This is a genomic window from Streptomyces sp. NPDC006393 (assembly GCF_040628575.1).
Taxonomy (GTDB): domain Bacteria; phylum Actinomycetota; class Actinomycetes; order Streptomycetales; family Streptomycetaceae; genus Streptomyces.
In genome coordinates this window covers 1-42,449 of sequence record NZ_JBEXZD010000069.1, presented here as the reverse complement: position 1 = coordinate 42,449, position 42,449 = coordinate 1, and the positions used below count along the sequence as shown (strand labels likewise).

At 69.1% G+C, this 42,449-nt stretch carries 37 protein-coding genes, 4 pseudogenes and 1 riboswitch; of the genes and pseudogenes, 26 read left to right on the top strand and 15 right to left on the bottom strand.

Annotated elements, in window-relative coordinates; translation table 11 throughout:
• A partial coding sequence (locus tag ABZ484_RS25335; protein WP_358868211.1) for a site-specific integrase occupies window positions 1–775 on the bottom strand: 775 nt, incomplete at its 3' end.
• A 21-nt stretch (window positions 776–796) separates the two neighbouring features.
• Window positions 797–1,045, bottom strand: a pseudogene (locus ABZ484_RS25330) (XRE family transcriptional regulator); the annotation flags it as partial.
• Between the two features lie 2 nt (window positions 1,046–1,047).
• Here ABZ484_RS25330 and ABZ484_RS25325 point away from each other — a divergent pair.
• The 7 genes and pseudogenes from ABZ484_RS25325 to ABZ484_RS25295 form a co-directional block, all read left to right on the top strand.
• Window positions 1,048–1,950, top strand: a pseudogene (locus ABZ484_RS25325) (tetratricopeptide repeat protein); the annotation flags it as partial.
• Window positions 1,951–1,985: 35 nt separating this feature from the next.
• Window positions 1,986–2,486, top strand: coding sequence for an NUDIX domain-containing protein (locus tag ABZ484_RS25320; RefSeq protein WP_358868210.1), 501 nt, complete (start codon window positions 1,986–1,988; stop codon window positions 2,484–2,486).
• Between the two features lie 96 nt (window positions 2,487–2,582).
• Window positions 2,583–2,999, top strand: a complete 417-nt coding sequence (locus ABZ484_RS25315; RefSeq protein WP_358868209.1) for a hypothetical protein — start codon at window positions 2,583–2,585, stop codon at window positions 2,997–2,999.
• 71 nt (window positions 3,000–3,070) lie between these two features.
• A complete protein-coding gene (locus ABZ484_RS25310) occupies window positions 3,071–4,174 on the top strand; it encodes a hypothetical protein (RefSeq protein WP_358868208.1) in 1,104 nt (367 codons plus the stop codon).
• A 164-nt stretch (window positions 4,175–4,338) separates the two neighbouring features.
• Complete coding sequence (locus tag ABZ484_RS25305; RefSeq protein WP_358868207.1) at window positions 4,339–4,758, top strand: hypothetical protein; 420 nt, start codon at window positions 4,339–4,341, stop codon at window positions 4,756–4,758.
• Window positions 4,755–7,136, top strand: a complete 2,382-nt coding sequence (gene fxsT, locus ABZ484_RS25300) for an FxSxx-COOH system tetratricopeptide repeat protein (RefSeq protein ID WP_358868206.1) — start codon at window positions 4,755–4,757, stop codon at window positions 7,134–7,136. The genes ABZ484_RS25305 and fxsT overlap by 4 nt, the downstream gene beginning before the upstream one ends.
• Before the next feature lie 41 nt (window positions 7,137–7,177).
• Window positions 7,178–7,349, top strand: a pseudogene (locus ABZ484_RS25295) (NUDIX domain-containing protein); the annotation flags it as partial.
• 239 nt (window positions 7,350–7,588) lie between these two features.
• On the opposite strand, the gene ABZ484_RS25290 reads toward ABZ484_RS25295, so the two are convergent.
• A complete protein-coding gene (locus tag ABZ484_RS25290) occupies window positions 7,589–8,392 on the bottom strand; it encodes a hypothetical protein (protein ID WP_358868205.1) in 804 nt (267 codons plus the stop codon).
• A 760-nt stretch (window positions 8,393–9,152) separates the two neighbouring features.
• On the opposite strand from ABZ484_RS25290, the pseudogene ABZ484_RS25285 reads away from it, so the two are divergent.
• The 3 genes and pseudogenes from ABZ484_RS25285 to ABZ484_RS25275 form a co-directional block, all read left to right on the top strand.
• Window positions 9,153–9,362 (top strand): annotated as a pseudogene (locus ABZ484_RS25285) (FMN-binding negative transcriptional regulator); the annotation flags it as partial.
• A 59-nt stretch (window positions 9,363–9,421) separates the two neighbouring features.
• Window positions 9,422–10,129 carry a phenylalanine--tRNA ligase beta subunit-related protein gene (locus ABZ484_RS25280; protein ID WP_358868204.1) on the top strand — a complete coding sequence of 236 codons (708 nt, stop codon included), beginning with the start codon at window positions 9,422–9,424 and terminating at the stop codon, window positions 10,127–10,129.
• Window positions 10,130–10,173: 44 nt separating this feature from the next.
• Entirely contained in the window at window positions 10,174–10,956 is a 783-nt protein-coding gene (locus ABZ484_RS25275; protein WP_358868203.1) for a VOC family protein, read from the top strand.
• Between the two features lie 28 nt (window positions 10,957–10,984).
• Here ABZ484_RS25275 and ABZ484_RS25270 read toward each other — a convergent pair whose 3' ends face one another.
• The 3 genes from ABZ484_RS25270 to ABZ484_RS25260 form a co-directional block, all read right to left on the bottom strand.
• Window positions 10,985–11,629, bottom strand: coding sequence for a GNAT family N-acetyltransferase (locus ABZ484_RS25270; RefSeq protein WP_358868202.1), 645 nt, complete (start codon window positions 11,627–11,629; stop codon window positions 10,985–10,987).
• Window positions 11,630–11,952: 323 nt separating this feature from the next.
• A complete protein-coding gene (locus ABZ484_RS25265; RefSeq protein ID WP_358868201.1) occupies window positions 11,953–13,209 on the bottom strand; it encodes a family 2 encapsulin nanocompartment cargo protein polyprenyl transferase in 1,257 nt (418 codons plus the stop codon).
• Between the two features lie 118 nt (window positions 13,210–13,327).
• Window positions 13,328–14,734 carry a family 2B encapsulin nanocompartment shell protein gene (locus ABZ484_RS25260; protein ID WP_358868200.1) on the bottom strand — a complete coding sequence of 469 codons (1,407 nt, stop codon included), beginning with the start codon at window positions 14,732–14,734 and terminating at the stop codon, window positions 13,328–13,330.
• Window positions 14,735–14,964: 230 nt separating this feature from the next.
• Here ABZ484_RS25260 and ABZ484_RS25255 point away from each other — a divergent pair, with 230 nt between their 5' ends.
• A complete protein-coding gene (locus ABZ484_RS25255; RefSeq protein WP_358868199.1) occupies window positions 14,965–15,873 on the top strand; it encodes a pyridoxal-phosphate dependent enzyme in 909 nt (302 codons plus the stop codon).
• Between the two features lie 59 nt (window positions 15,874–15,932).
• Here ABZ484_RS25255 and ABZ484_RS25250 read toward each other — a convergent pair whose 3' ends face one another.
• Window positions 15,933–17,528: a Na+/H+ antiporter gene (locus ABZ484_RS25250; protein WP_358868198.1), complete on the bottom strand. Its 1,596-nt coding sequence runs from the start codon at window positions 17,526–17,528 to the stop codon at window positions 15,933–15,935.
• An 80-nt stretch (window positions 17,529–17,608) separates the two neighbouring features.
• On the opposite strand from ABZ484_RS25250, the gene ABZ484_RS25245 reads away from it, so the two are divergent.
• The 3 genes from ABZ484_RS25245 to ABZ484_RS25235 all read left to right on the top strand — a co-directional run bounded on the left by ABZ484_RS25245 (window position 17,609) and on the right by ABZ484_RS25235 (window position 19,801).
• Complete coding sequence (locus tag ABZ484_RS25245) at window positions 17,609–17,869, top strand: UBP-type zinc finger domain-containing protein (protein ID WP_358868197.1); 261 nt, start codon at window positions 17,609–17,611, stop codon at window positions 17,867–17,869.
• 250 nt (window positions 17,870–18,119) lie between these two features.
• Entirely contained in the window at window positions 18,120–18,536 is a 417-nt protein-coding gene (locus ABZ484_RS25240; protein WP_009190566.1) for an anti-sigma regulatory factor, read from the top strand.
• Window positions 18,537–18,553: 17 nt separating this feature from the next.
• Complete coding sequence (locus ABZ484_RS25235) at window positions 18,554–19,801, top strand: SigB/SigF/SigG family RNA polymerase sigma factor (protein ID WP_358868196.1); 1,248 nt, start codon at window positions 18,554–18,556, stop codon at window positions 19,799–19,801.
• A 792-nt stretch (window positions 19,802–20,593) separates the two neighbouring features.
• Here the strand turns inward: ABZ484_RS25235 and ABZ484_RS25230 are convergent.
• Window positions 20,594–21,049: a hypothetical protein gene (locus ABZ484_RS25230; RefSeq protein WP_358868195.1), complete on the bottom strand. Its 456-nt coding sequence runs from the start codon at window positions 21,047–21,049 to the stop codon at window positions 20,594–20,596.
• A gap of 117 nt (window positions 21,050–21,166) precedes the next feature.
• On the opposite strand from ABZ484_RS25230, the gene ABZ484_RS25225 reads away from it, so the two are divergent.
• A complete protein-coding gene (locus ABZ484_RS25225) occupies window positions 21,167–22,135 on the top strand; it encodes a diacylglycerol kinase family protein (RefSeq protein WP_358868194.1) in 969 nt (322 codons plus the stop codon).
• Between the two features lie 320 nt (window positions 22,136–22,455).
• Entirely contained in the window at window positions 22,456–22,713 is a 258-nt protein-coding gene (locus ABZ484_RS25220) for a WhiB family transcriptional regulator (protein WP_003992873.1), read from the top strand.
• 335 nt (window positions 22,714–23,048) lie between these two features.
• Here ABZ484_RS25220 and ABZ484_RS25215 read toward each other — a convergent pair whose 3' ends face one another.
• Both ABZ484_RS25215 and ABZ484_RS25210 read right to left on the bottom strand, forming a co-directional pair.
• Complete coding sequence (locus ABZ484_RS25215) at window positions 23,049–24,515, bottom strand: PAS domain-containing sensor histidine kinase (RefSeq protein WP_358868213.1); 1,467 nt, start codon at window positions 24,513–24,515, stop codon at window positions 23,049–23,051.
• A 473-nt stretch (window positions 24,516–24,988) separates the two neighbouring features.
• A complete protein-coding gene (locus ABZ484_RS25210; protein ID WP_358868193.1) occupies window positions 24,989–25,639 on the bottom strand; it encodes a TetR/AcrR family transcriptional regulator in 651 nt (216 codons plus the stop codon).
• Between the two features lie 91 nt (window positions 25,640–25,730).
• Here ABZ484_RS25210 and ABZ484_RS25205 point away from each other — a divergent pair, with 91 nt between their 5' ends.
• Together ABZ484_RS25205 and nagB are read left to right on the top strand one after the other, a co-directional pair.
• Window positions 25,731–26,543, top strand: a complete 813-nt coding sequence (locus tag ABZ484_RS25205; protein ID WP_358868192.1) for an SDR family oxidoreductase — start codon at window positions 25,731–25,733, stop codon at window positions 26,541–26,543.
• A gap of 199 nt (window positions 26,544–26,742) precedes the next feature.
• Window positions 26,743–27,528: a glucosamine-6-phosphate deaminase gene (nagB, locus tag ABZ484_RS25200; RefSeq protein WP_358868191.1), complete on the top strand. Its 786-nt coding sequence runs from the start codon at window positions 26,743–26,745 to the stop codon at window positions 27,526–27,528.
• A gap of 425 nt (window positions 27,529–27,953) precedes the next feature.
• On the opposite strand, the gene ABZ484_RS25195 is transcribed toward nagB, so the two are convergent.
• From ABZ484_RS25195 to ABZ484_RS25180, 4 genes are all read right to left on the bottom strand, one after another.
• Window positions 27,954–29,459, bottom strand: coding sequence for a glycoside hydrolase family 3 protein (locus ABZ484_RS25195; RefSeq protein WP_358868190.1), 1,506 nt, complete (start codon window positions 29,457–29,459; stop codon window positions 27,954–27,956).
• A 9-nt stretch (window positions 29,460–29,468) separates the two neighbouring features.
• A complete protein-coding gene (locus ABZ484_RS25190) occupies window positions 29,469–30,332 on the bottom strand; it encodes a carbohydrate ABC transporter permease (protein WP_358868189.1) in 864 nt (287 codons plus the stop codon).
• Window positions 30,329–31,315, bottom strand: coding sequence for a sugar ABC transporter permease (locus tag ABZ484_RS25185; RefSeq protein WP_358868188.1), 987 nt, complete (start codon window positions 31,313–31,315; stop codon window positions 30,329–30,331). The genes ABZ484_RS25190 and ABZ484_RS25185 overlap by 4 nt, the downstream gene beginning before the upstream one ends.
• 125 nt (window positions 31,316–31,440) lie before the next feature.
• Window positions 31,441–32,724, bottom strand: a complete 1,284-nt coding sequence (locus ABZ484_RS25180; protein WP_358868187.1) for an extracellular solute-binding protein — start codon at window positions 32,722–32,724, stop codon at window positions 31,441–31,443.
• A 474-nt stretch (window positions 32,725–33,198) separates the two neighbouring features.
• Between ABZ484_RS25180 and ABZ484_RS25175 the strand changes: the two genes are divergently transcribed.
• The 6 genes from ABZ484_RS25175 to ABZ484_RS25150 all read left to right on the top strand — a co-directional run bounded on the left by ABZ484_RS25175 (window position 33,199) and on the right by ABZ484_RS25150 (window position 40,403).
• Window positions 33,199–33,963, top strand: a complete 765-nt coding sequence (locus ABZ484_RS25175) for a GntR family transcriptional regulator (RefSeq protein ID WP_030179111.1) — start codon at window positions 33,199–33,201, stop codon at window positions 33,961–33,963.
• Window positions 33,964–34,120: 157 nt separating this feature from the next.
• Window positions 34,121–34,393, top strand: a complete 273-nt coding sequence (locus tag ABZ484_RS25170; protein ID WP_030179114.1) for a DUF3311 domain-containing protein — start codon at window positions 34,121–34,123, stop codon at window positions 34,391–34,393.
• Window positions 34,390–36,018 (top strand): monocarboxylate uptake permease MctP, encoded by a 1,629-nt coding sequence (gene mctP / locus ABZ484_RS25165; RefSeq protein WP_358868186.1) that lies wholly within the window; start codon window positions 34,390–34,392, stop codon window positions 36,016–36,018. Before ABZ484_RS25170 ends, mctP begins: the two co-directional genes overlap by 4 nt.
• Window positions 36,019–36,150: 132 nt before the next feature.
• Window positions 36,151–36,657, top strand: coding sequence for a GNAT family N-acetyltransferase (locus ABZ484_RS25160; protein WP_358868185.1), 507 nt, complete (start codon window positions 36,151–36,153; stop codon window positions 36,655–36,657).
• An 87-nt stretch (window positions 36,658–36,744) separates the two neighbouring features.
• Window positions 36,745–36,859, top strand: a riboswitch (cobalamin riboswitch).
• Window positions 36,860–37,005: 146 nt separating this feature from the next.
• A complete protein-coding gene (locus ABZ484_RS25155; protein WP_358868184.1) occupies window positions 37,006–39,381 on the top strand; it encodes a ribonucleoside-diphosphate reductase subunit alpha in 2,376 nt (791 codons plus the stop codon).
• The gene (locus ABZ484_RS25150) at window positions 39,381–40,403 is read left to right on the top strand and encodes a ribonucleotide-diphosphate reductase subunit beta (protein ID WP_358868183.1); all 1,023 of its coding nucleotides are present in this window, start codon (window positions 39,381–39,383) and stop codon (window positions 40,401–40,403) included. Before ABZ484_RS25155 ends, ABZ484_RS25150 begins: the two co-directional genes overlap by 1 nt.
• On the opposite strand, the gene ABZ484_RS25145 is transcribed toward ABZ484_RS25150, so the two are convergent.
• Complete coding sequence (locus ABZ484_RS25145; protein WP_358868182.1) at window positions 40,316–40,558, bottom strand: hypothetical protein; 243 nt, start codon at window positions 40,556–40,558, stop codon at window positions 40,316–40,318. The genes ABZ484_RS25150 and ABZ484_RS25145 overlap by 88 nt on opposite strands.
• A 93-nt stretch (window positions 40,559–40,651) precedes the next feature.
• Between ABZ484_RS25145 and ABZ484_RS25140 the strand changes: the two genes are divergently transcribed.
• Both ABZ484_RS25140 and ABZ484_RS25135 read left to right on the top strand, forming a co-directional pair.
• Window positions 40,652–41,617: a helix-turn-helix domain-containing protein gene (locus ABZ484_RS25140; protein ID WP_358868181.1), complete on the top strand. Its 966-nt coding sequence runs from the start codon at window positions 40,652–40,654 to the stop codon at window positions 41,615–41,617.
• Window positions 41,614–42,449: hypothetical protein (locus ABZ484_RS25135; protein WP_358868212.1), on the top strand; the 836-nt coding region annotated here is incomplete at its 3' end. The genes ABZ484_RS25140 and ABZ484_RS25135, both read left to right, overlap by 4 nt.

Genomic DNA, 42,449 nt, shown 5'->3' with positions numbered 1-42,449 from the left:
ACAGCCACTCCTTGGAGGGTCGTGCGGCAAGGTGCGTGAGGAGTGCGTCGGTGACGAGCTCGCCGACCGGCACCGTACGCCGGGACTTGGCGGTCTTCGGCGGACCGATCTTCCCGGACTGGAGGCGCTGGCGCTCGACGCGGATAGTGCCGGCCTTGAAGTCGACGTCCGACACCTTGAGGCCGAGCAACTCGCCTATTCGCAAGCCTGATCCGGCGAGCGTGACGATCGCCGCGCGGATGTACGGCGGCATAACGCGGGCCATGGCCTCGACCTGCACGACCGTGGGCGGGGTGACCTCCTCGTCCGGCATGGGCGGGAGCGTGATCCGGCGGCACGGGCTCGACGCGATGACCTTGTCCTCCACGGCCGCCGTCATGAGACGTACGAGGACGTCGTAGACGTTGCGCACACTGCCGGGACCGAGCAGCTCGGACAGGCTCTTGAAGAGCACCTGGAGGTCGTTACGACGTATCGCCGCCATGGCGCGGGAGCCGAGCGCCGGGACGAGGTGGAGCCGGAGCGCGTTGTCGGTGATGCGCTCCCCCGCCTCGCTGGCGATGAGTGACTCCTCCCACTTCTTCGCGTACTTCTCGAACGTGATCCGTCCGGCACGGGGGTCGACGTACTGGCCCGTGACGATGCTGGCCGTGACCTCGTCGAGCCAGCGCTGGGCGTCGATCTTGCGGTCGAAGTGGCGGGCGTGCTCCTTACCGTCGAGGTCTCGGTAGCGGGCCCGCCATTTGCCGTTGGGGCGCTTCTGAATGTTCGCCAAGTGGCTTCTCCCTTGGGTTGGTTATCGGTGATAGCCGCCGCCCTCGATGTGCTCGGTGAGGGTGCGGGCGTCGCGCTCATCGCCCATGAGGCGAAGGCACTGCTCGTGGATGGCCCGTGAGCTGTCGGGGTGGGCCTGGATGTAGTCGGCGATACCGACGACGGCGCGGTGCAGGCGGTCCTCGGCGTCGCGTGTCTCGTAGTACGCCTCGACGGCTTCCTGGACGAGTCGTCTGCTTTCGAGGTCCAGCCCTTCCAACGGCGGGGACAATGGAGGACGTGGAGGTCGTACGGCAGATCACCGCAGCCTTCAGTGCGGCTGACGAACGCCTCGGCGGCGGCCATGGCCTGACCACGGTCACCGCCTACCTCGCCGACACCGCCGCTCCCATGCTCCGCGGCCGCTTCCCGAACGAAGCCCTACGGCAAGCGGCCTTCGGCGCGGTCGCTGAACTCGCCTACCTCGCTGGGTGGAAGCACCACGACCTCGGCCAGGAAGGTGCCGCCCAGCGCTATTACCAGGTCGGCTACCAGCTCGCCTGCGAAGCCGACCCGCGCGGTCACGCCGCCTGGATGATGCGCGCTCTCGCCCATCAGTCCCTCAGCCTCAAACAGCCCCACCACTGCGTCGACCTGGTCGAAGGAGCCCTCACCCGCGGCCTGGGCCACGTCGACGGCCAGACCGAAGCGCTGCTGCACATCACCCACGCCCGCGCCTACGCCGCGGTCGGCGCGAAGCCCGCAGCGGCTCGTGCCCTGCTCGCCGCCGAAGACGCACTCCTGCGCGACGACGGCCCCCAGCCCAGCTACTCCCGCGTCAGCGGCCCGGCAGCCGGCACCGTCGCCAGCCACACCGCCCGCACCCTGACCGACCTCGCCGACCACGTCGGCACCGAGCAACAACACCGCGACGCCCTGGTGCGCTGGGACCCCGAGAAGTACAAGCGCGTCCACGCCCTCACCTACGCCGACCTCGGCGACAGCCTCGCCGCCCAGGCCCGCGCCGACGAAGCCGTAGCCGCCTGGTCCCAGGCCCTGACCCTGATGGAGGGCATGACCTCCGACCGCACCCGCAAGGCCATTACCTCGCTCCGCTCCACCCTCTCCATCTACCAGCGCCGCAAAGTGCCCGGAGCCGCCGAACTCGCCCGCCGCGCACGCGAAGCACTGGCCTAAGCTGCCACCATCCGGCCGACGAAGGGACACCAGCCGTGGCTCAGCGGACCACCGACGACCAGCCCAAAGCCCTGCCGCCCGCCCTCGAATCCATGACCCTGCTGGTCGCCGCCGTCATCGTCCACGACAAGGCCACGAACCGAGTCGTCCTCCTCCAACGCAGCCAGGACGCCAAGTTCGCCCAGGGCATGTGGGACCTCCCCGTCGGCAAGAGCGAACCCGGCGAGCCCATCACCGAAACCGCCGTACGCGAGCTTTACGAGGAGACCGGCCTGACCGTGAAGCCGGAGTCCCTGAAGATCGCCCACATCATCCACGGCGCCTGGGGCGTCGAGGCCCCCAACGGCTTCCTCACTGTCGTCTTCGCCGCCCACGAATGGTCCGGCGAACCCGGAAACCGCGAACCGCACAAGCACGCCCAGGTCCGCTGGGTCGATGCCGACGCCATCCCCGCGGAGTTCGTGGACACCACCGCCAGCGCCCTCCACGGCTACCTCGCGGGTGGTCCGGAAGTCTCCCTCGACGGCTGGCGATAGGAACGCAGACGCCCCTCATGAACCGAAACCGTCGCTGACGCCCCATCGGAGAAGCACACCGAGACCGCCAAGGTTCCGAAGCAGTAGCCTCCCTTCATGCTGCTCCACCACTTCACCAAGGCATGGCGGGAGATTGAGGCGGCCGGAATGATCGAGGCGAGGTGGCCCGAGACGCTGGACGGCCCGTTCACAACCAGGTTCGTGCACCTGTCGCGAAGCGACTCCGTGGACAGCCTCCCGGAGGCGATACGCCGGGAGGTGAGAGAGCGGATCACGGTCGAGATTTCCGACACTGAAGCGGTGGCTTGGCTACCGTGGCTGAGGCAGAACTTTCCCCAGGCCGAATGGAGCTTGGGGGACAAGCCTCGGACTCTGGCAGGGGCGGTCGTGAGAGACGGCGAAGCCTCACAGTGGTATGTCACTGCGCGCGCCATCCCAGCCGTACAGTGGCTCACAACAGTCGACCTCAACAGCGGATCCACGCTGTGGACGCCTGCTTCTCATGGCCGGTGAGGGCTTACCCGCTCGTGAATTAGCAGGCGACCTAACCTGATCAACGAGTAACCTCACCAAGGGGACGCCGGATGAGCGCGAGCGCCAGCCTCAAGCACGTCATAGCCACTCAGCTCCTCGAAAGTGACCTCATGTTCTCGCGTCGCTTCCTCGGCAGCGTATTGACAGATCAGGGAAATTCTGTCATTCCGGCCTTCTGCATGAACAATTACCTCTCGCTCTTCATCTACGAGTCGCACAGGACCCTAAAGGTCATCGACCCGCAGCGGGCGGCGCTCTTGGCATATAGCCACGAAGCCGTAATTGAGAAGGCGCGGCACAGCGTCAAGTTGTTCGACGGATCCAAGGTTGGCCACGCGGGCGTCCTCGGCGAATTCACAGCGATCATCGCCGCCGGTCGAGAGAGGTTCCTCAACAACACCTGGTTTCCACCGGCCCGGGTGTTGGAGACCGACCTTGGCGAGTGGCGCTACCGAGGCCGGCTGGTGACGACAACCCAGGTGGCCAGCTTCTTCATGGGCATTCCCACTATTGCTACGTCCGACATCCCTGTCATCGGCCGCACGCTCATGGCCGTGGCTGAGGCCCAAGCGCGCTTTGTGGACCAGGTGACTGGGTCACTGCCGTGGCACGGGTCGTCGTTCATGACCGCCATGAGCTTCGGAGAGCTCAAGAGCAGAGACCGGCGGTCTGAGCGATACTTCAAGCGCCTCTTCGATCCGGCCCTATCGGATGAGCTCACAGCGTCGCTGTCGGCCTTTCAATGCTCGCTCAACTTCCTCGACGTAATGTTGTCGGCTGACCAGACCGCCGCTTCGGCCGAGACGATGCTCAAACTCAGGTTCATCACGCTCTACCACGTGCTCTCAAGTCTCACTGAGCTTAAGGCCGAGTACGGCAGGAAGCTGAACAGTGCGTCCCTCGGCCTCCTGGACGCCATCCTGAGCCATCAGTCGAGCGGCACCATCATGCACGCGGATGGGCGGGGCTTCCGCAACACGCTCGTTCACTACACCCCCGAGGAGCGGGTCGTACCCCGGCTGTCTTTGAGCTTGCCGTACTACGGGCTGGTCGAGGCGTACTACCCGGCACACGACTTCACCACGCTGAGTCAGGAGCTCGGCGAGCACACGACGCGTGTGGCGATGCTTCTCGATGAGTGGGCGCAAAACTAGGCGCACTCGTGTAGATGTCAGCCTGCTCAGGACACGGGGCTCGATGTCTGCCCCCTGGAACCGACGACTGCGGTTTTACCGGATCGCCTCCATCGCTCCCGGTGTCGGCTCTACGCTGCGTCATGCTGGTGATCGCTGAGACGCAAGTAGGGGGGAATCATAAAATGAGCACGGAGATCGTGCAGTTGGTGGACCAGGCCACCCCGTACCTGACAGCTGCACTCGGAGCCTATGGCGGTGCGGTGCTAACTCGCGCGGAGGATGCGGCTGTCGACGCCACAGCCAATCTGGGTCGCCGACTCCTCCAGTTGGTCTGGTCCCGTCGCAACGAGGATGGGCAGGCAGCGCTGGACCGCGCGGTGCAGGATGCGGCCGAAGACACCGAGGACGCGGACGCCACGACCGCGCTGTTGTACCAACTCAAGCGAGCCTTGCGTGACGACGAAGACTTGCGTAGCGAGTTGGCCGCACTTATGCCCGAGTCATCTGGGACGGTGACGATCACCGCCTCAGGGAACCGGGCCATCGCCGCGCACAGCATCGGCACCGCCATCACCGGTGACCACACCCGGATCGGGGAGTGACGACTGAAAGCCTCCCCGAGGGAGCCCATATCCAAGCTCTGGGCCCTCGGTCGATTGCCGCTGGCATCATCGGCACCGCGGTCACCGGTGATGTTGTTCTGCCGGCCGAGGCGCTCAACGCAGCTCGCGACATCGAAGCACCCCCCGGGACCAGTAACTTGCCTCCACAGGGCCTCTGCTTGGGGCGCGAGGACGAGCTCGCCTGGCTACGAAACACACTTACGGTCAGCAACGGAACCGCAAGCACACAGGTTTCGGCGGTGCATGGCCTGGGCGGGGTTGGTAAGAGCACTCTGGCACTGGCCTACGCTCACCTTCATCGATCTGACTACGCGCTCACGTGGTGGGTTACCGCAGACTCCTCTGCTCGCATCGAACAGTCCCTCGCTGGTCTCGCTCTGCGTCTATTCCCATCGTGGGCAGGTAGGGCGTCTGAGCACGAGCGGCTCCAATGGACAATGAACTGGCTACAGTGGCACGCTGGCTGGCTCTTGATCTTCGACAACGTCGAAAACCCCCGCGACCTCGCGCCCTACGCCGGCGCCCTCAACCGTGGGCAACACCTAGTCACCAGCCGACGTGCCACCGGATGGCCCCGCACTACGCCCACCCGCACCTTGGGCACCCTGTCTGCCGACGAGGCCGCGGAATTGCTATATGCACATGCGCTGGATGGTGCTGCACCAACAGCCCATCAGCGCCAAGAAAGCCTAGCGCTCGCCTCCGAACTCGGCTACCTACCTCTGGCTTTGGAACAGGCCGGTGCCTACCTAAACCAGAACCCCACCGTCAGTATTGATGCTTACCGTAAGCGTCTGGGCGCGAAGCTAGACAAGGCCGCAGACGGCATCGACGCTGAGCGCACCATCGCACGTGTCTGGAGCCACACTCTGGAGGCCCTCAATTCAAGCAATCCACTCGCTGTCGAAATTCTGCACATCCTGGGGTGGCTCGCGCCCGAAAATATCCCCTCTCGCCTCATCGAGATCCTCGAGAACGACGCCGACGAGATCGCCGAAGCTCTTGGCGCCCTTCGGGCTTACAGCATGATCAGCTTCTCGCCTGATCGGACTAGCGTCAGCATCCATCGCCTCGTGCAAGTCGTGCTCCGCAACAACACAGCCCCAGATCTGGCCGCAGTAGGCCGTCGAGAAGCCGAAAAGGCAATCATCCGCATCCTGCCAGTCCCCTCACAGCCCGACGTGGAACTCCCACCGGAATGGGCAGCACTGACCCCTCACCTGATAGCCCTCGCCGCCAGTGCACCGCGCAGCCACCAGAACGAGTCGATCGTTACCGCCTACTTCATCGCCGCTCAACAGCTCAATTCACAAGGACACATGGCGAGTGCACTCCCGCTGCGAGAAGCCATCTTCAATTACTTTAAAACGTCTGCGGGAGATTCCGACACCGAAACAATACTGGCTCAATCAAACCTCGCCGCCTCGTATGAGTCGGCAGGCCACGTGACTCGCGCCGTATCCATGTACGAAGAATCTCTCAGCCAGTGCGAGGAGGTTTTCGGGCCCCAACATCGAAAAACTCTGGCAATTCGCGGTAACTTGGCTAGCGCCTACGAGTCGGCGGGGGAAACAACTCGAGCCATCTCCCTATACAAGAAGGTGCTCAAGCAGAGCATCCAGGTGCTCGGCGAGGACGATCCCGAGACCCTAACTATGCAAAATAACCTTGCTTACGCCTACCGAGTTGCGGGCGATCTAAAGCGTGCCATCCCGCTATACAAGGTCACCCTGTCTCAACGTGCGAGAACGCTTGGGGGTGATCATCCAAGCACACTGAACAGTCACAACAATCTCGCCACAGCCTACCAAGCAGCAGGGGATCTACAGCAGGCTATCTCGTTGTTGGAAAGTGTTCTCCCCCAGCACGAGGAAGTACTCGGAAAAAACCACCCCCAGACCATGACTGTCCGCAACAATCTCGGAATTGCCTACTCTGAAGCGAAAGAACTGAAGCGCGCAATCGCTATCCTTGAGCCCACACTCGCTCAACGTGAGAAATTCCTGGGAGACAATCATCCTGACACCCTGCAAAGCAGAAATAATCTCGCCACTACATACCTACTGTCTGGCGACCTGAAGCATGGCTTGCCTATGTTGGAGACGGTCCATGCACAGTACGAGCGAATCCTCGGAGATACCCATCCCCTTACGATTAACACCCGCCACAACCTCGCCAGCGGCTACCAGGCCGCAGGGCAGTCGCATCGCGCCGTAAGCCTTCTTGAGGCAACTCTTGCCCAGGCGGAAGATGTCCTCGGCAGCGATCACCCAGACACCATGGCGACGCGCTACAGCCTCGCCTACGCACGTCGCCAACGTGACGTCGAACTACGGCAGCGTCCATCAAGCACCTGACTGAAGTGCGCATCCCTCCGGACGTCGCCTTGCAACACGTGCTCGGCAAGAGCGAACCCGACGAGCAATCACGGAGACGGCCGTGCGCGAGCTGTACGAGGAGACCGGTCTGACCGTGAAGCCGGAGGCCCTGAAGGTCGCCCACATCATCCACGGTCCTGGGGTGTGGAGGCCCCGAACGGCTTCCTCACTGTTGTCTTCGCTGCCCACGAACGGCACACCTTGTCGGACAGGTCGCCGAGCTCGTCGACGACGGCCTGCGCCGTCCGGCGCAGAGCCTGCACGGCGGCGAGCTTGCGCTGTGCCCACCCCGAAGCGTCGAAACCCGCGGCGAGCTGCCGTGCAATGAGCTGCAAAAGCCCTCGGCGTCCGCGTAGAGGCTGTATGTACCCGCGGTGAGATCTTCGGTCAGTTCGGGGGAGAAGGGCACCGCCCACCCCCGTTCAAAATCGCTAGTCGGGTAGAGGCGGGGTGCCGAGCGCCTTTCGAACCGCTCTCGTGAAGCGTTCCCGGCTGAGTTCCCGTGCTTCCTTGTTGCGCTTGAGTACATCAACCATTGTGGATGCCTCGTCCATGGTTGCGGACAGCCGCTCGAAATTCTCCAACAGTGCTCCCTGCGCCTCTGCGGAAGCTTGCCGGTACTGCTCCATGCTCAGCATTACTTCGCGCAACAGGGGGTGACCATCGAGGTCTCGTAGATCTCGCCCCTGATCACGTGCGGCCTGTATGAGCTCTGCAAGTTGCCCCGTGCGCTGCCTGTATTCCTCTGTTGCCTCGGTCATGGCGTCGAGGGCAACCGGGCGGCCGTCGACCGCCGCTGTCGCGGCTTGGGCTGCTTCGATGAACCGGGTGGAGACCTCGACATCTTCCTGCATCGTCGCGGTCAGTTCCTCAGCCGCGTGTGTAACTTCCTCCGGCCCCAAGAGGGCTATGCGCCGTGCGCGTTCCGCCATACGGCCTGCGGCCTTTCCCAGATCATCGAGGCCAGTTGAGTCGGGCTCGTGCCCGTCTCCAGACGCTTGTGTGATGCGCAAGCACTCGTCCCACGCTTCGAGGAAGCCCTCATATGTACTGAGCCGTTGCTGCCTCAGCCAATGGCCATGCTCAACGGCACCTTGGTCCTGCACCTGTCGCCTCACGCTCTCAGCGTTCTTTTCGGCGCCGATTCTGGTTGAGCGTGCTGCGATGACGGCACCCATCACGGTTCCGACCAACCCGAACACCGCTGCCACCAGAGCGATCACTAACTCTTTCACAACTGCTCATCATGCCCTTGGAGTTGATGTTTAGGAACGGGGTGTTAGGTGGGGTCGGGTACGGCTGCGTCGGTCTCTGCGTGGATGCGCACGGCTTCCTCACCAAGGCACTCAACGCCGGAGCCCTGCCTCACGCCGGCGTGATGACCGCCGGCCTTTGGACGGCACCCTGTAGACCTCGGCGGTCCCGGCACAGCCAAGGCCCGCCCGGCCGCGGTACGCCTGCTCACGAGGTCGGCGACGGCGGTGCGGACGGCGCCCCGGCTGACACCGTGCTCCAGGGGACACTCGACGCCCGCCCCAGCGGGGTCATGCTCGCGCAGGCCCAAGCAGTCCGCACACAGTCCGCAGGACACCCGCTAGCGACCGTCGCACTCCATCGCCACCAATCGCCAAAAGGCCAGGTCAGCGACCCGAAGGAAACATCCCTGCAGGTCACCGACCTGGCCCATTACTAGGAGACCAAGAAGGCCTGACCTTCCGTCAGACTCTCCGGCTCGCGGCCTCGTCGGCCGCGTCGCCTCACTGACCGCACCCGGCCCATCCCGTTCGAGGAGGGCCGGGTGCGGTCGTCTGCGGCCGGACTCGCGTGGGTGATCTCGGTCATGGGTGACGGGTCATGCGTCGGAGTCACGGATCATGACTCCGACTCAACTCCCGTACCCATGGGCCCGACGGCAGGTGGACCGTCATGATCAGGTGACAGGTCTCGGTGCCCGCGCCTCGGTGGGCGTGGGGGAGTCGCCGTCGAAGGTGGCTGCCCCCGTACGGGCGGATGCTGTCGGGCATCCGCGGACTGCCCCTGGAGGTCACCGATGTGCTGGCCAAGTTCAAGTACGACGACCACAAGCCCGTCGGGCACCGCACCGCCGTCGCCGACCGCCTCGTCGAGCGCGGCCAGGGCCTGGACGTGCCCACCGCACAACAGCAGCTGCGCCGCCTGGACCGCATCGGTCCCTGGAAGCCCTGACCCCGCCGCTCCGCCGCTCCGCCGCTCCGCCGCTCCGCCGCAGGAAACGGATCCCGCCCATGCCCGCCTTCCGCATCGCCCCGGCCGTCGCCGACGCCTTCCCCGACGCCCTGATCGCCCTGGTCACCGCCACCGGCCTGCGCGGCCGTGAGCCCTGGCCGCACACCGCCGCCGCGCTGGAGGAGCTGGAGCGGCGGCTCGCGGAGGGTTCCTGGCGGCCCGCCGACGAGACCGACCCCCGGATCGAGGCGTGGCACACCGCCTACCGCTCCTTCGGCACCAATCCCCGCCGCATCCGTCCCAGCGTCGACGCCCTCGGCCGTCGTCTGGCCAAGAAGGGGACCCTGCCGCGCATCAACCCGGCCGTCGACTCGTACAACGCCGTCTCCGTCCGCCACGGCCTGCCCGCCGGCGCGTTCGACCTGGACCACGTCACCGGCGACGTCGACATCCGCCACGCGGATGGCACCGAGTCCTTCACCCCGCTCGGCGAGCCCGGCACCGTCGAGAACCCCAGGCCCGGCGAGATCGTCTACACGGACACCACCGATGTCCTGACCCGCCACTGGAACCACCGCGACGCCCACCGAACGCGCGTCACCGAGGATTCCACCCGCGTCGCCTTCCTCCTCGAAACCCTGTGCGCCGCACGCGACGGCCACCTCCTGAAGGCCGCGGCCGAGGAGTTGCGGGGCCTGCTCGCCCCGCATGCCGACCACATCGCCGTGCACTACCTCGGTCCGGCACAGCCCCGGGCCACTGTGTGAGACCCGCGGCGGCGTCTGTCCGACGGCCGCCCTACGATCGCGGCATGAGCATCCGCTGGGTGTACGCCTTCATCGACCGGCCGGGCGCGGGGGTCGCCCGCGCCCTGGAGTTCTGGACGGCCGTCACGGGCACGCGGGCCTCCGGAACGCGGGGTGAGCGCGGCGAGTTCGTCACCCTGCTGCCGGACGGGGCCGGCGACTGCGACGCCTGCGTCAAGTGCCAGGGCGTCGCCTCCGGGGACGGCGGCGCGCATCTCGACCTCGCCGTCGAGGACGTCCCGGTGTTCGTGGCGTCGGCGCTGCGGCTCGGCGGTGAGGCCGTCGCCGAGCACGACGGCTGGGCCGTGCTGCGCTCGCCCGCCGGGCAGTTGTTCTGTGCGGTTCCCTGGCAGGGTGAGTCGGTGCGGCCGCCCGTCGTCCGTGGCAGCCGGCTGGACCAGGTGTGCCTCGACGTTCCCCCGTCGTCCCACGGCGCCGAAGTCGCCTTCTGGAGCGGACTGCTGACCGCGGCCGGGTGGCGGTCGCTGCCCGGATCCCTCCCCGAGTTCCACGTGCTCCAGCCGCCGCCCGGTCTGCCGGTGCGCGTCCTGCTGCAACGCCTGGGCGAGGAACGGCCCGCCTCCGCCCACCTGGACCTGGCCTGCGCGGACATCGGTGCGACCCGGTCCTGGCACGAGAGCCTCGGCGCCACCCATGTCGCCGACCACGCCCACTGGACGGTGCTCCGCGACCCGGCCGGCGGCCTGTACTGCCTGACCGGGCGGGATCCGGAGACGGGCGGACTGCCGCCCGCGGCACACGGGGGGTCCGCGGCCCGGGCGAAGTGATGCGGTGTCACCTCCCCGTGGTACGGGGCTACCGCGGACCCAGGGGACTGCCGGCGGCCGGGCGGGGGGCGGGCTCGCGCCACATCGGCCACATGCGCGGGCCGTCCGGCAGGTCGAGGGTACGGCCGGTGAAGGCGAAACCCAGGCGCTCGTAGAGCCTGGTGCTGCGCTCGCTGCTGGCCTCCAGATACGCGGGCAGGCCCTCGCGGTCGCAGCGGTCCAGGACGTGCTGGACGAGCGCGCCGCCCAGGCCCTCGCCCTGGCGTTCGGGTACGACGCCGATCATCCACAGGTACGCGTGGGCACGGTCCGCCGGGTGCGACTCGGTCATCAGGCGGGTGATCTCCTCCACGCGCCGGTTCGCCGGGTCGACCGCTTCCCGCATCCGTACCGCCTCGTCCGACTCGTCGGGGCCCGCGCCTCCTTCCGACGCGTCGCCGGCGGGCACCGACAGCCACAGCGCGCACGCCGAGCCGTCCTCGGTGACGTCGATCCAGCCCTCGGCCAGCACCACGTCGGTGAAGGCGGCCATCAGCCGACGGTGGGTCGCACGGCGGTACACCTCACCGGGAAAGACCCAACCGCTCACGGGGTCGTCCTGGAATGCCTCGTCCAGCAGCCGCACGACCAGTTCCCGGTCGTCCTCTCCGGCCGCCCGGATCCCCACGCCCATCTCACGCCCCTTCACGTCAACCGACCACAGGAGTACGGGCGTTGAGCGTACTCGGTGCTTCGGTCGGACGAGGCGGCGGCGGGCCCCGCACACCGTGGGGCAGTGCGGGACCCGCCGGACCGGAGCCCTCGGTGACCGTACGGGTCAGGAGCCGTACGGAACCGGTGGCCCCGGGGTCTGCGCGCGCCGCCGGTACCTCGAGCCGGCGGGCGCTGATGCCCCGGAGGCGTCCGGTCACGTGGTGCGTCCGCGGATGCGTCCGGTGCGTCCGGTCACGTGGTGCGTCCAGTCACGTGGTGCGTCCGGTCACGTGGTGCGTCCGGTCACGTGGTGCGTCTGGTCACGAACTCGGCCAGGGCCAGCAGGCCGCCCGCGGCGACCGGGTCCGGGACGGCACGGGACAGGTCCTGGACGGCCTGGGCCATCCGGTCGGCCGCCTGGGACTGCGCCCAGTCCCGTCCGCCGGCCCGCTCCACCATCAGCGCGGCACCCTCCTCCTCTCCCTCCCTGTGGGGCCGGGCGTACAGCTCGGCGAGTTCACCGGCGGCCGGAGTGCCCGAGGTGAGCGCGGCGACCACGGGCAGGGACTTCTTGCGGGCGGCGAGGTCGGCGCCGGCCGGCTTGCCGGTGCGGGCCGGGTCGCCCCATATGCCGATCACGTCGTCGATGAGCTGGAACGCCAGCCCCGCCTGCCGGCCGAACGCGTCCAACGCCTCCACCTCGTCCTTGGCCGCCCCCGCGTAGAGCGCGCCGACGGCGCACGCGCACCCGAGCAGCGCGCCCGTCTTGGCCTCGGCCATGGCCAGCACCTCGGCGAGCGTGACCTCGTCCGGGGCACGGTGCTCCAGAGCCGTGTCCGCGTGCTGGCCCGCGCACAACTCGACGACACAGGCCGCGAGCCGGGCGGCGGCGGCCGGGGACGCCGGGTGCGGGTCCTCGGCGAGCAGCCACAGGGCCTGCGCCTGCAAGGCGTCCCCGGCGAGGATGGCGTCGGCGTCGCCGAACACCGTCCACACCGTGGGGCGGTGCCGGCGGGTGGTGTCCCGGTCCATCACGTCGTCGTGCAACAGCGTGAAGTTGTGGACCAGTTCCACCGCGGCGGCGGCCCGCGCCGCGTCCGCCCGCGCCCGGGCTCCACCGAGCGCGGCAGCGGCGGCGAGGACCAGCGCGGGGCGGATGGCCTTGCCCGCATTGCCCGTGGCCGGGGTGCCGTCCGCGTGCTCCCAGCCGAAGTGGTAGCTCGCGATCCGGCGCATGGAGCTGGGCAACGAGGCGACCGCCGACCGCAGTTCCGGATCGACCGAGGCCCGGGCACGGTCGAGGATGACCGCCGCGTCGTGCCCGTCGGATGCGGCCGTACCCGGCTGCGCCTGTCCTGCCGAGCCGTCACCGTGGCCGCTGTCACCGTGGCTGCCATCGGCGTGGCTGCCGTCACCGTGGCCGCCGTCGGCGGCCCGCGGGCCCGGCGGTGGCTCGCCGGTCACCGACCCCGAGGTCACCGCGCCCACCGGCCGCGCGGTCCCCGCCGCACGCCGCGCGCCGGGCGGACGCGGTGTCGTCTCCGTCATGAACTCGGCCATCCGCTCCCCCTCGGAGAGTCCGCGAACACTGGCGTCTGCGCTGCTGGAGCCGGATCCGCACCCCCGGGGTGTAGTACCCGGACCGGCGGGCGGGAACACCGCGGGCGGGCACGGAAGGTCAGTGCCAACGGCCGACCTCGATGTTCTCCAGGACCCCCAGCGCGTCCGGGACCAGTACCGCCGCCGAGTAGTAGGCCGTCACCAGGTACTTGACGATCGCCTGCTCGTTGATGCCCATGAACCGCACGGACAGGCTCGGCTCGATCTCGTCCGGGATGCCCTTGGCGCGCAACCCGATGACACCCTGGTCCTCCTCCCCGGTGCGCATCGCGATGATCGAGCTGGTCCGGGCCTCGGTGACCGGGATCTTGTTGCACGGGAAGATCGGCACGCCGCGCCAGGTGGGGATGCGGTTGCCGCCGATGTCGATGGTCTCGGGCACCAGCCCGCGCCTGTTCAGCTCGCGGCCGAACGCGGCGATCGCGCGCGGGTGGGCGAGGAAGAGCTTGGTGCTGCGGCGGCGGCTGAGCAGCTCGTCCATGTCGTCCGGGCTCGGCACGCCGTCGTGCGGCTGGATCCGCTGGTCGTACTCGCAGTTGTGGAGCAGGCCGAAGTCGCGGTTGTTGATCAGCTCGTGTTCCTGACGCTCCTTCAGCGCCTCGACGGTCAGCCGGAGCTGCTGCTCCGTCTGGTTCATCGGCTGGTTGTAGAGGTCGGCCACGCGCGTGTGGATGCGCAGGACGGTCTGCGCGATGCTCAGTTCGTACTCGCGGGGCCTGGCCTCGTAGTCGACGAAGGTGTGCGGGATGTCCGGCTCACCGCTGTGGCCGGCGGCAAGGGCGACCTCCTTCTCCCCGTACTTGTTGGTGCGCTGCCCGGGGATCGAGCGCAGCCGCCGAAGGTGGTCGCGCAGCGAGTCGGCGCGCTCGGCGACCTGCTCGAAGTCGTGCCGGGACAGGATCAGGACCGTACACGCGGTGTCCGCGCGGACCGTGTACTCCCAGATGGCCTCCGGGTCGAGGAGCGCCTGATCGCCGAAGTAGGCACCGTCGGCGAGAACACCGAGGACCTGGTCGTCGCCGTACGGGCCGGTGCCGACCTTCTCGGCCCTGCCGTGCGCGAGCAGGTACACCTCCTCGGACTGGTTGCCGAACGAGGCGATCACCTGCCCGGCGCCGATCTCCCGCTGGCGGCAGCGCTGGGCGAGCTCGGAGAGCACGTCGTCGTCCTCGTACCCCCGCAGCGCGGGCAGTTCGCCGAGTTCGGCGGGGATCACCTCGACGCGGTCGCCGGTCTTCACGAACGTGATCCTGCCGTCGCCGACGGCGTAGGTGAGCCGCCGGTTCACCCGGTACGTGCCGCCCTGCACGTCGACCCATGGCAGCATCCGCAGCAGCCAGCGCGAGCTGATCTCCTGCATCTGAGGAACGGACTTGGTGGTGGTGGCCAGGTTCCGCGCGGCCGCGGTGCCGAGGCTCTGCTGCGGCCGGTCCTGCCCCGTGCGGACCTCTTCGCCTACCGACATAGAGAATTGCCCTCCCGCTCATGACCGGCACATTCGGCGCCGGGCATCGATTTGCAGGCGCCAGCCTTCCATCACGCAGCGTGCTCGTGCTATTACACGAAAGAGCGGGAATGGATCACCGTCGCGTCGGGCACACATGGGGACCACGTCCGGCAGGATCCGACAGCGACAGCGACGGCGGCGGCGTCCGGCCACGAGCGACCGCGAGGACGACCGGCGACAATGGCCTGATGACCAGCTCCGCCGCCCCCGACCCCGCCGCGCTCTCCCCCCGCCTCCCCTCCCCCGTGCAGGAGCTCGCCGACGACCGCTTCACGCGCCGCGGCCTGCGTCTGCTGCTCAAGCGCGACGACCTGATCCACCCGGAGCTGATCGGCAACAAGTGGCGCAAACTCGTCCCCAACCTGCGGGCCGCGGACGGCCGGACGATCGTCACCTTCGGCGGTGCCTACTCCAACCACCTGCGGGCCACCGCGGCCGCGGGCCGTCTCCTCGGCCTGCGCACGGTCGGTGTCGTGCGCGGCGAGGAACTGGCCGACCGCCCCCTCAACCCCTCCCTCGCCCGGTGCGCGGCCGACGGGATGCGGCTGTGCTTCGTCGACCGGTCGACGTACCGGAACAAGACGGATCCGGGGACGCTGGCCGGCATTCTGCGCGCGGCCGGCGCCGAGGAGGCGTACGTCGTTCCCGAGGGCGGGAGCAACGCGGAAGCCGTGCGCGGCTGCCAGGCCCTGGGCGAGGAACTGCGCGGGCACGCCGAGGTCGTGGCCCTCGCCTGCGGCACCGGCGGCACGCTGGCGGGCCTGGCGGCCGGCCTGGCTCCCGGGCAGCGCGCCCTGGGCATACCCGTCCTCAGGGGCGGGTTCCTGACCGCCGACATACAGTCCCTCCAGGAACGCGCCTTCGGGGCCCGCCGCGGCGCCTGGTCCCTCGACGACCGCTTCCACTTCGGCGGCTACGCCCGTACCGGCCCCGAACTCGACGCCTTCGCCGATGACTTCGAACAGCGCCACGGCGTCCCCGTGGAACGTCTCTATGTCGCCAAGGTGCTGTACGGACTTGTCGCCCTCGCCGACGAGGGGGCCTTCCCGCGCGGCACCACCGTCGCCGCCGTGGTCACCGGCCGCCCCTTCCCGTGACGGTTTCCGTGTCGGTTTCCGTGACGGATCCGCGCCGGTTTCCGCGACGACAGGCCCGGCTAGGCCGCTTCCCGGTAGGCGGCCGCCTCCTCGAGGTCTAGCCTGCGCAGCAGGGTGCGCAGCATCTCGTCGTCGATGTAGCGCCCGTCGCGCAGCCGTACGAAGACGGCCCGCTCGGCGCCGATCATGTCCCGGGACAGACGGCGGTAGGTGTCGTCCACCGATTCGCCGGTGACCGGGTTGGTCTGACCGAGGCGTTCCCAGACGGCGTTGCGACGGCGTTCCAGGACCGCGCGGAGCCGGTCGGCGAGCGGCGGCGGCAGAGTGTTGCGCTCGTCGGCGAGGAGTTCCTCCAGGCGCCGCTCGGCGGCCAGTGAGGCCTGCGCCTGGGCGTTGGCCTCGGCGAGCGTGGCGGCCTGCGCGTCGGGCCCGGGGAACTTCAGGGCACGGATCATCGGGGGCAGGGTCAGGCCCTGCGCCACCAGCGTCCCGATGACCGTGGTGAAGGTCAGGAAGAGCAGCAGGTTGCGCTGCGGGAACGGCCCGCCGCCGTGCACCGTGACCGGGATGGAGAAGGCGATGGCCAGGGAGACCACACCCCGCATCCCGGCCCACGCGGTGACCATCGCGCCCCTCCAGGTGGGGTTCTCCTCCCGTTCCCGGACCCTCCGGAACAGCAGCCGGGGCAGGAACGCCGCCGGGTACACCCACACGAACCGGGCCGCGACGACCACGAGGAAGACGGCGACCGCGTACCAGGCCGCCTGGGCTCCGGTGTACTCCTCCAGGCCCCCGAGGACGATCGGCAACTGGAGTCCGATCAGGGCGAACACCGCGGACTCCAGGACGAACGCGACCATCTTCCACACCGCCTCCTCCTGGAGCCGGGTGGCGAAGTCGACCTCCCACGCGCGGTGCCCGAGGTAGAGGGCGACGGTGACGACGGCGAGCACCCCCGAGGCGTGCACCTGCTCGGCGACGGCGTAGGCGGCGAACGGGATCAGCAGGGAGAGCGTGTTCTGGAGCAGCGCCTCCTTCAGGTGCGTGCGCAGCCAGTGCAGCGGCGCCATCAGCACCAGCCCGACGCCCACGCCGCCGAACGCCGCGACCAGGAACTCCTCCACTCCCCCCGACCAGGTAGCGCCCTCGCCGACGGCCGCGGCCAGCGCGACCTTGTAGGCGGTGATCGCGGTGGCGTCGTTGAGCAGGGACTCGCCCTGCAGGATCGTGGTGATCCTCGAGGGCAGTCCGACCCTGCGGGCCACGGCCGTCGCCGCGACCGCGTCCGGCGGCGCCACCACCGCGCCCAGCACCAGCGCCGCCGTCAGCGGCAGCCCCGGCACGATCAGGTACGCGGCCCAGCCGACCGCGAAGGTCGCGAACAGCACGTACCCGACCGAGAGCAGCGCCACGGGCCGCAGTTGCGCGCGCAGGTCGAGGTAGGAGCTGTCGATGGCCGACGTGTACAGCAGCGGAGGCAGCAGCAGCGGCAGCACGACCTTGGGATCGAGCGTGTAGCCGGGCACGCCCGGGATGTACGAGACCGCCAGCCCCGCGGCGACCAGCAGCAGCGGGGCCGGCACGGGGGTGCGCCGGGCGGCCCCGGCCACCGCGGCGCTGCCCGCCACCAGCAACAGCAGCGGCATCACGTCCATCGTCCTCGCCCGCCCATCGTTGTCGTCCTGCCACGCTTTTTCCGCGCGGTCACACGCGCGCCCGTCGTAACCTGGCAATCATGAAACAGTGCACGCACGCCGACGCGCTGCCGTATCCGGAGCCCGAGCCCCGCAGCGAAACGTGTCTGGAGTGCCTGGCGGAGGGTACGCACCCGGTGCAGCTGCGGCTGTGCCTGACCTGTGGCCATGTGGGGTGCTGCGACTCCTCGCCGCACCAGCACGCGACGAAGCACCACAAGGACAGCGGCCACCCGGTGATGCGGACCTTCGAACCCGGCGAGGACTGGCGTTGGTGCTTCGTGGACCACGTGCTGGCGTGAGCGGAATTCCGGACGGTTCGAGCGTCTGACGTCTGGGTACGTCAATCCGGCGCGCGCTGTTCCCATTTGGGCCCGCCGAACCTCTAGCCACGGAGCGTATCCGTAGGTTTACTATGAGTGACACAATGGGGTCGGGGTCCCGGGACAGGAATGTCGAGAGCGCGGTAGCGTCACCGCTGAACCACCAATCGCGTGACCCGGGGGGCTTACCCTCGGCCCCGAGAGAGCTTGTACCACCTTGGAGGTGAGGGTGTCCCAGATCGCAGGCGAGCCCGCGGCGAACCAGGACTTCGTGGAGGTCCGGCTGCCGGCTGCGGGTGCCTACCTGTCGGTGCTGCGCACGGCCACGGCCGGCCTGGCGGCCCGTTTGGACTTCACCCTCGACGAGATCGAGGACCTGCGCATCGCGGTGGACGAGGCCTGCGCGATCCTGCTCCAGCAGGCCGTGCCCGGCTCGGTGCTCAGCTGTGTCTTCCGGCTGGTCGACGACTCGCTCGAGGTCACCGTCTCGGCACCCACCACGGACGGTCACGCCCCTTCGCGGGACACCTTCGCCTGGACCGTCCTGTCCGCCCTCGCGGGCAAGGTCTCCTCCGCCGTGGACGAGGACAAGACCGTTTCGATCAGCCTCTACAAACAGCGCGGCGCGGGACCCGGGCCGGCGTGAGGAACGGGGACGGGCCGGTGCGGGACGAAGAGCGCGGCACACGGGAGCTGCCGGTCGAGGGCGGGATTCCGCCCCGCCCGGACGGGGCCGGAGCCAGGGGCGAGGACGCTCCGGCCGGCCGGAGCGGTCCGGCCGGTCAGAGCGGTCCAGGCCGTCAGAACGGCTCGGGCGGTCAGAACGGCTCGGGCGGTCAGGACGGTCCGACGGGGCCTGCGCACCCCGTGGGCATCGACGGCATCCCGGAGCAGGCGAGGCCGCACCCCGACGACGAACCGCTTCCGCTCGGCCTGCCGGGCGAGGAGCGGCGGGAGCGGGACGACGCCGTGCAGGGCGCGCCTCCACCGGCGCGGAGCGGTGTCTCCGCCGCCCATGGGGGTCCCTCCACTCGGCCCAGGCCGAGGGCGGGGGAGGAGGCGAGGGCTCGGGGAAGGGCAACGGGCGGGACGATGAGCGGGCACGAGCGAAACTCCGACGACGAGGCGCATTCCGTGCACGGCACACAGCACGCCTCGCAGGACCGCAGTGGCGCACGCGCGATGTTCGTCGAGTTGCGGACGCTGAAGGAGGGCAGCCCGCAGTACGCGGAGCTGCGCAATCAGCTCGTCCGCATGCACCTGCCGCTCGTCGAGCACCTCGCGCGCCGCTTCCGCAACCGCGGGGAGCCGCTGGACGACCTGACCCAGGTGGCCACGATCGGCCTGATCAAGTCGGTCGACCGGTTCGACCCGGACCGCGGCGTGGAGTTCTCGACATACGCCACCCCGACGGTCGTCGGTGAGATCAAGCGGCACTTCCGGGACAAGGGCTGGGCGGTGCGGGTGCCGCGGCGGCTGCAGGAGCTGCGGCTGGCGCTCACCACGGCGACGGCCGAGCTGTCCCAGCTGCACGGCCGCTCCCCCACGGTGCACGAGCTGGCCGAGAAACTCGCCATCTCCGAGGAGGAGGTCCTGGAGGGCCTGGAGTCGGCCAACGCCTACTCCACGCTGTCGCTGGACGTCCCCGACACCGACGACGAGTCCCCGGCGGTCGCGGACACCCTCGGCGCCGAGGACGAGGCGCTGGAGGGCGTGGAGTACCGCGAGTCGCTGAAGCCGCTGCTGGAGGACCTTCCGCCGCGCGAGAAGCGCATCCTGCTGCTGCGCTTCTTCGGCAACATGACCCAGTCCCAGATCGCGCAGGAGGTCGGCATCTCCCAGATGCACGTCTCCCGGCTGCTGGCCCGCACCCTGGCCCAGCTGCGCGAGAAGCTCCTCGTGGAGGAGTAACAACACCCGGACAGGGGCCGCCCGGCCACCCCACCTGGCCCCTCCCGCCCGTCCCGGACACCGCACGGCCACAGCCACGTGCCCCGGGACACGGCCCCGGCCCCTCCACCACGTCTACGGTCCCTCACGACGCGCACCGCCCCCAGGGTTCCCACGGGACCGACCGGGACGTCACACGGCTACCGCCGCCCGGCCCCTTCCAGGCCTCCACCACGGCTGCGGTCTCTCGTGACGCGCACCACCCCCAGGGCTCCCACAGCACCGACCGGGACGCCACACGGCTACCGCCACACGGCCCCTCCCGGGCCTCCACCACGGCGGTCCCTCACGACGCGCACCACCCCCAGGGCTCCCACGGCACCGACCGGGACGCCACACGGCTACTGCCACACGGCTACTGCCGCCGGCCACCGGACACAGCCCCGGCCTCCGCCACCGCCGCCCAACCCTCACGGCGCGCACATGGCCCTCGGCCCTCCCGGCCCCGGCCCGGACATCACACGGCTGCCGCCGCCCGGCCCCGCCTCTCCCGGACCCGGCCCGGATCCGCGCGGCCACAGTCACGCGCATGCACGGACACCCTCCGGAACCTCCGTACTGCTGCCTGATGCTCACGACCGCTGCCCGATCCTCACGGCGGGCACCGCCCGGCACAAAGGTGCGCTCGGACGCGTCGTACGTACTGCGACCGCTCGACTCTGCCGGGGCCGGGGCCGGGGCCGGGTCGGGCCCGGACACCGTGCCGACGCGGCCCCGCTCGGCCCTCCGAGCGAGGCCCGGGCTCCTTCGCTGCTACTGCTGTCCGGACTCGCGGGCGCGGCCCGGGCCCTTGATGCCGAGGGCCCGGGTGGTGGCCGGGTTGACGAGCAGGACCAGTGCGAGGACCGCCACGACGGCGAGCGCGGCGCCGGCCGGGATGGCCACGCTGTCGGCCTGGAGCAGGCTGTAGGCGACGGGCAGCGCCATGATCTGGGTGATCACCGCGGGGCCCCGGCTCCAGCTGCGCCGCAGCAGCAGCCCACGGGCGGCCAGCAGCGGCAGCAGCGCGAGCACCAGCACGGTGACCCCGGCGGTGACGGCCTGCTGCCGGTCGTCGCCCGTGACACCGAGGACGAGCAGCCAGACGCCGCCGACGAGCAGCGCGAGCCCCTCCAGCGCGCACAGGGCGGCCGCGTAGGTCAGCCGCCGCGGGCGGGGTCCGGCGGCGGTGTCCGTGGTCTCGGGGGCGGGGTTCTGCTGACTGCTCACGCCATGAAGGGTAGCCCTCGCGGCAGGGGCCGCCGTGTCCAGGCTCACGCCCGGCTCTCTTACCCGATCCCTACCTCGGCCTGGGCCGAGTACCACCCAGTAGGTACGCTGCACCCCATGCGTGCACTTCTCGTGGTCAACCCGGCGGCTACCACCACAAGCGCACGTACGCGCGATGTCCTGATCCACGCGCTCGCCAGCGAGATGAAGCTGGACGCGGTCACCACGGAGTACCGCGGCCACGCGCGCGACCTGGGCCGGCAGGCCGCGGACAGCGCGGACGTCGACCTGGTCGTGGCCCTCGGCGGCGACGGCACGGTCAACGAGGTCGTCAACGGCCTGCTGCACCGGGGCCCCGATCCCGAGCATCTGCCGCGTCTCGCCGTGGTGCCCGGCGGCTCCACCAACGTCTTCGCCCGCGCCCTGGGCCTGCCCAACGACGCCGTCGAAGCCACCGGAGCGATCCTGGACGCCCTGCGTGACGGCAGCGAGCGCACGGTCGGCCTCGGCCTGGCATCCGGGACCCCCGGCACCGACGACGCGGCGGTCCCCGAGCGCTGGTTCACCTTCAACGCCGGCCTCGGCTTCGACGCGGGCGTGGTCGGGCGCGTCGAACAGCAGCGGGAGCGCGGCAAGAAGTCGACGCACGCGCTGTACGTACGGCAGGTGGTCCGCCAGTTCCTCGGCGAGCCCAACCGCCGGCACGGTTCGATCACGCTCGAACGGCCCGGCGAGGACCCGGCCGGCGATCTGGTGGTGGCCATAGTGTCGAACACCTCACCGTGGACGTATCTGGGCAATCGCCCGATGTACACATCCCCCAAGGCGTCGTTCGACACGGGGCTCGATGTGCTCGGTCTCAGCCGCCTGTCCACGGCCGCGGTTGCCCGGTATGGCACCCAGTTGCTCACTTCGTCCCCGGAGCGCGGACCCAAAGGCCGGCACGCGCTCTCGCTGCACGATCTGAGCCGGTTCACCTTGCATTCGAAGGTGCCGCTCCCCTTGCAGATGGACGGTGACCACCTGGGACTGCGCACAAGCGTGACGTTCACAGGCGTACGCCGTGCACTGCGTGTGATTGTGTGAGTGGAAGAGGCCAAAGTCCTTTCACTCGAACGTTTAGGCCAGGATCCACCCCATGGAAGTACGGCTGTGACCTAGTCGACACCGAGGAATCAAAAAAAACTTTCCGGAAGGGGTTGTATCCGCCGCCGAGGTTTGCGAGTCTCTACATGGCGATCGGGGCGGCCCACCACAGCGGGCCCCAGAGATCGCCGGAACCCCTCTTCAAACCACAGGACCACGTCAGGGAAACCTGGCGGTCGGCCCTTCACTTGTTGAGGGATTCGTGAAAGCGTTCACATTCACAAGCACCTAGCACGTAATACCAAGGAGAGGTAGCAGCCATGGACTGGCGTCACAACGCCGTTTGCCGCGAGGAAGACCCCGAGCTCTTCTTCCCCATCGGCAACACCGGTCCTGCGCTGCTGCAGATCGAGGAAGCCAAGGCCGTCTGCCGTCGCTGCCCGGTGATCGAGCAGTGTCTGCAGTGGGCGCTCGAGTCCGGTCAGGACTCCGGCGTCTGGGGTGGTCTCAGCGAGGACGAGCGCCGCGCGATGAAGCGCCGCGCCGCCCGCAACCGGGCTCGTCAGGCCTCCGCCTGACCACAGCCACCCCGCTGACAGCCTGAGCTTGGCGGCGCGTACAGCGAGTACGCATCTCCCGCCCCCGAGCCGCAGCGCGCAGTACCCCCGATGCTCCCCCGGGCTCTCCGAGCAGGGGGTACCCCCCTCGAGATGATCGAGACGGGCAGCACGAGCGACTAGCCCCGGACCGTCCACGGTCCGGGGCTCTTTGCTGTGCACGGCAGCACAGGGCGGGAACTGCTCGCGCGCCCGACCGACCACCCGTGCGCCGACCACCCGCGCGCCGCGCGCGCTACGTGCCGTGCCGACCGCGCTACGTGCCGCGCCCGACGGACCACCTGCGCGCCGGCGTGCTACTTCTGTGTGCGGACCGGGATGTCGAGGATCACCCGCGTGCCGCGCTCCGGGGCGGGCACCATGTCGAAGGTGCCGCCCAACTCGCCCTCGACCAGGGTGCGTACGATCTGCAACCCGAGGTTGCCGGAGCGGTGCGGGTCGAAGTCCTCGGGCAGGCCCACCCCGTCGTCCTGGACGGTGACCAGCAGCCGGGTCTCGCGCGTGGTGCCGCCGCGCACCGCGGAGACCTCGACCGAGCCGGTGTCCCCCTCACGGAAACCGTGCTCCAGGGCGTTCTGGAGGATCTCGGTCAGCACCATCGACAGCGGGGTGGCGACCTCGGCGTCCAGGATCCCGAACCTCCCGCTGCGCCGGCCGGTGACCCGGCCCGGCGAGATCTCCGCCACCATCGCCAGCACCCGGTCGGCGATCTCGTCGAACTCCACGCGCTCGTCCAGGTTCTGCGACAGCGTCTCGTGCACGATCGCGATCGACCCGACCCGGCGCACCGCCTCCTCCAGCGCTTCCCGGCCGCGCTCGGACTCGATGCGCCGGGCCTGGAGCCGGAGCAGGGCCGCGACGGTCTGGAGGTTGTTCTTGACCCGGTGGTGGATCTCCCGGATGGTGGCGTCCTTGGTGATCAACTCGCGTTCACGGCGGCGCAGTTCGGTGACGTCCCGGAGCAGGACCAGCGAACCGATGCGTGTGCCCTTGGGTTTGAGCGGGATCGCCCGGAACTGGATCACCCCGTCATGGGCCTCGATCTCGAACTCGCGGGGCGCCCAGCCGCTGGCCAGCTTGACCAGCGCCTCGTCCACCGGGGCCCGGGACGGGGCGAGTTCGGCCGTGGTCTCGCCGAGGTGCTGGCCGACGAGGTCGGCGGCGAGGCCGAGGCGGTGGTACGCGGACAGCGCGTTCGGCGACGCGTACTGGACGATTCCGTCGGCGTCCAGCCGGATCAGCCCGTCGCCGACCCGCGGCGAGGCGTCCATGTCGACCTGCTGGTCCGGGAACGGGAAGGAGCCGGCCGCGATCATCTGCGCCAGGTCGGAGGCGCTCTGCAGATACGTCAGCTCCAGCCGGCTCGGGGTGCGCACGGTGAGCAGGTTGGTGTTGCGTGCGATGACGCCGAGGACGCGTCCCTCGCGACGGACCGGGATGGACTCGACGCGGACCGGGACCTCCTCGCGCCACTCCGGGTCCCCCTCGCGCACGATCCGGCCCTCGTCGAGCGCCGCGTCCAGCATCGGGCGGCGGCCGCGCGGCACGAGGTGACCGACCATGTCGTCCTGGTAGGACGTCGGGCCGGTGTTGGGCCGCATCTGGGCGACGGAGACGTAGCGGGTGCCGTCCAGGGTGGGGACCCACAGGACCAGGTCGGCGAAGGAGAGGTCGGAGAGCAGCTGCCACTCCGAGACCAGCAGGTGGAGCCACTCGAGGTCGGAGTCGTCGAGGGCGGTGTGCTGGCGTACGAGTTCGTTCATGGAGGGCACGTCTGCGAGCGTACCCGGACGTTTGTACGGTCCTGAAATGTGCGGCGCCGTACGACTCCCCCGGGGCCACGGACCCCTCAAGACACCCGCGGGCCGCGGCGCCTGGGAGGGACCCTCAACCCTCCCGGCACCGCAGCCCGGAGCAGTATCGGCCGTGGGGTGTGCGGTCCCGGTCGGCCGAAGGATGAGGAGCCGGGGCAGTCAGGGCAGAGAGCACCGGTTCCTCGGTCCGTCCTCCTGTGCGGGGAAGACGGAGGTTCATGCGTGCACATCATGCGCGCGGACGGTGCCGCGCGTTCCGCTGTTCGACTTCTCCTCGATTGTGGACTAGACCAGTTGCGCCTGTCCATGTACGGGAAGGAGTTCGTTGTTGTTTCTTCATCGAGCCGCCGTACCGGGACGGGCCCGGCCGGCCGGGTGACGGGGTCTCCCACCACCCACCGGTGCAGCCTAGCCCGCCCAGCTCAGCCACGGGGCCAGATGGCCATGGCGATTTCCGCGAGTGCCTCCAGTTCCTCCCGGCTCGCGCCGTCGCGCGCCTGCTGGGACATGCCCTGGATCAGCGCCCCGACATACCGGGCGAGCGCGCGGGCCTCGATGTCCGGGGGCAGCTCCCCCGCGGCGACATCGGCCCTTATACGGCTCTCGAAGGCGGCGATGTTGGCATTGCGCCGCTCCCGCAGCAACTCCTCGACCTCCGGCGTCGTGCAGTTGGTCGCGGCGTGGATGACCAGGCAGCCGTGCGGGTGGCCCGGGTCGGTGTACTCGACGGCCGCCTCCCGCAGGGTGCGCTGCACGGCGGCCCGTGCGGTGGGCTCCTCGGCCAGGGCGCGGTCGCCGAAGGCGCCGTAGCGCTCGCCGTACTCGCGCACGACCTCGGCGAAGAGGGCCTGCTTGTCACCGAAGGCCGCGTAGAGGCTGGGGGCGCCGATGCCCATGACGCGGGTGAGGTCGGAGACGGAGGTGGCCTCGTACCCGCGCTCCCAGAAGGCGAGGAGCGCCTTCTCCAGCGCGGTCGCCCGGTCGAAGGAACGGGGGCGGCCGCGCCGCCGCGCCCCGGCCTCGCCCGGCCCGCCCGCCACGACCTGCTCTTTCGGCTCCTGCTTCGCCACCATGGGGCGATTTTATAGCGGACGCTAGAGAAATGTCAGCGGCCTGTTGTACGGTCTTTTTGTAGCGACCGCTAGGGAAATGCGAGGCGTTGACATGCGTACGGACCTGCGCACCGGCACCCCCACGGGCACGAGCGAGGAAGCGGGCGGGGGCACGGCTGCCCTCGCGGGCAGGACGGCACTGGTCACGGGCGGCGGCCGGGGCATCGGGCGAGGCATCGCCGAGCGACTGGCCCGGGACGGGGCGCGGGTCGCCGTGCACTACGGCAGCAACGAGACGGCGGCGAAGGAGACGGTCGCCGCGATCGAGGCGGCGGGCGGTTCGGCGTTCGCGATCGGCGTCGAGCTGGGGCGGCCCGGCGACGCCGAGGCGCTGTGGGAGGCGTTCGACCGGCACGCGGACGGCCTGGACATCCTGGTGAACAACGCCGGCATCGGCACGGCACGACCGATCGAGGAGATCGACGAGCAGGAGTACGACCGGGTCTTCGCGGTCAACGTGAAGGCGCCGTTCTTCCTCGTCCGCCAGGGCCTGGGGCGGCTGCGCGACGGCGGCCGGGTCATCAACGTCTCCTCCGGCCTCGCCCGCACCGCGGTGATGCCGGACAAGGTGGCCTACGCCATGACCAAGGGCGCCCTGGACGTGTTCACCCGGGACCTGTCGAAGGTGCTGGGGCCCCGTGGGATCACGGTCAACTCGGTGGCCCCGGGCATCATCGACACGGACAACACGTCCGGACTGCTGCACGGCACACCCGACGGCTGGGCGCGAGCGGCGGCGATATCGGCCCTCGGCAAGGTGGGCTCGCCGGCCGATGTGGCGGACGTGGTGGCCTTCCTCGCCTCGGACGCCGGACGGTGGGTGACGGGCAGCTGGGTGGACGCGACGGGAGGTTCACTGACCTAGGAACGGGCCGCCTTCGGCAGGGCGACGACCGTCTGCGACACGAAGAACGACCGGGTCGCGGGAGCGGTGGCCATGCCCCGCGAGATGGCCGCGCCGAGAGCGCCGCGAGGGGCCATTCTGCTAGATTGGTCTAAACCACATGGCCCTCGTTACCGGGCCCGGTCCTCTTCTCGGCTCTCCTCAGATCGGCAGGCCCACCGTGGAAGTTGTCATCGTTCCGGACGCCAGAGCGGGCGGCGAGCTCATCGCCGAGGCCATGGCGCAGCTGCTGCGGCGCAAGCCCGGCGCCCTACTCGGCGTGGCCACGGGTTCCACCCCGCTGCCCGTCTACGAGGCGCTGGCGGCCAAGGTGCGCTCCGGTGCCGTGGACACCTCGCGGGCGCGGATCGCCCAGCTCGACGAGTACGTGGGGCTCCCCGCCGACCACCCCGAGTCCTACCGCTCCGTCCTGCGCCGTGAGGTGCTGGAGCCGCTCGGCATCGGGATGGACGCGTTCCTCGGCCCCGACGGCACCGCCGAGGACGTGCAGGCGGCGTGCGAGGCGTACGACAGGGTGCTGGCCGAGGCCGGCGGCGTGGACCTGCAACTGCTGGGCATCGGGACCGACGGGCACATCGGTTTCAACGAGCCGTGCTCCTCGCTCGCCTCGCGGACGCGGATCAAGACGCTGACCGAGCAGACCCGCGTGGACAACGCGCGCTTCTTCGAGGACGACGTCGACCAGGTGCCGCACCACGTCATCACCCAGGGCATCGGAACCATCCTGGAGGCCCGGCACCTGGTGCTGCTGGCCACCGGCGAGGGCAAGGCCGACGCGGTGGCCGCGACCGTCGAGGGACCGGTCGCCGCCGTCTGCCCGGCCTCCGCCCTCCAGCTGCACCCGCACGCCACGGTCGTCGTCGACGAACCCGCCGCCGCCAAGCTGAAGCTCGCCGACTACTTCCGTCACACCTACGCCAACAAGCCGGAGTGGCAGGGCATCTAGCGTCCTCGTGCACACATGAAGCGCGAAGGCGCCGGCCATCCGGAGGGGGTGACCGGCGCCTTCGCCGTAGAGGCCGACCGAGGAGTGCCGCGGCAGCGACCGGACAGGTGCGACGGCTGCCGACGACCGGACGGGCGCCGTGCCGCGGCAGCATCCCGGGGCCAGGGGCCGCCCTCGCGGCAGCGACGAGGCCGATGACGCCACTCCCCTGGCAGCGACCAGCCCGTGCCCGCCGTACCCTGCCGTGCCGCGGCAGCGACCAACGACCGATGCCGCATCGCGGCAGCGACGGGCCCGGTCCCGCGCGGCGACGCGATCCGACGCGACCAGGGGCAGCCGCAGGTCCCGCGTCACGCCGCCGCAGTCGTGGAGCCGGCCGGTGGGACCACCGCGACAACGCTGTCACGGGTCGCGGTGGTGTCCGGTCATGCGCCCGCGATCACCTCGGCCGCCGCCCGGCCGCAGACGCGGGCGGCGCCGTGGGTGGCCAGGTGGAGGGCTCCTCGGGGGGTTGCCTGGGGGACGCCCATCTCGACGACGATCGTGTCGGGGCGGGCCTTGAGGACCACATCGAGGGCGGACGCCATCCAGGGGTGGCGGTGCTCGTCGCGGACGACGGCCACCACGCGCCGGGCGCCGGCCGCCTCCAGGACCGCACGGCCCGCGTCGTCACCGGTGAAGCTGCCGGTCTCCGTGCCGGGCAGGAGACGGAAGAGCTCCGCGGCCACGCCCCACGGGGTCTCGTCGCCGACGGCGATGTTGGCGACGGGGGTGAGGGCGGCGACGTAGGGCGGCTCGGTGAGGGGGGTGAAGGACTCGGTGACGGTGACCCGCAGCGCGCGGCGGGCGGCCCGCAGCCCGACCTCCGCGTCGGCGGCGGCCCGCGACGCCGTCGTGGCGGTCGTGGTCCAGCGGGCCAGGGAGCGCACCCGTTCGGCCGCGTCCGCGAGCCGTTCCTCGGGGAGTTCGCCGGAGCGGACCGCCGCGACCAGGGCGTCGCACAGGCTGCGTACGATCCCCTCGTCCGCGAGGCCGCCGCCCACGCAGATCGCGTCGGCGCCGGCGGCGATGGCGAGGACGCTGCCCCGCTCGATGCCGTAGGTGTCCGCGATGGCCCGCATCTCCATGCCGTCGGTGACGATCAGGCCGTCGTAGCCCATCTCGCCGCGCAGCAGCTCCGTGAGCACTCGGTGGGACAGGGTGCCCGGGCGGTCCGGGTCCAGCGCGGGGACCAGGATGTGGGCGCTCATCACCGCCTTGGTGCCGGCGGCGATCGCCGCGCGGAACGGGGCCAGTTCGCGCGCCTGGAGCACATCGGTGTCCACGTCGATGCGGGGCAGTGCGTGGTGGGAGTCGACCGCGGTGTCGCCGTGGCCGGGGAAGTGCTTGGTGCAGGCGGCGACGCCCGCGGACTGAAGGCCGGTGACGTAGGCGGCGGTGTGCCGCGCGGCCAGCTCGGTGGAGGCGCCGAAGGAGCGGACGCCGATGACCGGGTTGTCCGGGTTGGAGTTGATGTCGGCCGAGGGCGCCCAGTTGAAGTCGACCCCGCACTCGGCGAGCCGCCTGCCGAGTTCGTGGGCCACGGCCCGGGTCAGCTCCACGTCGTCCACCGCACCGAGTGCGTGGTTGCCGGGGAAGCTGGAGCCCGTGCGCACCTCCAGGCGGGTGACGTCGCCGCCCTCCTCGTCGATGGCGACCAGGACGTCCTCGCGCTCGGCGCGCAACTGGGCGGTCAGCTCCGCCAGTTGTTCGGGGGAGGTGATGTTGCGGCCGAACAGGCCGACCGAGGCCAGGCCCTCGCCGAGGCGCCGCAGCAGCCAGTCGGGGGCGGTGGTGCCGGTGAAGCCGGGCTGGAGGACCGTCAGCGCGTCGCGCGTGACGTCGTCCTTCTTGCCATGGGACGCAGTGGTGCCGCTGGCGGTTGTCGTCATCTGGTGGCGTTATCCCTTCACGGCGCCCGCGGTCAGGCCCGCGGCCATCTTGCGCTGGACGAGGAGGAACAGGACGACGATGGGGACGGCCATCATGGTGGCTCCGGCCATCATCGGGGCGTACTCGGTGCCGTGCTTGGTGGTGAAGTTGCCGAGCCAGACGGTGGCGGTCTGGTTTTCCTGGCTCAGCAGCATCAGGGCGTAGATGTACTCGTTCCAGGCCTGGATGAAGCCGTAGACCGAGGTGGCGACCATGCCGGGGGCGAGCAGCGGGAAGACCACCCGGATGAAGGCGCCGGTGCGGGAGCACCCGTCGACCATGGCCGCCTCCTCCAGCTCCTTGGGGATGTTGACGATGAAACCGCGCAGCGTCCACACCGTGAAGGGGAGGATGAAGGTCAGGTAGGTGATGATCAGGCCGGTCAGCTTGTCGTACTGGCCCAGGTCGTTCAGCAGCAGGAAGACCGGGATGATCATGGCGACCAGCGGCACCATCTGCACCGCCAGGATGCCCACGATCACGATCTTGCGGCCGCGGAAGGCGAACCGGGAGATGGCAAGTGCGGCCAGCGTGCCGACCACCATGCCGATCACCACCACCGACAGCGACACGATCAGGCTGCGGCCGACCGGGCCCCAGAAGTCGGCGATGTCCAGTGCGCGCTTGAAGTTGTCCAGGGTGATCCCGGTCGGCAGCAGGCTCGGGTCCGGGTCGATGGCGTCGTTGGCCGGCTTGAACGCCGTGTTGAGCATCCAGTAGAGGGGGAAGCCGGCGACGAGGAAGACGAGAAGGCCGAGCAGGTTCCAGCCGAGCTTCGACGTGCGGCGGCGGACCGGAGTGGCGGCGGTACCCGTGCCGCTCATGCTGCTCATTCGACTTCTCCGATCTTCAGCATCTGGCGCATGTAGACGGCGACCACGCCCAGCAGCAGCAACACGGTGATCAGGGCGATCGCCGAGCCCTGCGCGTAGTCGTTGACCACGAAGGCCCGGTCGTAGGAGTAGGTGTTGAGGATCTGGAACTCCGCCTCGGGGTGGCCGTTGCGCATGACGAACACCTGGGGGAAGACGCCCATGTCCCAGATCACCGACAGGGTCGTGAGCATCACGATGATCGGCTTGAGGACGGGCAGGGTGACGTGGCGGAAGACGCCCCACGAACCCGCACCGTCCAGCCGCGCGGCCTCCTCGAGCTCCTTGGGCACCTGGGTCAGACCCGCACTGAGCGTGATGACCACGAAGGGCACCGCGCCCCAGACCACCAGCAGCGTGATCACGGCCAGGCCTTCGGGGCCGCTGGCGAACCAGTTGTGGCCGACCATGTCGATACCCGGCAGCTTGCTGAGCAACGCGTTGAAGACGCCGTAGTCGGAGTCGAAGAGCCACTTGAAGACGGTGGTGGCCACGATGACGGGCATGCCCCAGCTGGCCACCAGCACGATGTTGATCAGGGTCTTCATCCAGCCCGAGACCCGCTGCAGCAGCAGCGCGAGCGCCATGCCGCCGACCATGGTGAGGACCACGCAGGCGGCGGCGAAGACGACCGTGCGCAACACGACGGACCAGAACTCGCCGTCGGTGAGCACGCCCGTGAAGTTGGAGAAGCCGACCCAGTCGGGCGACTGGAAACCCCACAGCTGCGGCTGGCCGAACTTCTGGAAGGACAGCATGACCAGTCGCGCCAGCGGATAGGCCATGACGAGGGCCAGGATCAGCAGGCAGGGCGCGAGCAGCAGCCAGGGGGTCGCCGCCCCGCCCGCTGTCCGCTCTCTGCGTGGCCGGCCCGGGACGGCCGGTGGCGGCGCCTGCCGCGGTGGCGGCGCCTTGGCGGGGGTGGTCGTGTCTGCGGCACTCATCGCGCGCTCCTCAGCGGTCCCTCAGGTCGTACAAAGGCATAGCCCTGCACGGCCGCGCGGGAGCCGGACCCCTGCGCGACCGTGCGCGTGGCAGGGCCCCGCCCGGTGGCGGAACCCTGCGCCGGTCACTTCGTGTTGATGACCTTGTCGATCGCGGCGTCCGCTTCCTTGGCGGCGTCCTGGACCGACTTCTTGCCGGTGCCGATGTTCTGCAGCATGGTCTGCAGCACCTGGGCCTTCTCGACCTGGCCCCAGCCCGGGGCCATCGGGACGAACCAGTTGGACTCGGCGGCGGTGGCCGGGACGGCGGTCTTCGGGTCGTTCTTCAGCGTCGCGAGGTCGGTCTTGTTGTTGGGCAGGTTGCCCTTGGCGATCAGACCCTTCTGGCCGGAGGGGCCGGTGAAGGCGTTGATCCACTCGGCGGCCAGCCCCTGCGCCTTGGACTTCACCGGGATGGCGAGGTCGCTGCCGCCCAGGAACACCGGCATGTTCTTGCCGGACGGGCCGGGCATCACGAAGTTCTCGTTGTTGTCCTTGAGCTTGCCGGTCTTGTCGTTCTTCGGGTCGGCGGCGGTCGCACCCTCCCACGCGGCGCCGAAGATCATGCCGGACTTGCCCTGGCCGTAGACGATGTAACGGTCGGACTCGTCCTTGGTCTTGTCGCCGTGCATGTACTTGTCGATCACGTTCTTGAACTCGGTCAGACCCTTGATCGACTCGGGCGAGGAGAGGCTGGCCTTCCACTGACCGCCCTCCTGCTTGGCGATGGAGCCGCCGGCGTCGAAGACGAAGGACATGGCCGCGTACCAGTCGCGGGTGGGCTGGTACCAGGCGTTGAACTTGTCGCCCTGCTTCTTCTGGACCTTGTCCAGGTCGGCGGTGAGCTCCTGGTAGGTCTTCGGCGTCGACTTGACGCCGGCCGCGGTGAAGACGTCCTTGCGCCAGTTGGCGACACGGCCACCCGCGTAGTAGGGGACGCCGTAGGTCTTGCCGTCGTAGGTCACGGAGGCCTTGAGGCCGTCGAGCCAGGCGGAGGCGTTGTCGAACTTCGCCGGGTCGACCGGAGCGAAGGCGCCCTTGACCATGTACCCGAGCATCTCGGTGTTGCCCATCTCGACCACGTCGGGGGCCTTGTCGGTGGCGAGGACCGCGTCCAGCTTGGTGTTCTTGTCCGGCCAGCCGTAGTACTCGTGCTTGATCTTCAGGCCGGGGTGCTTCTTCGTCACCGCGTCGTCGGCCGCCTTGACCAGCTCCGGCCAGTTGTTCTGAGCGTCGACGGTGAGCCAGACGGTCAGCTCCTTGGCGTCCGCCCCCTTGTCGGAGCCCCCGTCCTTCTTGTCACTCCCGCACGCGGCGATGGAAACCATCATGCCCGCGATACCGATCGCGGCAACCAGCTTGCGCTTCACGCCACCCTCCTCAGGGATGCCACAAACCCCCCTGCCTCCCCGCGGTTGAGCGACGGTCGAGCGTCAGCGCACACCGCCCTTGGGGCCGGGACCTGGACCAATGGTGTAGACCAGTAGGGGGAGCTTGGCCCAGACCAATAGGGCTGTCAAGGGTGCGCCGACCCGCTCAGCTGGTCCGTTATGGGACCGCGATATGCAGGGACCTTTCATTGCTCATCCGGTCAAACGGATGCCGCGATTCCTCTCGTTCGGCGGTGGACCACGGGGAGCCATCTCCGCTTCTCCGTACGCCGGTTCGCGTGAACCACCGCCCCACCCGACGGAAGATGGACTAGACCAGCGGGGGTCACGACGGTATACAGAGGAGATCACGGAGCGTGCGGGTGGCCACCCGACACACGAAGCCGTGCCACGATGTGAGCCGTGGCCGATGGGATGTCGGTCGCTTCGGCACTGGAGCCGGGAAGGCAGAGCATGAGCACCGACGTCAGCAGTGCGGAGAACGAGGGTGGGGCGACCGTCCGTACCGCGCGCGTGCCCAAGTACTACCGCCTGAAGAAGCACCTGCTCGACATGACCCAGACGCAGGCGCCCGGGACGCCGGTCCCGCCCGAGCGGACACTGGCGGCCGAGTTCGACACCTCGCGCACGACGGTGCGCCAGGCGCTGCAGGAACTGGTGGTCGAGGGCCGGCTGGAGCGCATCCAGGGCAAGGGCACCTTCGTCGCCAAGCCCAAGGTGTCCCAGGCGCTGCAACTGACCTCGTACACCGAGGACATGCGCGCCCAGGGCCTGGAGCCGACCTCGCAGCTCCTCGACATCGGCTACATCACCGCCGACGACCGCCTCGCGGACCTGCTCGACATCACCGCCGGCGGGCGCGTGCTGCGCATCGAGCGGCTGCGCATGGCCAACGGCGAGCCCATGGCCATCGAGACCACCCACCTGTCGGCCAAGCGCTTCCCGGCGCTGCGCCGCAGCCTGGTGAAGTACACCTCCCTCTACACCGCCCTCGCCGAGGTCTACGACGTCCACCTCGCCGAGGCCGAGGAGACCATCGAGACCTCCCTGGCCACGCCGCGCGAGGCGGGCCTGCTCGGCACCGACGTGGGCCTGCCGATGCTGCTGCTCTCCCGCCACTCCCTGGACCGGACGGGCCAGCCCGTGGAGTGGGTGCGCTCGGTCTACCGCGGGGACCGCTACAAGTTCGTGGCACGCCTGAAGCGGCCCGCGGACTGATGCCGGCGGCCTGACCTGGCGGTCGGCCCGCGGGCCGACCCCTAACCGTTATACGGACAAGGGGTTCCGCATCGCGCCACCGTGACCTAGATTGCCTGCGCATTACACGGGTGATCAGCGAACGATCACGGTGCTCAGCGAGGGGACGGAGCCGCACATGTCAGATGCCCCAGAAGTCGGCAGAGGGACGGTGACACCCATACGGGTCGTCATCGGGCTCTGCCTCGTCGCGCCGTTCGTGGCGATGCTGTGGGTCGGTTCGTACGCCAAGACGGATCCCACGTTCATCGGCATCCCGTTTTTCTACTGGTATCAGATGCTGTGGGTGATCATCTCCACCGCACTGACGATGATCGCCTACCGGCTCTGGCAGCACGACCAGCGCAGCCGTAGGACGGGTGCTCCCGCGAAGGGCGGTGCGGCGGAATGAAGGACGGCGTGAACGGCGTCGCGCTCGGCGTCTGCATCTTCTTCTTCGTCCTGGTCACCGTCATGGGCTTCCTCGCCGCCCGCTGGCGCCGGGCCGAGAACGAGCACAGCCTCGACGAGTGGGGCCTGGGCGGCCGGTCGTTCGGCACCTGGATCACCTGGTTCCTGCTCGGCGGCGACCTGTACACGGCGTACACCTTCGTGGCCGTACCGGCGGCGATCTACGCGACCGGCGCGGCCGGCTTCTTCGCGGTGCCGTACACGATCCTGGTCTACCCGCTGATCTTCACCTTCCTGCCCCGCCTGTGGTCGGTCTCGCACAAGCACGGGTACGTGACGACCTCGGACTTCGTGCGCGGCCGGTTCGGCTCCAAGGGCCTGTCGCTGGCCGTGGCGCTCACCGGCATCCTGGCGACGATGCCGTACATCGCCCTCCAGCTCGTCGGCATCCAGGCCGTGCTGGACGTGATGGGCGTCGGCGGCGGCGAGAACACCAACTGGTTCGTGAAGGACCTGCCGCTGCTGATCGCCTTCGGCGTGCTGGCGGCGTACACCTACTCGTCGGGTCTGCGCGCTCCGGCGCTGATCGCGTTCGTGAAGGACGCGCTCATCTACATCGTCATCGCGGTCGCGATCATCTACATCCCGATCAAGCTGGGCGGGTTCGACGACATCTTCGCGAAGGCGGGCGACGCGTTCAGCCAGGTCAACCCGGCCACCGGCAAGCCGCGCGGCGCCCTCGCCCCGCCCGAGGCGGGCCAGTGGACCTACGCCACGCTGGCCCTGGGCTCCGCGCTCGCGCTGTTCATGTACCCGCACTCGATCACCGCGACGCTGTCCTCGCGCAGCCGTGAGGTGATCCGCCGCAACACCACGATCCTGCCGCTGTACTCGCTGATGCTGGGCCTGCTCGCGCTGCTGGGCTTCATGGCGATCGCGGCGGGCGTGAAGGTGCAGAACGGCCAGCTGGCCATTCCGCAGCTGTTCGAGAACATGTTCCCGGACTGGTTCGCCGGGATCGCCTTCGCGGCGATCGGCATCGGCGCGCTGGTGCCCGCGGCCATCATGTCGATCGCGGCCGCGAACCTGTTCACCCGCAACATCTACAAGGACTTCATCAAGCCGAACGCGACGGCGCAGGAGGAGACCCGGGTCTCCAAGATCGTGTCGCTGCTGGTGAAGGTGGGCGCGCTGGTCTTCGTCCTGACCATGGACAAGACGGTCGCCATCAACTTCCAGCTGCTCGGCGGCATCTGGATCCTGCAGACCTTCCCGGCCCTGGTCGGCGGCCTGTTCACCCGCTGGTTCCACCGCTGGGCGCTGCTCGCCGGCTGGGCGGTCGGCATGGTCTACGGCACGGTCGCGGCCTACGGGGTCGCCTCGCCGACGCAGAAGCACTTCGGCGGCTCGGCCAAGGAGATCCCGGGCATCGGCGAGATCGGCTACATCGGCATGACGGCGTTCGTGCTGAACGTGGTCGTCGCGGTGGTCCTGACCTTCGTCCTGAGGGCCGTCAAGGCTCCCGAGGGCGTCGACGAGACCAGACCGGAGGACTACACGGCGGACGCGGGCGAGCCGGGGGTCGCGGTGGAGCTGCCGCCGGCCACGGCGGGCAGCGCGCACTGACCGAACGCCTGTGACGTACGCCCCTCACCGGGCCGTCCGACGTACGCCTCTCACCAGGCCGCAGCGCCTCTCAGCGGGCCGCCGGAGAAATCCGGCGGCCCGTTGTCGTACCCGTCGTGCACACTCGGCCGCATGGACATCGTGATCAGGCCGGCGGAGCCCGGCGAGTACAGCACCCTCGGTGAGATCACCGCCCAGGCCTATCTGGGCGACGGGCTGCTCGACTTCGGGGAGAGCGACGAGTACCTCGGCGAACTGAGGGACGTGGCCAAGCGGGCCGCCGCCGCCGAGGTGCTGGTGGCCGTCGCGGAGGGCGGGGTGCTCGGCGGGGTCACCTTCGTGCCCTCCGGCGGCCCCATGGCCGACATCGCGAGGTCCGGCGAGGCCGAGATACGGATGCTGGCGGTCGCGCGGGCCGCGCGCGGCCGGGGCGCCGGCGAGGCCCTGGTGCGGGCCTGTCTGGACCGGGCACGGGCCACCGAGGGCTGTGTCCGCCTGGTGCTGTCCACCCAGCGCACCATGCACGCCGCTCATCGCATCTACGAACGCCTGGGCTTCGTCCGCAGCCCCGAGCGCGACTGGAACCCGCTCCCGCACCTCGACGACATCACGCTGCTCACCTACGAGTTGACGCTCTGACACGCTCCGCAGTCGCCACGACACAACATATGGGGGTGGCCCTCCCACCCGGCACAAGATGTATGCTCATGCTCGCTGTCGCCGCAGGGGAATCCGGTGCGAATCCGGAACTGTCCCGCAACGGTGTACTCGTCCGCGTATGCCCGCATGCCGTCATCTCCGGCTGCCCGTGTGCCGTCGTACGAGCGTCAGTCCGAGGACCTGCCGACAGTGCGCCCGGCCGTCCGGTCCGGGTGCCTGACGTCCGGGCCTCGCGGAATGGGCAAGTGGACGCGGCGCCGCGTGCGCTCGTGTGCTGCTGCCCCCTGCCCTCCATGAGGCCCCGTGCCGAGCGAGGGAGAGCCCCACGTGACCATCGCGCCAGCCGATCCGGCTTCAGCGACAGGTTCCATCACTGGCCTGGAGGCCGAAGGTCCCGGTGCCGCGCTGCTGCGGACCCTGACCGAGCTGACCGCCGACCTCCCCGACGCCGACCCGGGCCGGGTGGCCGCCGCCGCGCTGCGCGGCCGTTCGGCGCACGCCGACGAGGCGGAGCTGCGGGAACTGGCCACCGAGGCCGCCGCGGGGCTCATCTCCGAGGACCCCGCCTACTCGCGGCTGGCCGCCCGGCTGCTGACCCTCAGCATCCGCGCCGAGGCCGCCTCGCAGGGCGTCACGTCCTTCACCGGGTCCGTCGCCACAGGCCACCGCGAGGGGCTGATCGCCGACCGGACCGCCGCGTTCGTACGCCTGCACGCCGAGCGCCTGGACACCCTGGTCGACCCGGCCGCCGACGACCGCTTCGGCTACTTCGGCCTGCGCACCCTGCACAGCCGCTATCTGCTGCGCCACCCGCTCACCCGCAGGGTGATCGAGACGCCCCAGCACTTCATGCTGCGGGTCGCGAGCGGTCTGGCCGAGGACGACACCGCACGGTCGCTGGACGAAGTCGCGGCGCTCTACGGGCTCATGAGCCGCCTGGACTACCTCCCCTCCTCCCCCACGCTCTTCAACTCCGGCACCCGGCACCCCCAGATGTCGTCCTGCTACCTGCTCGACTCCCCGAAGGACGAGCTGGACAGCATCTACGAGCGCTACCACCAGGTCGCGCGTCTGTCCAAGCACGCCGGCGGCATCGGCATCGCCTACTCCCGCATCCGCTCGCGGGGTTCGCTGATCCGCGGCACCAACGGGCACTCCAACGGCATCGTGCCGTTCCTGAAGACCCTGGACGCCTCGGTGGCCGCCGTGAACCAGGGCGGCCGGCGCAAGGGCGCGGCGGCGGTCTACCTGGAGACCTGGCACTCCGACATCGAGGAGTTCCTGGAGCTGCGCGACAACACCGGCGAGGACGCCCGCCGCACCCACAACCTCAACCTCGCCCACTGGGTCCCGGACGAGTTCATGCGCCGGGTGAACGCCGACGAGCAGTGGTCGCTGTTCTCCCCGTCGGACGTGCCGGAGCTGGTGGACCTGTGGGGCGCGGAGTTCGACGCCGCGTACCGCAGGGCGGAGGCGGCCGGGCTGGCGAAGAAGACCATGCCCGCCCGGGACCTGTACGGCCGGATGATGCGCACCCTGGCGCAGACCGGCAACGGCTGGATGACCTTCAAGGACGCCGCCAACCGCACGGCGAACCAGACGGCGACCCCGGGCCATGTCGTCCACTCCTCCAACCTCTGCACGGAGATCCTGGAGGTCACCGACGACGGGGAGACGGCGGTCTGCAACCTGGGGTCCGTCAATCTGGGTGCCTTTGTCGACAAGGCGACCAACGATCTCGACTGGGAGCGCCTGGACGAGACGGTCCGCACCGCCGTCACCTTCCTGGACCGCGTGGTCGACATCAACTTCTACCCGACCGAGCAGGCGGGCCGCTCCAACGCCAGGTGGCGGCCCGTCGGCCTCGGTGCCATGGGCCTTCAGGACGTCTTCTTCAAGCTGCGCCTGCCCTTCGACTCCGCCGAGGCCAAGGCCCTGTCCACCCGCATCGCCGAGCGGATCATGCTCGCCGCGTACGAGGCGTCCGCCGGCCTGGCCGAGCGCAACGGCCCGCTGCCCGCCTGGGAGAAGACCCGCGCCGCCCGGGGCGTGCTGCACCCCGACCACTACGGCGTCGAGTTCGCGTGGCCGGAGCGCTGGGCCGCCCTGCGCGAGCGCGTCGCCGCCGTCGGCATGCGCAACGCGCTGCTTCTGGCCATCGCGCCCACCGCCACCATCGCGTCCATCGCGGGCGCCTACGAGTGCATCGAGCCGCAGGTCTCCAACCTGTTCAAGCGCGAGACGCTGTCGGGTGAGTTCCTCCAGGTCAACTCCTACCTGGTGCACGAACTGAAGGAGCTCGGCGTCTGGGACGCCCGCACCCGCGAGGCGCTGCGCGAGGCGAACGGCTCGGTGCAGGACTTCGCCTGGATCCCCGAGGAGGTACGGAGCCTGTACCGCACCGCGTGGGAGATCCCGCAGCGCGGACTGATCGACATGGCGGCGGCCCGGACCCCGTTCCTGGACCAGGCGCAGTCGCTGAACCTGTTCATGGAGACGCCGACCATCGGCAAGCTCTCCTCGATGTACGCCTACGCCTGGAAGCAGGGCCTGAAGACCACGTACTACCTGCGCTCCCGCCCGGCCACCCGCATCGCCCGCGCGGCCCGCGCCACCGCCACCGTCCCCGTCCAGCAGGTCGCCGACCCCGATGCGGTCGCCTGCTCCCTTGAGAACCCCGAGTCCTGCGAGGCCTGCCAGTGATGACCAGCACCACCGACCGCCCCAAGAACCTCCTCGATCCCGGCTTCGAGCTGACGCTCCGCCCGATGCGCTACCCCGACTTCTACGAGCGCTACCGGGACGCCATCAAGAACACCTGGACGGTGGAGGAGGTCGACCTGCACTCGGACGTCGCCGACCTCGCGAAGCTCACGCCCGCCGAGCAGCATCTGATCGGCCGCCTGGTCGCCTTCTTCGCGACCGGTGACTCGATCGTCGCCAACAACCTGGTGCTGACGCTGTACAAGCACATCAACTCGCCGGAGGCGCGGCTCTATCTGAGCCGGCAGCTGTTCGAGGAGGCCGTGCACGTCCAGTTCTACCTGACGCTGCTGGACACCTACCTGCCCGACCCGGACGACCGCGCCGCCGCCTTCGCGGCCGTCGAGAACATCCCCTCCATCCGAGAGAAGGCCGGGTTCTGCTTCAAGTGGATCAACGAGGTCGAGAAGCTCGAGCGCCTGGAGACCAGGGCCGACCGCCGGCGCTTCCTGCTCAACCTGATCTGCTTCGCCGCCTGCATCGAGGGCCTGTTCTTCTACGGCGCCTTCGCGTACGTCTACTGGTTCCGCAGCCGGGGCCTGCTGCACGGCCTGGCCACCGGCACCAACTGGGTGTTCCGCGACGAGACGATGCACATGTCGTTCGCCTTCGACGTGGTGGACACCGTCCGCAAGGAGGAGCCGGACCTCTTCGACGACGAGCTCGGGCGGCAGGTCACCGACATGCTGCGGGAGGCCGTCGAGGCCGAGCTTCAGTTCGCGCGCGACCTGTGCGGTGACGGCCTCCCGGGGATGAACACCGACTCGATGCGGCAGTACCTGGAGTGCGTGGCCGACCAGCGGCTGGCGAGGCTCGGCTTCGCTCCGGTGTACGGCTCGGAGAACCCCTTCTCCTTCATGGAGCTCCAGGGGGTTCAGGAGCTCACCAACTTCTTCGAGCGGCGTCCCTCGGCGTACCAGGTGGCGGTGGAGGGCACCGTCGACCTGGACGAGGACTTCTGAGCCTCCTTCTCCGCGCGGGCCTCCTGGGCCTCCCTGATCTGCCGGTCGATGCGCCGTTCGCGCACGATGCCGAGCACTGAGGGGAGGATCAGGAGGACCAGGATCCCCAGGGTGGCGGTCATTCCGATCAGGCCTTCGATCTGGTTTCCGTTCATGGACACCACTGTCGCGCCGCACACTCCTTACCGTCAGTGGCAGGACTGCCGTACACCTTCAAATTCCTGCCACTGGCGAGGCACACTGGGGACATGCTGCAGAACGTGGCCGCCGTCCTGCTGGACGGCGTGCATCCCTTCGAGCTCGGCGTCGTCTGCGAGGTCTTCGGCATCGACCGCAGCGACGAGGGGCTCCCGGTGTACGACTTCGCGGTGGTCTCGGCGGAGGGCCCGGCGCTGGGCACCCATGTGGGCGGCCTGAGCGTCAGCACGCCCTACGGACTCGACCGGCTCGACGAGGCGGACCTCATCGCGGTGCCCGCCGGGAGCGACTACGCCCGCAGGGAGTACCCGCCCGAGCTGCTGGACTCCCTGCGGCGCGCCGTGGACCGGGGCGCGCGGGTGCTGAGCGTGTGCTCGGGGGTCTTCGTGCTGGGCGCGGCCGGGCTGCTGGAGGGGCGGCGGTGCGCGGTGCACTGGCACCATGCGGCGGAGCTGGCCCGGCAGTATCCGCGCGCGACCGTCGAGCCGGACGTGCTCTACGTCGACGAGGACCCGGTGATCACCTCCGCGGGGACGGCCGCCGGCATCGACGCCTGTCTGCACATCGTGCGCAAGGAGCAGGGGCCGGAGGTGGCCAACAAGATCGCCCGGCGGATGGTGGTGCCGCCGCACCGGGACGGCGGCCAGGCGCAGTACATCGAGCGTCCGCTGCCGAAGTCGCCGTGCGACACCGTCGGCGAGGTGCTGGTGTGGATGGAGCAGCACCTCGACCAGGAGGTCACCGTCGAACAGCTGGCCGCCCGCGCCCATATGTCGCCGCGCACCTTCGCCCGCCGCTTCCAGCAGGAGACGGGCACGACTCCCTACCGCTGGATCCTGCGTCAGCGGGTGCTGCTGGCGCAGCACCTGCTGGAGGCGACGGACGAGACGATGGACGCGATCGCGGACCGGACCGGGTTCGGGACGGCGGCGGCCCTGCGGCACCAGTTCGTGCGGGCGCTGGGCACCACCCCGAACGCCTACCGGCGCGCGTTCAGGGGCCCTCAGGCCGCCTGAACCCCACCGTCCTGGGCGGGCGCCCGGCCGATCGGCGGGCCGGCGGCCGGTCGGCAGGCCGTCGGCCGGTCGGCGGGCCGGCAGCGGTAAATCACTTAGATGATCCAATCAGTACTGATGGTAAAACACCAGCAAGTATCACGCAGTTTAATAATGCGATGACAAATGCTCAAAGTGAAATCAATACTGCCATTACTCAAGCAGACCAAGTCATTCAAGATCAATTCGCTTCACCTGAACAAGTGACACAAGCATTAAACACTGTTCAAGCTGCTCAAGCAAAAATTGATCAAGCCAAAGCATTACTTCAAAATAAAGCTGACAATCATGAATTAGTTCAAGCTAAAAATGACTTGCAAGCATCTATAGATCAACAACCATCATTAGATGGTATGACACAACAAAGTATTGATAATTACAATGCGAAACGACAAGCTGCTCAATCTGAAATCACAAAAGCACAACAAGTCATTGATAATGGTGATGCCACAGCACAACAAATTGCAGAACAAAAACAAAATGTAGATAAAGCATTAACAGCATTAAATCAAGCCAAATCGGATTTAACTGCAGATACAAGTGCTTTACAACAAGCAGTTCAGCAACTTGATAGAACTGGTACAACAACAGGAATGAGACCAGCTAGTATCACAGCTTATAACCAAGCGATGCAAGCTCTTAATCCTGATTTAACTCAAGCACGTCAAAAAGCCGATGCAATTATTAACAAGCCAATTCGAACTGTTCAAGAAGTTCAAGATGCTTTAAGACAAGTTGACCAAGTGAATGAACGTATTACACAAGCGATTAATCAGTTGCAACCTTTATCAAA

Coding starts and splice junctions, on each gene's coding strand:
- ABZ484_RS25175 (WP_030179111.1), top strand. CDS start 33,199: ATGAGCACCGACGTCAGCAGTGCGGAGAACGAGGGTGGGGCGACCGTC.
- ABZ484_RS25250 (WP_358868198.1), bottom strand. CDS start 17,528: ATGGACGTGATGCCGCTGCTGTTGCTGGTGGCGGGCAGCGCCGCGGTG.
- ABZ484_RS25310 (WP_358868208.1), top strand. CDS start 3,071: ATGAGCGCGAGCGCCAGCCTCAAGCACGTCATAGCCACTCAGCTCCTC.
- ABZ484_RS25220 (WP_003992873.1), top strand. CDS start 22,456: ATGGACTGGCGTCACAACGCCGTTTGCCGCGAGGAAGACCCCGAGCTC.
- ABZ484_RS25225 (WP_358868194.1), top strand. CDS start 21,167: ATGCGTGCACTTCTCGTGGTCAACCCGGCGGCTACCACCACAAGCGCA.
- ABZ484_RS25185 (WP_358868188.1), bottom strand. CDS start 31,315: ATGAGTGCCGCAGACACGACCACCCCCGCCAAGGCGCCGCCACCGCGG.
- ABZ484_RS25315 (WP_358868209.1), top strand. CDS start 2,583: ATGCTGCTCCACCACTTCACCAAGGCATGGCGGGAGATTGAGGCGGCC.
- ABZ484_RS25275 (WP_358868203.1), top strand. CDS start 10,174: ATGAGCATCCGCTGGGTGTACGCCTTCATCGACCGGCCGGGCGCGGGG.
- ABZ484_RS25195 (WP_358868190.1), bottom strand. CDS start 29,459: ATGACGACAACCGCCAGCGGCACCACTGCGTCCCATGGCAAGAAGGAC.
- ABZ484_RS25190 (WP_358868189.1), bottom strand. CDS start 30,332: ATGAGCAGCATGAGCGGCACGGGTACCGCCGCCACTCCGGTCCGCCGC.
- ABZ484_RS25270 (WP_358868202.1), bottom strand. CDS start 11,629: ATGGGCGTGGGGATCCGGGCGGCCGGAGAGGACGACCGGGAACTGGTC.
- ABZ484_RS25245 (WP_358868197.1), top strand. CDS start 17,609: ATGAAACAGTGCACGCACGCCGACGCGCTGCCGTATCCGGAGCCCGAG.
- mctP (WP_358868186.1), top strand. CDS start 34,390: ATGAAGGACGGCGTGAACGGCGTCGCGCTCGGCGTCTGCATCTTCTTC.
- ABZ484_RS25145 (WP_358868182.1), bottom strand. CDS start 40,558: ATGAACGGAAACCAGATCGAAGGCCTGATCGGAATGACCGCCACCCTG.
- ABZ484_RS25260 (WP_358868200.1), bottom strand. CDS start 14,734: ATGTCGGTAGGCGAAGAGGTCCGCACGGGGCAGGACCGGCCGCAGCAG.
- ABZ484_RS25140 (WP_358868181.1), top strand. CDS start 40,652: ATGCTGCAGAACGTGGCCGCCGTCCTGCTGGACGGCGTGCATCCCTTC.
- ABZ484_RS25150 (WP_358868183.1), top strand. CDS start 39,381: ATGACCAGCACCACCGACCGCCCCAAGAACCTCCTCGATCCCGGCTTC.
- ABZ484_RS25265 (WP_358868201.1), bottom strand. CDS start 13,209: ATGGCCGAGTTCATGACGGAGACGACACCGCGTCCGCCCGGCGCGCGG.
- ABZ484_RS25170 (WP_030179114.1), top strand. CDS start 34,121: ATGTCAGATGCCCCAGAAGTCGGCAGAGGGACGGTGACACCCATACGG.
- ABZ484_RS25205 (WP_358868192.1), top strand. CDS start 25,731: ATGCGTACGGACCTGCGCACCGGCACCCCCACGGGCACGAGCGAGGAA.
- ABZ484_RS25215 (WP_358868213.1), bottom strand. CDS start 24,515: ATGAACGAACTCGTACGCCAGCACACCGCCCTCGACGACTCCGACCTC.
- ABZ484_RS25210 (WP_358868193.1), bottom strand. CDS start 25,639: ATGGTGGCGAAGCAGGAGCCGAAAGAGCAGGTCGTGGCGGGCGGGCCG.
- ABZ484_RS25305 (WP_358868207.1), top strand. CDS start 4,339: ATGAGCACGGAGATCGTGCAGTTGGTGGACCAGGCCACCCCGTACCTG.
- ABZ484_RS25255 (WP_358868199.1), top strand. CDS start 14,965: ATGACCAGCTCCGCCGCCCCCGACCCCGCCGCGCTCTCCCCCCGCCTC.
- ABZ484_RS25160 (WP_358868185.1), top strand. CDS start 36,151: ATGGACATCGTGATCAGGCCGGCGGAGCCCGGCGAGTACAGCACCCTC.
- ABZ484_RS25280 (WP_358868204.1), top strand. CDS start 9,422: ATGCCCGCCTTCCGCATCGCCCCGGCCGTCGCCGACGCCTTCCCCGAC.